This is a genomic window from Halomicrobium urmianum (assembly GCF_020217425.1).
GTDB classification, from domain to species: Archaea; Halobacteriota; Halobacteria; order Halobacteriales; family Haloarculaceae; genus Halomicrobium; species Halomicrobium urmianum.
Window position 1 is genome coordinate 3,046,597 of sequence record NZ_CP084090.1, and the last position, 54,447, is coordinate 3,101,043.

At 68.9% G+C, this 54,447-nt stretch carries 57 protein-coding genes, 1 tRNA gene and 1 pseudogene (2 of these 59 cut by a window edge); 27 read left to right on the forward strand and 32 right to left on the reverse strand.

Translation table 11 applies throughout. The annotated features are described in order from the left end of the window. Positions 1-906, forward strand: the 3' portion of a protein-coding gene (locus tag LCY71_RS15335; RefSeq protein WP_373325171.1) for a DEAD/DEAH box helicase family protein. It extends 453 nt beyond the left edge of the window; the window shows 906 of its 1,359 coding nt (coding positions 454-1,359); its start codon lies off the left edge, out of view; its stop codon occupies positions 904-906. A 12-nt stretch (positions 907-918) separates the two neighbouring features. Here LCY71_RS15335 and LCY71_RS15340 read toward each other — a convergent pair whose 3' ends face one another. The 4 genes from LCY71_RS15340 to LCY71_RS15355 are packed head-to-tail and all read right to left on the reverse strand — an operon-like array spanning position 919 to position 4,467. Then, on the reverse strand, positions 919-1,605 hold the full coding sequence (locus LCY71_RS15340) for a DUF7519 family protein (protein WP_225334016.1): 687 nt from the start codon (positions 1,603-1,605) through the stop codon (positions 919-921). Beyond that, complete coding sequence (locus LCY71_RS15345) at positions 1,602-3,020, reverse strand: DUF58 domain-containing protein (protein ID WP_225334017.1); 1,419 nt, start codon at positions 3,018-3,020, stop codon at positions 1,602-1,604. The genes LCY71_RS15340 and LCY71_RS15345 overlap by 4 nt, the downstream gene beginning before the upstream one ends. After that, positions 3,017-3,604 (reverse strand): DUF7269 family protein, encoded by a 588-nt coding sequence (locus LCY71_RS15350; RefSeq protein ID WP_225334018.1) that lies wholly within the window; start codon positions 3,602-3,604, stop codon positions 3,017-3,019. The genes LCY71_RS15345 and LCY71_RS15350 overlap by 4 nt, the downstream gene beginning before the upstream one ends. Further along, positions 3,601-4,467: a DUF4129 domain-containing protein gene (locus LCY71_RS15355; protein ID WP_225334019.1), complete on the reverse strand. Its 867-nt coding sequence runs from the start codon at positions 4,465-4,467 to the stop codon at positions 3,601-3,603. The genes LCY71_RS15350 and LCY71_RS15355 overlap by 4 nt, the downstream gene beginning before the upstream one ends. Positions 4,468-4,934: 467 nt before the next feature. Here LCY71_RS15355 and LCY71_RS15360 point away from each other — a divergent pair, with 467 nt between their 5' ends. Together LCY71_RS15360 and LCY71_RS15365 are read left to right on the forward strand one after the other, a co-directional pair. Beyond that, complete coding sequence (locus LCY71_RS15360) at positions 4,935-6,461, forward strand: DUF790 family protein (RefSeq protein ID WP_225334020.1); 1,527 nt, start codon at positions 4,935-4,937, stop codon at positions 6,459-6,461. A 127-nt stretch (positions 6,462-6,588) separates the two neighbouring features. Continuing rightward, positions 6,589-7,002, forward strand: coding sequence for a universal stress protein (locus LCY71_RS15365; protein WP_225334021.1), 414 nt, complete (start codon positions 6,589-6,591; stop codon positions 7,000-7,002). 76 nt (positions 7,003-7,078) lie between these two features. Here LCY71_RS15365 and LCY71_RS15370 read toward each other — a convergent pair whose 3' ends face one another. Both LCY71_RS15370 and LCY71_RS15375 read right to left on the reverse strand, forming a co-directional pair. Beyond that, positions 7,079-7,591 (reverse strand): DUF7122 family protein, encoded by a 513-nt coding sequence (locus LCY71_RS15370; RefSeq protein WP_225334022.1) that lies wholly within the window; start codon positions 7,589-7,591, stop codon positions 7,079-7,081. Then, positions 7,588-8,496 carry an RsmB/NOP family class I SAM-dependent RNA methyltransferase gene (locus LCY71_RS15375; protein WP_225334023.1) on the reverse strand — a complete coding sequence of 303 codons (909 nt, stop codon included), beginning with the start codon at positions 8,494-8,496 and terminating at the stop codon, positions 7,588-7,590. The genes LCY71_RS15370 and LCY71_RS15375 overlap by 4 nt, the downstream gene beginning before the upstream one ends. A 240-nt stretch (positions 8,497-8,736) precedes the next feature. On the opposite strand from LCY71_RS15375, the gene LCY71_RS15380 reads away from it, so the two are divergent. From LCY71_RS15380 to LCY71_RS15390, 3 genes are all read left to right on the forward strand, one after another. Then, complete coding sequence (locus LCY71_RS15380; protein WP_225334024.1) at positions 8,737-9,474, forward strand: proteasome assembly chaperone family protein; 738 nt, start codon at positions 8,737-8,739, stop codon at positions 9,472-9,474. Then, on the forward strand, positions 9,474-10,472 hold the full coding sequence (sppA, locus tag LCY71_RS15385; protein WP_225334025.1) for a signal peptide peptidase SppA: 999 nt from the start codon (positions 9,474-9,476) through the stop codon (positions 10,470-10,472). The genes LCY71_RS15380 and sppA overlap by 1 nt, the downstream gene beginning before the upstream one ends. Before the next feature lie 89 nt (positions 10,473-10,561). Beyond that, positions 10,562-11,692: a DUF373 family protein gene (locus LCY71_RS15390; RefSeq protein ID WP_225334026.1), complete on the forward strand. Its 1,131-nt coding sequence runs from the start codon at positions 10,562-10,564 to the stop codon at positions 11,690-11,692. A 34-nt stretch (positions 11,693-11,726) separates the two neighbouring features. Here LCY71_RS15390 and LCY71_RS15395 read toward each other — a convergent pair whose 3' ends face one another. Further along, complete coding sequence (locus LCY71_RS15395; protein WP_225334027.1) at positions 11,727-12,737, reverse strand: hypothetical protein; 1,011 nt, start codon at positions 12,735-12,737, stop codon at positions 11,727-11,729. 162 nt (positions 12,738-12,899) lie between these two features. On the opposite strand from LCY71_RS15395, the gene LCY71_RS15400 reads away from it, so the two are divergent. Next, positions 12,900-13,625, forward strand: coding sequence for a diphthine--ammonia ligase (locus LCY71_RS15400; RefSeq protein ID WP_225334028.1), 726 nt, complete (start codon positions 12,900-12,902; stop codon positions 13,623-13,625). A gap of 3 nt (positions 13,626-13,628) precedes the next feature. Here the strand turns inward: LCY71_RS15400 and LCY71_RS15405 are convergent, their stop codons facing one another. The 4 genes from LCY71_RS15405 to LCY71_RS15420 form a co-directional block, all read right to left on the reverse strand. Next, positions 13,629-14,600 (reverse strand): nucleotidyltransferase family protein, encoded by a 972-nt coding sequence (locus LCY71_RS15405; protein ID WP_225334029.1) that lies wholly within the window; start codon positions 14,598-14,600, stop codon positions 13,629-13,631. 85 nt (positions 14,601-14,685) lie between these two features. Further along, positions 14,686-15,075 (reverse strand): methylmalonyl-CoA epimerase, encoded by a 390-nt coding sequence (gene mce / locus LCY71_RS15410; RefSeq protein WP_225334030.1) that lies wholly within the window; start codon positions 15,073-15,075, stop codon positions 14,686-14,688. Between the two features lie 53 nt (positions 15,076-15,128). Continuing rightward, positions 15,129-16,811, reverse strand: coding sequence for an acyl-CoA mutase large subunit family protein (locus tag LCY71_RS15415; protein WP_225334031.1), 1,683 nt, complete (start codon positions 16,809-16,811; stop codon positions 15,129-15,131). Positions 16,812-16,871: 60 nt separating this feature from the next. Continuing rightward, positions 16,872-17,606, reverse strand: a complete 735-nt coding sequence (locus LCY71_RS15420; protein WP_225334032.1) for an HFX_2341 family transcriptional regulator domain-containing protein — start codon at positions 17,604-17,606, stop codon at positions 16,872-16,874. Between the two features lie 233 nt (positions 17,607-17,839). On the opposite strand from LCY71_RS15420, the gene LCY71_RS15425 reads away from it, so the two are divergent. From LCY71_RS15425 to LCY71_RS15435, 3 genes are all read left to right on the forward strand, one after another. Continuing rightward, positions 17,840-18,376 carry a GNAT family N-acetyltransferase gene (locus LCY71_RS15425; RefSeq protein ID WP_225334033.1) on the forward strand — a complete coding sequence of 179 codons (537 nt, stop codon included), beginning with the start codon at positions 17,840-17,842 and terminating at the stop codon, positions 18,374-18,376. Between the two features lie 140 nt (positions 18,377-18,516). Beyond that, entirely contained in the window at positions 18,517-19,686 is a 1,170-nt protein-coding gene (locus LCY71_RS15430) for a zinc-dependent alcohol dehydrogenase (RefSeq protein ID WP_225334034.1), read from the forward strand. 103 nt (positions 19,687-19,789) lie between these two features. After that, on the forward strand, positions 19,790-19,984 hold the full coding sequence (locus LCY71_RS15435) for a cold-shock protein (protein WP_225334035.1): 195 nt from the start codon (positions 19,790-19,792) through the stop codon (positions 19,982-19,984). Positions 19,985-20,050: 66 nt separating this feature from the next. Here LCY71_RS15435 and LCY71_RS15440 read toward each other — a convergent pair whose 3' ends face one another. From LCY71_RS15440 to LCY71_RS15455, 4 genes are all read right to left on the reverse strand, one after another. Continuing rightward, on the reverse strand, positions 20,051-20,506 hold the full coding sequence (locus LCY71_RS15440; RefSeq protein WP_225334036.1) for a response regulator: 456 nt from the start codon (positions 20,504-20,506) through the stop codon (positions 20,051-20,053). Between the two features lie 194 nt (positions 20,507-20,700). Continuing rightward, positions 20,701-21,654 (reverse strand): DNA replication complex subunit Gins51, encoded by a 954-nt coding sequence (locus LCY71_RS15445; RefSeq protein WP_225334037.1) that lies wholly within the window; start codon positions 21,652-21,654, stop codon positions 20,701-20,703. Continuing rightward, positions 21,651-22,835: a DNA primase small subunit PriS gene (priS, locus tag LCY71_RS15450; protein WP_225334038.1), complete on the reverse strand. Its 1,185-nt coding sequence runs from the start codon at positions 22,833-22,835 to the stop codon at positions 21,651-21,653. The genes LCY71_RS15445 and priS overlap by 4 nt, the downstream gene beginning before the upstream one ends. A 38-nt stretch (positions 22,836-22,873) precedes the next feature. Next, positions 22,874-23,350 carry a GNAT family N-acetyltransferase gene (locus LCY71_RS15455; RefSeq protein WP_225334039.1) on the reverse strand — a complete coding sequence of 159 codons (477 nt, stop codon included), beginning with the start codon at positions 23,348-23,350 and terminating at the stop codon, positions 22,874-22,876. Positions 23,351-23,505: 155 nt separating this feature from the next. Here LCY71_RS15455 and LCY71_RS15460 point away from each other — a divergent pair, with 155 nt between their 5' ends. Beyond that, positions 23,506-24,597, forward strand: coding sequence for a DoxX family protein (locus tag LCY71_RS15460; protein WP_225334040.1), 1,092 nt, complete (start codon positions 23,506-23,508; stop codon positions 24,595-24,597). Between the two features lie 67 nt (positions 24,598-24,664). Next, entirely contained in the window at positions 24,665-27,553 is a 2,889-nt protein-coding gene (locus LCY71_RS15465) for an RtcB family protein (protein ID WP_373325137.1), read from the forward strand. Positions 27,554-27,607: 54 nt separating this feature from the next. Here LCY71_RS15465 and LCY71_RS15470 read toward each other — a convergent pair whose 3' ends face one another. Then, a complete protein-coding gene (locus LCY71_RS15470) occupies positions 27,608-28,039 on the reverse strand; it encodes a type IV pilin domain-containing protein (RefSeq protein WP_225334041.1) in 432 nt (143 codons plus the stop codon). A gap of 107 nt (positions 28,040-28,146) precedes the next feature. Between LCY71_RS15470 and LCY71_RS15475 the strand changes: the two genes are divergently transcribed. Beyond that, positions 28,147-28,998: an eIF2B alpha/beta/delta subunit family protein gene (locus LCY71_RS15475; protein ID WP_225334042.1), complete on the forward strand. Its 852-nt coding sequence runs from the start codon at positions 28,147-28,149 to the stop codon at positions 28,996-28,998. A gap of 45 nt (positions 28,999-29,043) precedes the next feature. On the opposite strand, the gene LCY71_RS15480 is transcribed toward LCY71_RS15475, so the two are convergent. After that, the gene (locus LCY71_RS15480; RefSeq protein ID WP_225334043.1) at positions 29,044-29,241 is read right to left on the reverse strand and encodes a DUF8106 domain-containing protein; all 198 of its coding nucleotides are present in this window, start codon (positions 29,239-29,241) and stop codon (positions 29,044-29,046) included. Between the two features lie 340 nt (positions 29,242-29,581). Between LCY71_RS15480 and LCY71_RS15485 the strand changes: the two genes are divergently transcribed. Continuing rightward, on the forward strand, positions 29,582-30,601 hold the full coding sequence (locus LCY71_RS15485; protein WP_225335931.1) for a mechanosensitive ion channel family protein: 1,020 nt from the start codon (positions 29,582-29,584) through the stop codon (positions 30,599-30,601). Between the two features lie 37 nt (positions 30,602-30,638). Here the strand turns inward: LCY71_RS15485 and LCY71_RS15490 are convergent, their stop codons facing one another. Together LCY71_RS15490 and LCY71_RS15495 are read right to left on the reverse strand one after the other, a co-directional pair. Beyond that, positions 30,639-31,049: a universal stress protein gene (locus LCY71_RS15490; protein WP_225334044.1), complete on the reverse strand. Its 411-nt coding sequence runs from the start codon at positions 31,047-31,049 to the stop codon at positions 30,639-30,641. A 172-nt stretch (positions 31,050-31,221) separates the two neighbouring features. Next, on the reverse strand, positions 31,222-32,709 hold the full coding sequence (locus LCY71_RS15495) for a bifunctional metallophosphatase/5'-nucleotidase (RefSeq protein WP_225334045.1): 1,488 nt from the start codon (positions 32,707-32,709) through the stop codon (positions 31,222-31,224). A gap of 120 nt (positions 32,710-32,829) precedes the next feature. On the opposite strand from LCY71_RS15495, the gene LCY71_RS15500 reads away from it, so the two are divergent. The 8 genes and pseudogenes from LCY71_RS15500 to LCY71_RS15535 all read left to right on the forward strand — a co-directional run bounded on the left by LCY71_RS15500 (position 32,830) and on the right by LCY71_RS15535 (position 38,726). Then, on the forward strand, positions 32,830-33,069 hold the full coding sequence (locus LCY71_RS15500) for a DUF5816 domain-containing protein (RefSeq protein WP_225334046.1): 240 nt from the start codon (positions 32,830-32,832) through the stop codon (positions 33,067-33,069). A gap of 158 nt (positions 33,070-33,227) precedes the next feature. Beyond that, complete coding sequence (locus tag LCY71_RS15505) at positions 33,228-33,536, forward strand: DUF7116 family protein (RefSeq protein ID WP_225334047.1); 309 nt, start codon at positions 33,228-33,230, stop codon at positions 33,534-33,536. 217 nt (positions 33,537-33,753) lie between these two features. Continuing rightward, positions 33,754-34,295, forward strand: a pseudogene (locus LCY71_RS15510) (mechanosensitive ion channel domain-containing protein). Positions 34,296-34,501: 206 nt separating this feature from the next. After that, positions 34,502-35,467 carry a metal-dependent hydrolase gene (locus LCY71_RS15515; RefSeq protein ID WP_225334048.1) on the forward strand — a complete coding sequence of 322 codons (966 nt, stop codon included), beginning with the start codon at positions 34,502-34,504 and terminating at the stop codon, positions 35,465-35,467. Positions 35,468-35,537: 70 nt separating this feature from the next. Beyond that, positions 35,538-36,164, forward strand: a complete 627-nt coding sequence (locus LCY71_RS15520; RefSeq protein WP_225334049.1) for a hypothetical protein — start codon at positions 35,538-35,540, stop codon at positions 36,162-36,164. Continuing rightward, positions 36,161-36,820, forward strand: coding sequence for a DUF2238 domain-containing protein (locus LCY71_RS15525; protein ID WP_225334050.1), 660 nt, complete (start codon positions 36,161-36,163; stop codon positions 36,818-36,820). The genes LCY71_RS15520 and LCY71_RS15525 overlap by 4 nt, the downstream gene beginning before the upstream one ends. 75 nt (positions 36,821-36,895) lie before the next feature. Beyond that, the gene (locus LCY71_RS15530) at positions 36,896-38,437 is read left to right on the forward strand and encodes a TrkH family potassium uptake protein (protein WP_225334051.1); all 1,542 of its coding nucleotides are present in this window, start codon (positions 36,896-36,898) and stop codon (positions 38,435-38,437) included. Between the two features lie 88 nt (positions 38,438-38,525). Then, a complete protein-coding gene (locus tag LCY71_RS15535; protein WP_225334052.1) occupies positions 38,526-38,726 on the forward strand; it encodes a dodecin in 201 nt (66 codons plus the stop codon). Between the two features lie 19 nt (positions 38,727-38,745). Here LCY71_RS15535 and LCY71_RS15540 read toward each other — a convergent pair whose 3' ends face one another. The 3 genes from LCY71_RS15540 to hisD form a co-directional block, all read right to left on the reverse strand. Beyond that, on the reverse strand, positions 38,746-39,117 hold the full coding sequence (locus LCY71_RS15540) for a HesB/IscA family protein (RefSeq protein ID WP_225334053.1): 372 nt from the start codon (positions 39,115-39,117) through the stop codon (positions 38,746-38,748). 200 nt (positions 39,118-39,317) lie between these two features. Then, positions 39,318-39,818 carry a GNAT family N-acetyltransferase gene (locus LCY71_RS15545; RefSeq protein ID WP_225334054.1) on the reverse strand — a complete coding sequence of 167 codons (501 nt, stop codon included), beginning with the start codon at positions 39,816-39,818 and terminating at the stop codon, positions 39,318-39,320. Between the two features lies 1 nt (position 39,819). Then, complete coding sequence (hisD, locus tag LCY71_RS15550) at positions 39,820-41,091, reverse strand: histidinol dehydrogenase (protein WP_225334055.1); 1,272 nt, start codon at positions 41,089-41,091, stop codon at positions 39,820-39,822. A gap of 119 nt (positions 41,092-41,210) precedes the next feature. Between hisD and LCY71_RS15555 the strand changes: the two genes are divergently transcribed. Further along, positions 41,211-41,759, forward strand: coding sequence for a DUF1684 domain-containing protein (locus LCY71_RS15555; RefSeq protein WP_225334056.1), 549 nt, complete (start codon positions 41,211-41,213; stop codon positions 41,757-41,759). Positions 41,760-41,790: 31 nt separating this feature from the next. On the opposite strand, the gene LCY71_RS15560 is transcribed toward LCY71_RS15555, so the two are convergent. From LCY71_RS15560 to LCY71_RS15570, 3 genes are all read right to left on the reverse strand, one after another. Continuing rightward, positions 41,791-42,546: a DUF502 domain-containing protein gene (locus tag LCY71_RS15560; protein ID WP_225334057.1), complete on the reverse strand. Its 756-nt coding sequence runs from the start codon at positions 42,544-42,546 to the stop codon at positions 41,791-41,793. Positions 42,547-42,644: 98 nt separating this feature from the next. Further along, entirely contained in the window at positions 42,645-43,454 is an 810-nt protein-coding gene (locus LCY71_RS15565) for a YihY/virulence factor BrkB family protein (RefSeq protein ID WP_225334058.1), read from the reverse strand. 551 nt (positions 43,455-44,005) lie between these two features. After that, positions 44,006-45,361, reverse strand: coding sequence for an NAD(P)/FAD-dependent oxidoreductase (locus tag LCY71_RS15570; RefSeq protein ID WP_225334059.1), 1,356 nt, complete (start codon positions 45,359-45,361; stop codon positions 44,006-44,008). A 156-nt stretch (positions 45,362-45,517) separates the two neighbouring features. On the opposite strand from LCY71_RS15570, the gene LCY71_RS15575 reads away from it, so the two are divergent. Beyond that, positions 45,518-46,498 (forward strand): D-2-hydroxyacid dehydrogenase, encoded by a 981-nt coding sequence (locus LCY71_RS15575; RefSeq protein ID WP_225334060.1) that lies wholly within the window; start codon positions 45,518-45,520, stop codon positions 46,496-46,498. On the opposite strand, the gene LCY71_RS15580 is transcribed toward LCY71_RS15575, so the two are convergent. The 4 genes from LCY71_RS15580 to LCY71_RS15595 form a co-directional block, all read right to left on the reverse strand. Then, complete coding sequence (locus tag LCY71_RS15580; RefSeq protein WP_225334061.1) at positions 46,499-46,855, reverse strand: hypothetical protein; 357 nt, start codon at positions 46,853-46,855, stop codon at positions 46,499-46,501. 79 nt (positions 46,856-46,934) lie between these two features. Continuing rightward, positions 46,935-47,972, reverse strand: a complete 1,038-nt coding sequence (gene asd, locus LCY71_RS15585; RefSeq protein ID WP_225334062.1) for an aspartate-semialdehyde dehydrogenase — start codon at positions 47,970-47,972, stop codon at positions 46,935-46,937. Positions 47,973-48,755: 783 nt separating this feature from the next. Beyond that, the gene (locus LCY71_RS15590; protein WP_225334063.1) at positions 48,756-49,442 is read right to left on the reverse strand and encodes a hypothetical protein; all 687 of its coding nucleotides are present in this window, start codon (positions 49,440-49,442) and stop codon (positions 48,756-48,758) included. Further along, complete coding sequence (locus LCY71_RS15595; protein ID WP_225334064.1) at positions 49,408-50,121, reverse strand: PKD domain-containing protein; 714 nt, start codon at positions 50,119-50,121, stop codon at positions 49,408-49,410. The genes LCY71_RS15590 and LCY71_RS15595 overlap by 35 nt, the downstream gene beginning before the upstream one ends. A 192-nt stretch (positions 50,122-50,313) precedes the next feature. On the opposite strand from LCY71_RS15595, the gene LCY71_RS15600 reads away from it, so the two are divergent. The 3 genes from LCY71_RS15600 (at position 50,314) to LCY71_RS15610 (ending at position 52,173) form a co-directional block, all read left to right on the forward strand. Further along, positions 50,314-51,354, forward strand: coding sequence for a tyrosine--tRNA ligase (locus tag LCY71_RS15600; protein ID WP_225334065.1), 1,041 nt, complete (start codon positions 50,314-50,316; stop codon positions 51,352-51,354). A 4-nt stretch (positions 51,355-51,358) separates the two neighbouring features. Further along, positions 51,359-52,054, forward strand: coding sequence for a class I SAM-dependent methyltransferase (locus LCY71_RS15605; protein ID WP_225334066.1), 696 nt, complete (start codon positions 51,359-51,361; stop codon positions 52,052-52,054). Between the two features lie 48 nt (positions 52,055-52,102). Next, positions 52,103-52,173, forward strand: a tRNA-Gly gene (locus tag LCY71_RS15610). Between the two features lie 613 nt (positions 52,174-52,786). Here the strand turns inward: LCY71_RS15610 and LCY71_RS15615 are convergent. The 3 genes from LCY71_RS15615 to LCY71_RS15625 form a co-directional block, all read right to left on the reverse strand. Next, positions 52,787-53,167 carry a hypothetical protein gene (locus LCY71_RS15615; RefSeq protein WP_225334067.1) on the reverse strand — a complete coding sequence of 127 codons (381 nt, stop codon included), beginning with the start codon at positions 53,165-53,167 and terminating at the stop codon, positions 52,787-52,789. A 100-nt stretch (positions 53,168-53,267) separates the two neighbouring features. Beyond that, the gene (locus LCY71_RS15620) at positions 53,268-54,092 is read right to left on the reverse strand and encodes an HD domain-containing protein (protein WP_225334068.1); all 825 of its coding nucleotides are present in this window, start codon (positions 54,090-54,092) and stop codon (positions 53,268-53,270) included. Positions 54,093-54,129: 37 nt separating this feature from the next. Next, positions 54,130-54,447, reverse strand: the 3' portion of a protein-coding gene (locus LCY71_RS15625) for a redoxin domain-containing protein (protein WP_225334069.1). The gene runs 156 nt beyond the window's last position; the window shows 318 of its 474 coding nt (coding positions 157-474); its start codon lies beyond the right edge, outside the window — the gene reads right to left on this strand; the stop codon is at positions 54,130-54,132.

A 54,447-nucleotide genomic window follows, 5' to 3' on the forward strand; every position in this document is an offset into this window, starting at 1 on the left:
GGCGGCGGCGACCAGCGCCTCGCGGACGTGACCGTCTCGACCTACGACTCGGCGTACCTCCGCGCCGACGAGATCGGCGGCCGGTTCGGACTGGTCGTCTTCGACGAGGTCCACCACCTCGGCGGCGAGGGGTACCGCGACGTCGCGCGCCTGCTGGCCGCCCCCGCCCGACTCGGCCTGACGGCCACCTTCGAGCGCCCCGACGGCGCCCACGAGGCCGTCGCCGACCTCGTCGGCCCGCTCGTCCACCGGATCGACGTGGACGAACTCGCCGGCGAGCACCTCGCCGACTACGACGTCAAGCGAATCGAGGTCGCGCTCACCGACGCCGAGCGCGAAACGTACGAGCGCCACCAGAGCACCTTCACGGACTACCTCGCCCAGTCGAACATCCAGATGCGCTCGGGCAGCGACTACCAGGAACTGGTCAAGCGCTCCGGCTCTGACCCGCGGGCGCGGGAGGCCCTGCTCGCCAAGCAGCGCGCACGCGAGGTGATGATGAACGCCGACCGGAAGGTCGACCGGCTGGCCGGGATTCTCGACCGCCACGTCGACGACCGGATCATCGTCTTCACCGCCCACACCGACCTCGTCTACCGCCTCTCCGAGCGGTTCCTGCTGCCCGCCATCACCCACGAGACGCCGACCAGCGAGCGCCGCGAGATCCTGGAGCGGTTCCGCGACGGCACCTACTCCCGCATCGTGACGGCCAACGTCCTCGACGAGGGCGTCGACGTCCCCGACGCCAACGTCGCCGTCGTCCTCTCCGGCAGCGGCTCCGAGCGGGAGTTCACCCAGCGCCTCGGCCGCGTCCTCCGGCCGAAAGAGGACGGCGGCCGCGCGCTGCTGTACGAACTCGTCACCGAGGACACCGCGGAGGAGCGCGTGGCCCGACGGCGGCGATAGCGAGGCCGTTCCTCAGTTCCGCAGCGACAGGATCAGGACGAACGCCGCGGCCAGCAGCGCGACCAGCGCGGTCAGCGACAGGTCCGTGACGTCCAGCCGATAGACGCCAAGCGCGGCCAGCACCACGACCGCTCCGGCCAGAAGCGTCCCCCCCGAATGCGCCACGACCGCCCTCGCCGTCGCCGCCTGCCGGCCGACCTGCCGCCCGAGGGAGACGGCCTGCTCCCCGGCGTCCCAGGCGACGACCGTCGCGACGCTCGCGGCGAGGAGCGCGAGCAGCGGCGACCCCTGGAAGACGCCGCTGGCGACGACGCCGACGAACAAAAGCGCCGTTCCGACCGTCACCAGCGTCCGCTCGCGGCCCGCGCGGATCGGGAGGAGCCCGGCCCCCAGTATCGCCAGCCCGAGCAGTCCGGGGAGCAGTTCGACGCGCTCCGTGGCCGTCTCCGGTCCGGTGACGGCCAGGAAGAACCCGGCGGCGAGCAGCGCGACGCCGGCGAGTGCGACCACCGCTCCCGGAACCAGCCCGTGGCGCTGCCACGCGGCGTAGCCGAGACCGCAGAGCGCGAGTCCGGCGAGTACCGCGAGGAGCGCCTGCCACTGCGCCGCCGCGTCGAGCAGGAGCGCGACCGCGGCGGCGCCGGAGAGGACCGCGAACACGGCACCGGGGACCGCCGGGCGATGGGTCGCGTGGCTCATCCGGACCGCCCCATCGTGAGTTCGATGGCGTTCTCCAGGTTCTCTCCGGGGGCCCAGTCGACGACCGGAATCCCGATCCGACGCAGCGTCCGGACCCGCGCGTCGCGCTCGACCGCCGCCAGCCGCGTCCCGACGGAGTCGGTCTCGCCGGGACCGGGGCTGACGACGGTCACGACGTTGCCCGCGGCCTCCAGCGTCCGGACGGAGTCGACGACGCCGTCGTCGGCCAGCGGCGAGAGCAGCAGGACCTGCGTCGTCGAATCGAGCCGCTCCCGGAGCGCACCGACCCCGCGCTCCCGGTCGGACGACTCGTCCTCCACCGGTCGGCCGCCGTCCGAGAGCGCGGCGGATGCCTCGGGGGACGTCCCGGTAGCGGACGCACTCGCGTCCGCGCGCGGCGACAGAATCCCGCCGGAGGGAACCTCCGTTCCGAGGGCGTCGCTGCCGTCCGCCGGCTCCGGAACGTCGGCGCTCCCGGCCGCCGATCCCGGGACGAAGGCCGGGTGCGAGTCGAGCGCCCGGCGCAACTGCGCGAGGTGAGCGCTCCCCGGCTTCGGGGGGAGCCAGTACCACGGCGACCCGTGGGACGCCAGGCCGACCTCGTGGTTGGCGTCGACGAGGGCGCCGGCGAGCCGATCGGCCGCGCCGACGCAGCGAGCGACGGCCTCCGCGGCGGAGCGGTCCCCGGCTCCGGCGCCGACGTCGACGCAGAGCGCCACCGAAGCGGACCGCTCCTCCGCGTACTCGATGGTTCCGAGTTCGCCGCTCTTGGCGAAGCGCCGCCAGTCCACCTGCCGCATCGGATCGCCCTGGCGGTACTCGCGGGCGCGGTGGAACTCCAGGCCGCTCCCGCCGACGTCGGAGCGCAACTCGCCGGCGCGCTCGCTGGTCAGGTCCCTGAGCGCGGTGGCCGACACCGACGCGCCGCAGTCGAGGACGGTGGGCTCCGCCGCGGTCGCCCGCCGCTCGGCGGCGCCGGCGAGGTTTCGCGACAGGACGGTCACGGGCCGGAACCGGTGCTTCCCCTCCGACGCTTCCACGGCGTACTCCAGCGTCGTCTCCCCGCCGGGGGCGAGCGCGGTCGCGCGCCGCGGCGTGCCGTCGACGACGGGCAGCAGCGCCGGCACGCCGTCCACGATGCGCACGTCGGGCAGCCAGCGGTCCGCCTCGTTCCTAACGGTGACGGACACGTCCACGCGCTCCCCGGGGTCGGGGGACGCCGGCGAGACGGTCCGCTCGACCGCTACGACGGGCTCCGGCGGGGACGGGACGAGCCGCGGGTAGACGGCGTAGCCCGCGCCGACGGCGGCCAGCAGCAACACGGCGGGCCGCTGGGCGAGCAGGCCGACGGTCCCGGCGAACAGCGACAGCGCGACGACGCCGCGCCACCGCCCGGTGTCCGTGCGGTCCGTCATGTCCGGTCCTCCCGTCGCCGCTCCAGCGCGGCGACCGTCGCGTCGACCCGCCGGCGGAACCAGTGCTCTCCGCGGAATCCACTCAGGGCCCGGCGGACCAGCGACGGCGGTTCGAGTTCGTCGCTCGCGACGAAGGCCGCCGCCGTCTCGTCGTCGGTCCACTCGCCGCGGTCGACGCGCTCGCGGGCCTCGGCCCCGTCGCAGCGCGCGGTCTCGGCGACCGTCGCCACGGCGGCCGCCCGGAGCCGATCGTGAACGGCGCGCTCCCGCGCCGTCGTCCGGACAGACGGCAGGCCGGCGAGCGTCGCGTCGAGTTCACGACCCGGCGTCCCGCGCTCGATCGCCTCGACGGCCGGCGGCCGGGCCTCCGTCACTCCGATCGCCGTCCGCAGCACCAGAACGCCGACCGTCCCGGCGATCGATATCACTCCGACCGCGGCGACCAGCAGGTAGTCGTTGCCGAGCCCCTCCACGGCGGCCTCGGTCGGGATCAACTGCTCGACGGCGGGCGAGACGAGCGCGAGAGCGGCGAGCGCGAGCAGGCCGAGCCCGACCGTCCGCGTCGCGGTCCGGTCGAGCGTCATCGAGTCTCCCCTCCGTCGGTGACCTCGCGCCCGCCGTCGAACTGGCGCCGGACGCGGCTGGCGACTCGCTCGCGGTCCTCGGTCACGGGGCGGTCGCCGTAGCGGACCTCGACGAACGTCTCCGTCAGCGTCCGGACGGCGTCGGGATCGAACCCGGCGTCGACGGCCGCACGGGCGACTTCCTCGGGCGTCATGTGCCCGGTCCGGTCGACGTCCAGCCGCCGGAGCATCTCGGCCCAGACGCGCTCGACGGCGTTCGCCGGTGCCCGCTCGGGTGTCCCGGCGGCCTCGCTCTCCGCCGCCTCGGCCTCCGGTTCGTCCGCCGCCAGTCCGAGCGCGGCGAGCAGCCGGTCCCGGTAGCGGGCGACCGCTTCGGACGCGGCGAGCGCCAGTGCGAACGTCACCAGCGTCGGAAGCAGGTCCGTCAGCAGCGCGAGGAGCCGATCGAGGAGGTCCGGCGTCCCCGGGCTCGGTCCCTCCCCGGAGTCCGCCGACGTCTCCTGGTCGCTGTCGGCAGCGCTCTGCTCGCGCTGACTGCTAGCGTCGCTCTGCTGCCGATTCGAAGACTCGCTCTGCCGCTCACTCGCCTGGCTGGCGCTGGCCGACGACTCTGATTCGCTCCCGTCGGCGCGGTCCGTCCCGTCCGAGTCTGACGACCCGACGTCGCCGTCCTCGGCGGGCTTGGTTATCTCCCTCGAGATCTCGGCTCCCTGCCCGCGGTCGATCGGCAATCGGTCGTAGTCGGGATCGATCACGTCGCTGGCCTCGGTCGTCACCGTGGACTGGATGGACGTGGCCGACGCCCCCACGGCGACGATGGAGAGAACGGCGACGGCGATCCGGAATCCTGTCTCCCGCTTCATGGCAGCACTCCATCGACACTCATCTGTCATTTCGTCAGGGCCGGGTCCCGGTTAAGGCAGTCGAGTGTTCCGACAATTCTGCCACTTCCTGAGATACGAATGGAAAACAAATGGGTAGTAACGGTCGGGTTTCACCGAGTAACGGCAGAATACCAGTGGCCGCGACGGCGCGCGGGAACCGCGTCTGGTCGCTCGCCCGTCGAATCCCGGTAACGGGACCTTTCTACCGGGCAGGTCCGTCCGCGAAACGTGCCCTCGAAGGACACCGAACGGCGAGCGAGGCTCATCGAGCCCGCGCTCGTTCCACTCGCTCGGACGCCGACAGACTCACTCCGTTCGTCTCCCGAGCCCACCCTCGCTTCGCTCGGTTGGACGCCGATGAGCGAAGCTCATCGAGCCCGCGCTCGTTCCACTCGCTCGGACGCCGGCCCGTCGGGCTTTTGCCGCTCCCCCGCCGAGTGGTCACCGTGCTGACGAAGGACCTGCTCCGGGTCTCGCGGGCGGGCGGCGGGTATCACCCCCAGTTCGCGGGCGCGGACGACGAGCGCCTGGCAGCGCGCGTGATCGGGATCTATCAGGGCCACGTCGGGGAGCCCCGTGAGGCGCTCGACGCGGCGCTGACCGATCTGGAGCGGGAGGCCGACGACTTCAAACTGGTCCGCGGGTTCGCCAAACTCGTCGACCGGGAGGCGACCTACGAGGCGCGGGCGCCGCTCCCGTCCGAGCGGGCCCGCAAGACGGCCTTCGAGGCGGCCGAGGCGGTCGGCGTCGTCACGGCGGACGACCGGGCCGACGCGCTGGCGCGGGCAGCCGACCGACTGGGGAGCGACCCGGCGGCCGTCGAGGAGTCACTGTACGCCGACCGCGAGAAGCGACAGGTGCTGGCGAGTGTCGAACCCCGCTGGGACCCGGCAGAACTGGTCGGGCAGTACAACCTGTCGCTGGCTCAAACGGCCCTCTTCGACGCCACCGAGGTCCGCGTCCGCTCGGACGACCCGACGACGCTCGTCTCCGCGGTCAAGCGCCTGCGCCTGATGTACGAGGTCCGACGGACCGGAGGCGGCCGAGAGGTGGTCGTCACCGGCCCCGACGCGCTGTTCCGGTCAACCCGGCGCTACGGGACGCGGTTCGCCCGGCTCCTGCGATCCGTCGCCGCGAACGCGGGCGAGTGGCGGCTCGAAGCGACGATCGACGATCGCGGGACCGAGCGGGAGCTGGTGCTGACCGACGCGGACGTTTCGGTCCCCGGCGTCGAGCCGGTGGCTGAGGTGACCTTCGACAGCGGCGTCGAGGCGGACTTCGCCGCCCGCTTCGACGCGCTCGACCTCGACTGGGCGCTGACCCGGGAGCCGGAGCCGCTGGCGGCCGGCGAGGGCGTCGTCGTCCCCGACTTCGCCTTCGACTACGCCCCCGGCGGCGACCCGGACGCCGGCCCCGACTACCGAATCTACTTCGAGATCATGGGCTTCTGGACGCCGGAGTACGTCGAGAAGAAGCTCTCGCGACTGGCCGACCTGGAGGACGTCGAGATGCTCGTCGCCGTCGACGAGAGCCTCGGCGTCGGCGAGGCCATCGAGGCCCGCGACCACCGCGCCATCCCCTACTCGGGTCGCGTCCGAGTGAAGGACGTCCGGGACGCGCTGCGACGCTACGAGGAGCGACTGCGGGCGGACGCCGCTGCCGACCTCCCCGACGCGCTCCGCCCGGAGCCGGACGCGATCGCACTGGCCGATCTCGCGGCCGAGCTCGGCGTCAGCGAGGACGCCGTCGAAGACGTGGCGTTCCCGGAGCACGAACTGGTCGGCCGGACGCTCGTCAGGCCCGGCGTGCTCGAGGCCCTCGACGGCGAAATCGAGGCCGGGATGTCGCTGTCGGCGGCGGAGGATCGCCTGCGGGAACGCGGCATCGGCGACAGCAGCGCCGCCCTCTCGCGGCTGGGATATCGCGTCGAGTGGGAGGGGCTCGGCGGCGGCGTGCTCCGAGCGAGCGAGTAGCGCCGTTCCACCGGCGACGCGCGTCCGGCCCCACACTGGCCACTACGTCGCCGTCGTGACGTAACAGATCTGGGCCCAACTGGTATATAGACTATTTGATCACTCAGTGCAACTCCCGGACCGCCACATGTACGACACCATTCTCGTCCCGAGTGACGGCAGCGAGCGCGCCAGCGAGGCGCTCGACGTCGCGCTCGACACGGCCGAGCAGCACGGCGCCGACGTCCACGCCCTGTTCGTCGTCGACACGCAACTGTACGGGGAACCGGCGCTGAGCAGCTTCGAACTGTTCATCGACGAGATCGAGGACCAGAGCCGCGAGCTGCTCGACGAGATCGTCGACCGCGGGGCGGAGCGAGGCGTGACCGTCACGCCGGAGATGCGACACGGCGCGCCGGCGGAGTCCATCATGGCGTACGCGGACGAAGTCGACGCGGACCTCGTCGTGATGGGGTACCAGGGGGAGACCCACCGTCGGCAGATGGGCAGCGTCGTCGAACAGGTCCTCGACGACACCGACAGACGCGTCCTCGTCGTCTGACGAGCTCCGAACGGGGTCCGGACGCGGTGCCAGCGAAGACGCAGTCGGGGCCGCTGCGGCGTCCCGACGGCCCCGTTTACAGCTCCCGCCGGCGCCCCTTCGGGATCTGCGATCTGAGCTCGTCGTGGAGGTACAGCCCCACCCCGAGCGGCTCTGGTTCGCCGGCGAGGTCGTGCGTGACGATCAGGTACCCCCAGTCGCCGTCCCACTCGGGGATCTCCTGATCCTCGCCGGCGACGAACGCGCTGGCCTGCTCGTCGTCGAGGTGGAGCACGCAGTCCGTCGCCTCACGGCCGAACCGCTGGACGGCGTCCGTCGTGGGCTTCCAGTGCTCCTGGCGCGTCCGAAGGAACGTCATCCCGAGGCCCTCGATGTCCACTGGCGAGGGCGCGTCGCCGCGGAAGATCCACAGCTTCCCCGAGCCGCGCTCCCAGAACGTGTGCTCCTCGAAGGTCTCCGGCGGGACGCCGTAGCGGTCGTCCCAGAAGGAGAGCACCTCCTCGCGCGTGGCGGCCTCGGGGTCGTCCAGTTCCTCGCGCTCGGCGTCGTCCGCGGGGATCCGATCGAAACGGGTGCTCTTGTCGCTCATCCCTCCACCTCCAGCTTCGCGCAGAAGAACCCGCCCGTGTCGTTGTGGTGCGGGTAGATCCGCCTGGCCTTCTCGACGCTGGGGTCGTACTCCTCGCCGTCCCACTCGGTGACCCCGGGACGGGAGTCCAGCGGGATCTCGAAGTCGACCAGCCGGCAGTCCTCCTCGTCGAGCGCGTGGTCCAGCACGGCCTCGTTCTCCTCGGGGGCGAACGTGCAGGTCGAATAGACGACCGTGCCGCCGGGCCGCGTGGCCTGGATCGCCCGCGTCAGGATGCCCTTCTGGACGCCGGAGATGCCCTGCACGTGGTCCAGCGTCCACTCGTCCAGCGTGTCCGGGTTCTTCCGAATCGTCCCCTCGCAGGAGCAGGGCACGTCCACGAGCGCGCGGTCGTACTCCTCGTCATCGAACGGCTTCAGCGAGTGGACGCGCGCGTCCTCGTGGGTGACCGCGACGTTCGTGATGCCCAGGCGCTCGGCGTTCGTCCGCAGCGCCGACAGCCGACCCAGGTTCGAGTCCGTCGCCACCACGACGCCCCGGTCGTCCATCAGCGCCGAAAGCTGGGAGGTCTTGCTCCCCGGCGCCGCCGCGGCGTCCCAGACCCGTTCGCCGGGCTCCGGGTCCAGCACGCGGGCGGGCACCGCCGACACCTCCTCCTGCCCGTAGATCCACCCGTGGAAGTACGGCCAGTTGGCGCCCGGCTGGTCGTCCGGCAGCCGAAACATGCCGGGATGCCAGTCCACCGGGTCGACGGCGATGCCCTCGTCTTCGAGGGCCCGCCGCGCCCGCTCGACGGACGCCTTGATCGTGTTCACGCGGACGACGGCCGGGAGCGACCGCTCGCAGGCGGCCCGGAACGCCTCGACGTCGTCCACGATCGGTTCGTAGCGCGAGAGGACGTCCATTGACGGAGTGGTTTCCGGGGCGCGCGCTTGTGGGTTTCGGACCCAGGCGATCGGCGGCTCGAACAGCTGATTCACACAGTGACGTGAACGGGCAGCAAACCGCCCGTTTCGGCTGGTGGATCGGCCACCACTGAGTGGGGCTTTCGGGCCGTTGTCGATACGCCTCCCGACAGCGATCGCCAGATCGACCACAATTCCTGGGCCCCGACCGTTAAGCCGCGGGCGTTCTACGTCCCGCTTATGGCGGACATTCAGGTCACGCGCGACGACGTGGAACTGGACGTACCGACGCTCGTTGAGGGGCTCCCGGGCGTGGGCCTGGTGGGCAAGATCGCGGCGGACCACCTCGTCGGGGCGTTCGACATGACCGAGTACGCGACGGTCCACTGCGAGGGGCTGCCGGAGATCGCCGTCTATCGGGAGGGCGAGCCGGCGGTCCGGCCGCCGGTGCGACTCTACGCCGACGAGGAGCGGGACCTGGTCGTGCTCCAGAGCGACGCGCCGGTCTCGACGAACGCGGCGGAGGAGTTCGCCGGGTGCGTGGCGGGGTGGATCGAGGCCAACGACGCGACCCCGATCTTCCTGAGCGGCCGGCCGGCCGACAAGGACGGCGTGCCCTCGCTGTACGGGATCGCGACCGGCGACGGCGAGGCGCTGCTCCGCGAGGCCGACGTCGACTCGCCGACGGAGAACGGCGGCGTGACGGGACCGACGGGCGCGCTGCTGTACGAGGCCCAGCGGGCGGGGATCGACGGCGTCGGACTGGTCGTCGAGGCCGACCGGCGGTTCCCCGACCCCGAGGCGGCGCGGGTGCTCCTCACGCAGGGGATCGAGCCGCTCGCGGGCGTCGACGTGTCGACCGACAGACTGGTCGAGCAGGCCGAGGAGATCAGCGAGGCCCGGGCGGCGCTGGCCGAGCAGATGGGGGAGGCCGAGGACGAGAGCACGAGCGCGCGGCCGCTGGGGATGTTCCAGTAATGGCGGGGACGGGCAGACGCGTCGCGAACGTCGCGTTCGCCGTGATCGGGGCGCTGCTCGCGGTCGCCGTCGGGTGGGTGCTGTTCGTGCGGATCCCCGGCGACCTCGCCGAGTTGCTGGGCGTCCTGCTGGCGGTCGCCGTCGGCCTGCTCGGGCTGCGGATCGCCGGCAACCTCGCCGACAGCGTCGCGCCGACCCACAACGTCGCCGAGGTGGCCGTCGAGGGGCCCATCTCCCGCGACGGCGGGGGTGGCCTGACCAGCCCGCCGATGGGCGCCGAGGCCGACGACGTCGTCGAGCAGATCGAGCAGGCCGACGCCGACGGCGGCAGCGAGGCGCTGCTGCTGAAGCTCAACACGCCCGGCGGCGAGATCGTCCCGAGCGAGGACATCCGGATCGCCGCCGAGCGCTTCGACGGGCCGACGGTTGCGTACGCCACCGACGTCTGCGCCTCCGGCGGCTACGACATCGCCGCGGGCTGCGACGAGCTGTGGGCACGTGAGGGGACGCTCGTCGGGTCGATCGGCGTCATCGGGTCCCGCGTGAACGCGGCCGACCTCGCCGACCGGCTGGGGCTGTCCTACGAGCAGTTCACCGCCGGCGAGTACAAGGACGCGGGGACGCCGCTGCAGGAACTGGACCCCGACGAGCGGGCCTACCTCCAGGGGCTCGTCGACGACTACTACGAGCAGTTCGTCGAGACGGTCGCCGAGGGGCGTGACCTCTCGCCCGAGGCCATCGAGGACACCGAGGCCCGGGTCTACCTCGGCGAGGAGGCCCACGAGATTGGACTGGTCGACGAGATCGGCACCCGCCGGGACGTCGAGGAGCGACTGGAGGAACAGATCGGAGAGCCCGTCGAAGTCCGGGAGTACGAACCGGAGCGCGGTCTCGCGGGTCGTCTCCGCGGCGGTGCTCAGCGGGTGGCGTTCGCGCTCGGCGCGGGCGTCGCAGCGGCCGTCAGCGGCGACGTGGACGGACTCTCTTTCCGCCGCTGACTGCCGCGCTGCCCCTCGATAAGCCGAGCTTACGCCGCGACCGATCGGGGTAGCGAACGTTTTTATCCCGCGCACGTCACGTGCCACTCGTGAGCACGCTGGTGGTGTGCATCGACCGCGGCGGGGACTTCCCGGCAGCGGCGTCGCTGCCCGTCGCCGGCCGCGATGCCGTCGAGTCGCTGGTCACCGAGGTCGGCATCGACGACCCCGAGGATAGCCGGGTCAACACGATGCTGGAGGGCCTCCGCGTCGCGCGCGACCTGGAGGCCGACGGCGACGAGGCCATCGTGGCGGTCGTCGGCGACACCGGCGAGGGCGTCAGCGCCGACCGCAACGTCGCCCGGCAGGCCGACGACCTCGTCGACGAGTACGACCCCGACTCCGCCGTCGTCGTCGTGGACAGCGCCGAGGACGAGCGGCTGGTCCCCATCATCGAGAGCCGCCTGCAGGTCGACGCCGTCGACCGCGTCGTCGTCCGCCAGGCCCGCGACATCGAGTCGACCTACTACCTGCTCAAGCAGTTCCTGGCCGACGAGGAGTTGCGCAAGACCGTCCTCGTCCCGCTGGGCATCACCCTCATCGCGTTCCCCGCGCTGCTGTTCGTCGCCGAGAGTCCCTCCTTCGCGGTGGGCGTCATCGCCGCCGCCGTCGGCGCGTTCCTCCTGTACAAGGGCTTGGGCATCGACGAGTACCTCGCCCGCCTGCCCGGACAGGTCCAGGAGGCGCTGTACTCCGGGCAGGTGTCGCTGGTCACCTACGTCGTCGCCGCCGGCCTGTCGCTCGTGGGCGTGTTCGTCGGCGCGCTGCAGGCCCGGGAGACCAGCGACGCCAGCACGTTCATCCTCGCGATGGCGTTCGCCTACGCCAGCGTCCCGTGGCTGACGATGGCCGCGCTGGCGGCCGCCACGGGCCGCCTGCTCGACGAGCTCATCCAGGAGGACAGCGTCCGCCCGGCCTACGTGAACCTCCCGTTCGGCGCCGTCGCCGTCGGCCTCGTCGTCCGCGGATTCTCCGTGTTCTTCCTCGAGCGCGCCGACATCCTCCAGCAGTTCCACTTCGCCGGGTACGAGTACGGCCCCATCACCATCGAGCCGTTCGTCCTCGACGGCGGCGCCCGCCTCGCCGTCTTCATCCTCGCCGGCATCCTGGTCAGCCTGGCCGGCGTCCAGTTCGCGACGTACTTCACCAAGACGAACCTCCAGGAAGAACTGGTGGAGTGAGGCCGCTCAGGCCGCTCTCCGCGCCGACGGTGCGTCACAGCGTCACGTACGCGATTCCCGCCGCGCCCACGAACGCGAGCGCCGCCGCGAGGTGCAGCGCTCGACCGGTCGCGTACCGCAGCGAGCTCGCCACCTGCTCGTAGTCGCCGCGGGCCACGAACGCGTCGTCGCGGTCGCACGTCACGCGTGTCTCGCCGAACGCCCGGCCCGCTTCCGCCTCGCCGACGGCGACGACCGCCTCGCCCGGTTCGACGGCGTTCTCCTTGAACCGGAGCGGCCGCTCGGCCCGCCCCTCGCCGTCGACGGGGAGCGGGCGGTCGAACGGTCCGTCCGCTCCGCGGAGGTGGTCGGGCACCCGCTCGCCCTCGCCGACGACCACCTCGCGCTCGGCGATACCGCCCGTCGCCGCGCCCTCGAAGTCCACCCGGCGGTTGGTCGGACTGCCCGGCGCCAGGCTTAGCCAGCCATCGGTCGGGTCGACGACGACGCGGTCCTCGTAGCCGCCGACCTCGAACCGCGTCCGGTCCGTCGCGTAGTCCGTCGTGAAGTGGGTCCCCGCGTTTCGCATCGGCTGCTCCCTGTACTGGGCGACCCAGGCGCTGTAGCAGACCGCCTCGCTGCCAGTGACCGGCGTCTCCAGCACGTCACCGCCGTCCGGGGGTCGCGCCGGTCCGGCGACGACGCAGGGGCCGTCGGCGGGTAGCTCGCCCGGGCCCCTGGCCGATTCGAGCAGTTTCGCGCGCGGCCGGTTCGCGACGGCGATGGCGCCGAGCACCAGTCCGCCGCCGTAGAGTCCGGTCGCCAGCGCCCAGCCGATCCCGACCGCGTCGACGCCGCCCGCGACGACCGGCGCGAGCGCGAGGGCCCCGAGCGCCAGCGCCGGCGCGACGTGACGACGCGTGACCCCGCTCTGGTAGGCGTGGAACCTGTACGGCGTCGTCACTCCGCCGTCGGGCACCCAGCGGGCGAGCACCCACCAGACCACACCGCCGACGATCAGGCTGCCGATCAGATAGGCGACGAGGTCGACCGCGTTCAGGAACACGCTCGATCGCACCTCCGGGACCGACGTGAGCAGGGTTCTCGCATGGTTCGGGAGCTATCCGATTCCTCTCCGCTTGCCCCTCAGTTCTTTCGGCTCCCACACCGCGTCGAACGGTCGCTCTCGATCCGCATAGCTTACCACGGCGCGTCGCCACCCACCGGTATGACTGACGACTCCGGGGCCTGGGTGAGCCTCTTCTCCGGCGGCAAGGACTCCTCGTGGGCGCTCTACCGCGCGCTCGAGGAGGGCCTCGACGTCCGCCGACTCGTCACGGTCCACCCCGAGGGCGACTCCTACATGTACCACGTCCCGGCGACGTCGCTCGCGAGCCTCGCGGCCGAGAGCGTCGGGGTCGACCTCGTGGAGGTAGCGCCCGACGACTTCGAGGCGGCCGACGCGACCGACTCCGGCGTCCAGGGCGACGCCGAACTGGAACCGCTGGAGGCCGCGCTGCGGGGCCTCGACGACGAGTTCCCGGACGGGCTGGCCGGCGTCACCGCCGGCGCCGTCGAGAGCGAGTATCAGACCAGCCGCATCGAGGCGATGGCCGACCGCCTCGACGCCGAGGTGTTCGCGCCGCTGTGGCAGGAGGACCCCCGGGAACTGGCCGAGGCCATGCTCGACGCGGGCTTCGAGATCAGGATCATCCGGGTGGCCGCCTACGGCCTCGACGAGTCGTGGCTCGGACGGACGCTCGACGCCGACGCGCTGGTCGAACTGGAGGAACTGAACGAGGAATACGGCGTCCACGTCCTGGGCGAGGGCGGCGAGTTCGAGACGCTCGTCACCGACGGGCCGCACATGGACCGGCCGATCGAACTCGAGTACGAGACGGAGTGGGACGGGACGCGCGGGCAGATAGTGATCGAGGACGCGCGGCTGGGGTAGCGATCAGTCCTGGCCGTTGCCGATCTGGGTGTGCGCGCCGATGAGCGCGCCGGCCAGGTTCAGGTCCTCGATGTGCGTCTCGCGGTCGATGATGGACTCGCGGACGTCGCTGTCGCGGACGGTGGCCTCCGGGAAGACGACGGAGTGATCCACGTTGGAATCGACCACCGTCGCGTCCTCGAGGACGTGGACGTTCTCGCCGATGGTGGTGTTCTCGAGCGTCGCGGAGTCGGCGACGTGGTTGCCGCCGTCGAGCGCCCAGGCGACCGCCTCGAGGTAGCTCTCGGGCGTGCCGATGTCGTACCAGGCCTCGTCGAAGGTGAAGGCACAGACCTCGGTACGGTCGACGAGCCACTGGATGAACCAGCCGGGCTCGTCGGGGTTGTTGTCGCCCGCGAGGTACTCGTCGAAGCTGACGTGCTCGGCGGGGAAGGCGTAGCAGGCGATGGAGACGAGCGTGCTCCTGGGGTCGTCGGGCTTCTCCTGGAAGTCGACGACGCGGTCGCCGTCCAGTTCCACGAGCCCGTAGGAGCTCGCCTTGTCGCGGGAGCCGACGTCGTAGGCGGCCAGCGTCGGCGTCCCGTTCTCCTCGAAGGTGTCGAGGAAGTCGGCGACGTCGAAGCTGATCAGGTTGTCGCCGGCGATGACCAGCAGGTCCTCGTCGGCGATGCCCTCGCGTTCGACCAGTTGCGCGAGCGCCCCGATGACGCCGAACTTCTCCTTCTCCTCGGTGGTCTGCTCGACGCTCAGCCGGGGCTTCTCGAAGCCGGTCTCCTCGACGTGGGCCTCGAAGTCGGGCGCGAACCGCTCGTTCGTGCTGACGAACACGTCGTCGATGCGGTCGTCGCGCTCCAGCTCCTCGAGGATGCGATCGATGACCGTCGATTCCCCCACCGGGAGGAGCATCTTCGGACGGTGCTTGGTGACCGGCCAGAGCCGCGTGGCGTATCCCCCGGCGAGGACGACTGCTTTCATACCAATCCCGTGCAGGGCGGGGAGTAAGACGTTTTTGTATCAGCGGGCGACAACGTCAGATGGTTTATAAGTGTGGCGGCGGGCGTCAGTGCTCGACGAACTCGATCAGGACGCCGCCCGTCGAGGCCGGGTGGAGGAAGGCGACGTCGTGGCCCCACGCTCCCGGCCGGGGCGACTCGTCGACGAGGTCGACGCCGGCTGCCCGCGCCCGGGAAAGCGCCGCCTCGACGTCGTCGGTCGCCAGCGCCAGGTGGTGGATGCCCGGGCCCTCGCGGTCGAGGTAGTCCGGGACGGGGCCCTCGGCGTCCGGGAGCGGTTCGAGCAGTTCGAAGTAGCCGTTTCCGAGGTCGAGGAACGTCACCGAGAGGTCCCCGAACTCCTCCTCGTGGGCCACCGTCGCGTCCAGTAGCTCCCCGAAGGTCGCGGCCAGCGCCGCGGCGTCGTCCGTGGCGACGCCGGCGTGGTCGAAGCGCATGGTGGCGACGTCGCGCCGACGGGACAAAGGCTCTGGGCGAGACTGCCGGCCGGCTACAGCGCCGCTCCGGGCTCGTACTCGCCGTAGACGTCCCGCAGCGCGTCGCAGATCTCGCCGGTCGTGGCGTAGGCCTTCACGGCGTCGATCAGCGGCGGCATGAGGTTCGCGTCGCCCCCGGCGGCCTCGCGGACCGCGGCAAGCGCGTCCTCGACGGCCGCGTCGTCGCGCTCCTCGCGGACCCGGTCGAGTCGCTCCTGCTGGCGGCGCTGGACGGTCTCGTCGACCTCCGCGACGTCGACCGGCTCCTCCTCGTCGACGGTGTACTCGTTGACGCCGACGACGATCCGCTCGCCGTCCTCCTGCTCGCGCTGGCGCTCGTAGGCGACGTCCTGAATTTCCCGCTGGACCCACTGCTCCTCGATAGCGCCGAGCATGCCGCCCCGCTCGTCGACCTCGTCGAGGATCCCGCGGGCCTCCTGCTCTAGCTCGTCGGTCAGCGACTCGACGTAGTAGCTCCCGCCGAGCGGGTCGATGGTGTCCGCGACGCCGGACTCGTGGGCGAGGATCTGCTGGGTCCGCAGCGCGGTGCGGACCGACTCCTCGGTCGGCAGGCCGACGGCCTCGTCCTTGCCGTTGGTGTGGAGGCTCTGGGTGCCGCCCAGCACCGCGGCCAGCGCCTGGTAGGCGACCCGGACGACGTTGTTCTCGACCTGCTGGGCGGTCAGCGTCGACCCCGCGGTCTGGGTGTGGAACTTTAGCTGCTTCGAGGCCGGCTTCTCCGCGTCGAAGCGCTCCTCCATGACGTCGGCCCACAGCCTACGGGCCGCGCGGAACTTGGCGACCTCCTCGAGGACGTTGTTGTACGACGCGAAGAAAAAGGAGAGCTGCGGCGCGAACTCGTCGACGTCGAGCCCCGCGTCGACGGCCGCCTCGACGTACTCGATGCCGTCACCGAGGGTGAACGCGATCTCCTGGGCCGCCGTCGCGCCGGCCTCGCGGATGTGGTATCCGGAAATGGAGATGGTGTTGAAGTTCGGGACCTCCGCGGCGCAGAACTCGAAGACGTCGGTGATGATCCGCATCGACGGCTCGGGCGGGTAGATGTAGGTGTTGCGCGCGACGTACTCCTTCAGGACGTCGTTCTGGATGGTCCCACGCAGTTCCTCGCGGTCGACGCCCTGCCGGTCGCCGATGGCGACGTACATCGCCAGCAGCACCGACGCGGGCGCGTTGATCGTCATGGAGGTGCTGACCTCGTCCAGCGGGATGCCGTCGAACACTGTCTCCATGTCCCGCAGCGAGTCGATGGCCACGCCGGTCTTGCCCACCTCGCCGGCCGCCATGCGGTCGTCCGAGTCGTAGCCCATCTGCGTCGGCAGGTCGAAGGCCATCGAGAGGCCGGTCTGGCCCTCGTCGAGCAGGTAGTGGAACCGCTCGTTGGTCTCCTCGGCCGTCCCCATGCCGGCGTACTGGCGCATCGTCCACAGCCGGCCGCGGTACATCGTCGAGTAGACCCCGCGGGTGTACGGCTCTTCTCCGGGATACCCCAGGTCCTCCTCGTAGTCCAGGTCGGCGACGTCGGCGGGCGTGTACAGCCGGTCGACCGCTCGCCCCTCCGTGTCCGTCTCGAAGCCGTCCCTCCGCTCCCCGAAGCGATCGAGCGTCGGCTGGACGGTCTCCGCCTCCCACCGCTCCTTCCCCGAGCGGATCTCGTCCAGCTCGTCCGGGTCGAACATACCACCGACTTCGATACGGTCCCACATACCATTGGTGCCGGCCCCGTCCGCTGGCGGGGCTCACCCCGACCCTTCGACCAGGTACCGGAACGCCCGCAGCGTGTTCCGGCCCGCCTCGGTGAGTTCCACGAGCTTGGAGCGGCCCCGTTCGGTGACCTCGACGTAGCCCGTCTCGGAGAGTGGGTCGAGGACGTGGCTGTCCAGCAGGCGGTATTCGCTCTTGCGGTTCGCGGCCTCGTGGTCGGCGATGAAGGGCAGGCCGGCCTCGCGGCCGTACTCGATCAACGCCCGCTTGGTCGCGCCGTCCTCCTCGGCGAGGTAGTCCATGACCGCGACCTGCTCGGGCTCGGGGTGGTCCATCGGGTAGGTCGGCAGCTCCGTCACGTCCCGGATCCCCTCGGCCACGTCGCCGTCGGTCTCCGCCGCGTAGCGCTCCGCGCGGACGTAGTAGGGGGTCGCGCCGGTGGCCATGCAGGCGATCATCCCGCCGATGGCGGTGACCTTCGATCCAGAGGCGAGGTTGACGTACACCTCGTGGTCGGCGAATCGCGTGGCCAGCTCCGCGACGGTCCCGATCGAGTCGTAGAAGTCGAAGATGTTGCACGGAACCGTCTCGTGGTCGATTCCGGCCGCTTCGAGGCGCTCGCGCACCGTCTCGCCGTACGAGGGGTGGTCCGTCTCGTCCTCGTAGTCCAGCAGGACGACGCGGTCGGCGCGCAGTCGCTGGGCCGGCAGCACGATCCGATCGTTCTCGTAGCCGACCGGCATCAGGTGGACTCGCTCGGGGACGTCCATGTCCCGACGGACGGAACCGGCTCGGAAAACTACTGTGATGACACTGTAGACAATTTCCTCGTGGATAGCTCTCGGAGGGGTTTCGTCGCTCCCGCCGTTCACTTGCAGCCACCCGCTGGCGATCGTGGGTACCGACCGGATCGTCGTGTAACAGCTGTCACTGTGTCGACGGTGACGGACCTGTCTTCCCTGTCGTGATAGAATACTTATCACTTCCGCCGATCGATCCGCACATGCCGACGACGACCACCGCCCTCACCGTCCGCCACGTCCGCCCCGGCGACGGCTCGGCCGTCCGCGATCTGAACGAGCGCGCCATGGCCGAGACGCCGGAGTGGGTCCCCGACGCGCCCGGCGCGGACCTCGAACGGCTGCCCGACAGCTACGCCGACGGCGAGTTCCTGGTCGGGACGGTCGGCGGAGAGATCGTCGCGACGGGCGCGTATATCCCGCTCGGTAGCGGCGAACACTCGGGCTGGATGCGGAACGAGGTCGACGTGGACGGCCGCGCCGCCGAAGTCACGCGTATGCGCGTTGACCCCGACCGCCAGCGCCGCGGCCACGGCCGCCGGATCTACCGCGCCCTCGAGCGGCGGGCCGCCGGCGACGGCTACCGGAGGCTGGTCCTCAACACCGGCGCCGAGAACGAGCCCGCGCGGGCGTTCTACGAGGACGTCGGATTCGGCCTGGAGACGGAGGTGACCGTCGAGTTCGAGGACGTGGCGCTCGATCTCGCGCTGTACCGGAAGCGAATCGGCGAGCGGTCCTGACGGTCCCGCCCGAATCCCCTCTCTTGCAAGCGCAGGGTCCACTTTTAGCGGAGCGCTGGCCGTAGCGGTGAGCACACGATGATCCCCACGGGTAGCGAGTTCTCCGAACCGAAGCGCACCGACGGAGGCGGGGCACACCGATGAGAGCGCTCACCTGGCACGGCGAGAAGGACGTCCGGATCGAGGACGTCCCCCGGCCGGAGATCGTCAACCCGCACGACGCCGTCATCGAGATCACGTCCACGGCGCTCTGTGGCTCAGACCTGCACCTGTACAACGGCCACATGCCGGGCATGCGCGAGGGCGACGTCCTCGGCCACGAGCCCATGGGCGAGGTGATCGAGGTCGGCGAGGACGTCGAGACCCTCGAGGCGGGCGACCGCGTCGTCGTCCCCTTCCCCATCGCCTGCGGCCACTGCTGGTTCTGCGAGAACGAGCTGTACTCGCTGTGCGACAACTCCAACCCGAACGCCGAACTGGCGCGCAAGGCCATGGGCCACTCGCCGGCGGGGCTGTTCGGCTACTCGCACGTGCTGGGCGGCTACGCCGGCGGCCAGGCGGAGTACCTGCGGGTGCCCTACGCCGACGTCGGTCCCATCGTCATCGACTCGGACCTCCCCGACGAGGAGGTGCTCTTCCTCTCGGACGTCTTCCCGACGGGCTACATGGCCGCGGAGAACGCCGAGATAGAGGCGGGCGATACGGTCGCGGTCTGGGGCTGCGGCCCCGTCGGCCAGTTCGCCATCCAGAGCGCCTGGCTGCTCGGCGCCGAGCGCGTTATCGCCATCGACCGCGTTCAGGAGCGACTTGACATGGCCCGGGAACACGGCGACGCCGAGATAATCGACTTCGAGGAGGACGACGTCTACGACCGGCTGATGGAGATGACCGGGAACCGCGGTCCCGACCGCTGCATCGACGCCGTGGGGACGGAGGCCCACGGCACGGGCCTGGCCGGCGTGACCGACCGCGCCAAGCAGGCCGCGAAACTGGAGACCGATCGCCCGCACGTGCTCCGCCAGGCGATCAAGTCCTGCCGGAAGGGCGGCACGCTGTCGATCCCCGGCGTCTACATCGGCGACGCGGACAACATCCCCGTCGGCGCCATGATGAACAAGGCCCTGACGGTCAAGACCGGTCAGACCCACGTCCAGCGCTACCTCGATCCCCTCCTGCAGCGCATCGAGGACGGCGACGTCGATCCCTCGTTCGTCGTCACCCATCAGGTCGACCTCGAGGACGGCCCCGAGATGTACCGGACGTTCAACCGGAAGGAGGACGACTGCATCAAGGTCGTCATGACGCCCTGAAGATTCCCGAACGGCTGACGGCGCGCACTCCCCGCCTCGGGCCGGTCGTGGTACCACGACTCTCGGAACAGTTATCCCCGCATCCGCTCTACGTCTGTTTGCAATGGCAAACGGAACGGTTGATTTCTTCAACGACACTGGCGGCTACGGTTTCATTTCGACTGAGGACGCGGACGACGACGTTTTCTTCCACATGGAGGACGTTGGTGGCCCGGACCTCGAGGAAGGACAGGATCTCGATTTCGACATCGAGCAGGCCCCCAAGGGCCCCCGCGCGACGAACGTCGTCCGCAACTAGGTCGGCTGCGTCGCCGCGACGCGCGAGACTGCTATTTTCGACGCTGTCGTACCCGTGATCGAGTGCCTACTTCGGCGGGAGGCGGGCCATCCGGAGCCAGAAGTCCTCGATGACCTGCGCGAGCTCGTCGAACGCCTCGGAACTGGTCGGCTTCCGCAGGTACGCGTTCGCGTTGAGTCCGTACGACCGAGCGACGTCTTCGGCCGCGTCGGACGCCGTGAACACGAGCACGGGGACCGATCGCAGTTCGGCACAGTCGTCGAGTTCCGCGAGGAACTGCCCTCCGTCCGCGCCCGGCACGTCCGGGTCGAGGATGATGAGGTCCGGTCGCGGGACCGATGCGTAGTCACCGTGGCCGTGGACGTAGTCCAGGGCCTCCGCGCCGTCGGTGACGACGTGGACCTCCTCGGTCGCCTCGGCGGCCCTGAACGAGTCGATGAACGGTGAGACGGCGTCCGGGTCGCTCTCGACGAGGAGGACGTCGAAGGCGCGGCCGTCGCCGTGTGAATGGTTCCCAGTCACGTGTTTGTCCAGCGGTTTTGATTACGCAATGAACTGATTACGATACTCTACCAATATATTTGGTGGTATTACGAAAGATGAAATAAAACCGGATGACATATACTGGTGTGCCACCGGCGACGCTACGCCCGTCACGTCGAGAGAAGACAATCGGTCGCGGTACCGTCGAGCCGCCCGAAACGGCGGGCAGCCGCTCACTCCAGCCGCTCGGCCGCGTCCCGCTTCACGAGCGGCGCCGCGTTCTCCTCGGGCAGCGTGACGACGTCGTCGGTCGAGAGGTCGTACTCCCGCTGGTCGACGCCGAAGATTTCCCCGACGTCGTCCGTGATCCGGACCGTCGTGCGCTCGACGTCGGGGCCCGCGTCGCTGCCGGCGTCCGCGTCGACTCCCGTGGCCGAATCGCCGCCCGCGTCGCCGGCTCCGGGCGTCGGATCGCTCCCGGCGTCCGGCGGTGCCGACTCGTCGGTCGCGTTGGCGACCTCCGCCCGGGGGGACGCGTCTTCGGGCGGCTCTTCCGGCGGCGGTGGCGGAATCTCGTCGGCGCTCCGCTCCTGATCGGCCCCCATCACGTCCGCGGCGTCGACGCCGGTCCCCTCGGCCGTCTGTTCCGGGTCGCTCTCCGCGGTCGGTCCCCCCTCTGACGCCGGATCCGCTGCCGGGGCCGGCTCAGCCGGGGCTGACTCTTCCGGCTCGGTCGGTCCCGGCGTCGGGTTCGACGCGGTCGCGTCGCCGCTGCCGCTCGCCACCGCGCCCGTCGCCGTCTCGCCCGCCAGCACGTCGAGGACGTGGTCGCGGTTGTCCTCGATGGCGCCGACGAGCGTCTCGAAGAGGTCCCGCTCCTCGCGGGTCAGCCCTTCCTCCTCGGCGGGCATGTCCGCGGCCGCCAGCGAGGCCATCTTGACGATCTTGCCGACGCGGCGCTCGTAGATGGCCTCGACGGTCTGCTCGGCCGTCTTGATGTCGTCGGTCAGGCGGTTGACCTCGGGGGCGTCGAAGGGGTCGTCCGCGCGCTCGGCGGCGTGGTCGCGCTCCTCTCGCAGCCCCTGGATGAACTCGCCCGCGTCGGCGTAGAACGACTCCCGGAGCTGCTGGAGGCTGTCGGTCTGGCGCTCCCGCGATTGCACGGACTGGAGTTCGTCGAGGTTCATTCTTCACCTTTCTCGGCGCGGCCGCGGGCCATCAGGAAGACGCCCACGTGCTCAGGGAGAGTTGTGTTGCCGGGCTCCACCGTAAAGCTGTCGTCCCCGAGCTCGACCGGCCCGGCCCCGTCCTCGCTCACCTCGACGGCGATCTCGTGATTTCGGAACGTCTCCGGGACGGCGTCGACCAGCGGGTCGAACTCGTCGATGGCGTCCCGGTCGATCCGCCGCACCGCGAGCCCGGACCCGCCGTGGAGGCTGCCCGGCAACCGGATGAGCCGGTTCGTGTCCGTCGTCACCGGCTCGTCGATGGGGGCGTTGTCCTCGGCGACCACCTCTGCCATCAGTATCTTCGCGATCTCGTAGAAGGCCGGGTGGACGTCGATGTTGCCCGCGGCGAGCTGGTCGTAGTTGTTGCGGGCGGCGGTCAGCGCCGCCGTGGCCTTGCCTTCTCCGATGCCCTCGTAGGACTGCAACTCTTCGAGCGCGTCGTCCTCGTCCAGCTCCAGCAGGTCGTCGACGAACGAGAGGACGTGTCGGTGCGCGCGCCCGCTCCACCCGCCCTCCGTCGAGAGCGTGCGCTTCTGCGCGGGGCTCGACCGGCCCGCGGTGCCCGCGACGGCCTCCTCGTCGATCAGCTGATCGAACTCGAGGCCGATGCCGCGGACGTAGTCGACGACCTCGCGGCGCGCGTCCCGCTCCAGGTGCTGGATCCCGTCGTCGCGGACGTGGACGTGGTATCCCCGCCCGCCTGAGAAGACCACGGTCAGGTCCTCGAATCCGAAGTCGTTCTCGAGGAAGTCCAGCAGGCGCAGGAGGGCGTCCTTGCAGGCGGCGAGCATCTCGGCGTAGCTGTCCTCGCCGGGCCGCACGGAGGGCAGGTGGTCGGCGTCCAGGTCGAACACGAGGTCCGAGGACTGCCACTCCTTCTCGCCCATCGAGGACGCGCTGGGCTCCTCGTAGCGCCCCGCGGAGAAGTAGACGTGCCTGGGGCGCTTGCGCTGGAGGAAGTCGGAGAGGTCGCCCAGGTCCAGCAGCGAGCGGTGACGCACCATCGTCTCGCCCGGGCCGTCGGTCCACGGAATGAAGCCCCACTCGCGCCGATCGGCGTCCGGGGGCGGCGTCAGCTCGGCCCGGCGGTAGTAGTCGCCGAACCGACCGCGCAGGTACGCCCGGGTGCGCTCGTCCATCGGCCCGGTGTTTCCGGCGGGTCGATAAAGGCGTTGCGCTACCGCAGGAACTTCGAGAGCTTGTCGCGGATGGTGTCGTCGCCGAGTTTGAGGTAGAGGGCGTCGCCGCCGTCCTCGTAGTAGTTGTCGATGCGACGGCGCACCTCGAACCCGAGGTGCTCGTAGAAGCCGATGGCCGACTCGTTGGTCGCACGAGCGTGGCATGTGACCGACCCGTAGTCGTCCGCCACGCGGGCGATCAGCCGCTTGCCGAACCCGTGGCCGCGGTAGTCCCGGTCGACGGCCAGAAAGAGGACGTAGCCGTCGTTCCGCACGGCCGCGAAACCGACGAGCCGGTCCTTGGAGCGGTCGACGTAGACGTAGACCTTCGATCGCCGGTAGGCGCTCCGGAAGAAACCCCGCCGCTGTCGGAGGACGCCTTCCTCCTCGCGGATCCGCTCCTTGAGTTGCCAGGCGGCGTCCACGTAGTCGTCGTCGCCCCGCTCGACGATCCGCGATTCGACGTTGACGCTCACTATCCGCGTTTAGGCCGTAGGTGACTATAATTCCACCGGCACCGGGCGGTCCCCGACGGTCGGCGGGCCCGCCCGACTGTCTCGTTCAGGGCGATTCGACGGCTCGTTCGTTCCCAAACGGCCAGGTTCAGGTACCCCTGGTTCCTAGCGCGGCCATGGTCAGACGAACGCTCGCTACCGTCGTCGCGGCGCTCTGTCTCCCGCTGCTCGCGCGCCCCGCGCTCGCGCACGTGGACTACGTGACCGACCCGGTCGGCCGGACCGTCGACGCAGTGGCGTTCGTCCGCGAGGTGCTGTCGGACCCGGTCAACGCCGCGCTGTTCGCCGGCGCGACCGCCGTCAGCGTCGCCGCGCTCGCGGCCTACCTCCGCTACAGGCCGACGCTCACCGACCTCGCGGTACTCCGGGAGGCCCTGGCGAGCTACGACGACCTGATCCCGTGGATGCTCCGGCTGAGCCTCGGGCTCCCGCTGGTCGGCGCGGGCTTCCAGGGCTACCTGTTCGCGCCGACCGTCTCGTTCGACCCGTCGACCAACCCGCTGCTCCGCCTGACGCTGATCGCCGTCGGCTTCTTCATCCTCTTTGGCCTCGCGACGCGGGTCGTCACGCTCGCCGGTCTGGCGCTGTACGCGGGTGCGCTGGTCCTCGACCCCGGCGTCGTCCTGGCGATGGAGTACGTCCCCGGCTTCCTCGCGCTGCTGATCGTCGGCGGCGGCCGCCCCAGCGCCGACGACATCCTCCAGCGCGTCGCCGCCACGGAGGGGACGGTGTACGGCCGCGTCGACCGCGTCCACTACCTCAAGCGGTGGCTCGACGAGCGGACGGATCCCTACCGCGCCGTCGTCCCGACCGTCCTGCGCGTCGGGATGGGCGTCACCTTCGTCTACCTCGGCGTGGTCCAGAAGCTCGGCGACCCGGGCCGCTCGCTGCGGGTCGTCGAGAAGTACGATCTGACCGCGGTGATCCCCGTCGACGCCGGGATGTGGGTGCTCGGCGCGGGCCTGCTGGAGGCCGTCGTCGGCCTCTTCCTGATCGCCGGCCTGCTCACCCGCTTCGGCGCCGCCGTCGCCTTCCTGCTGTTCACGACGACGCTGTTCGGCCTCCCCGACGACCCCGTGCTCGCGCACGTCACCCTCTTCGGGATGGCCTCCGCCGTGTTCACGCTCGGCGCCGGCCCGCTCTCGCTGGACCGCTGGCTCGGCGACGCGCCCGCGGGGGACCGGGACGTCGTCCCGGCGGACGACTGACGCCCTGCGAGCGGTGTTTCCGCCAGACACCGCACCACATTTGACCGTTCCGCCCGGAGCCTCCCGTATGACCACCTACGACGCGGGCGAGTTCACCCTGGAGAAGGTCAGGGACTACGTGTGGGAGATCCCCCAGGAAGGGGCGATGAACGCGCCGGCGCGCGTCCTCGCCAGCGAGGCGCTGCTCGACGAGATCAGCGAGGACGAGACCCTCCAGCAGCTGCGCAACGCCACGCACCTCCCCGGGGTGCAGAAGCACGCCCTCTGCATGCCCGACGGCCACCAGGGGTACGGCTTCCCCGTCGGCGGGGTGGCCGGCATCGACGCCCGAAACGGCTGTATTTCGCCCGGAGCGGTCGGCTACGACATCAACTGCCTTCCGGGCGACGCTAATGTCCGCCTGTCGTTCGGCCGCCGAGCGCCGATCGAATCGCTCCGAGCCCGCTTTGAGGACGAGGAAGCGATGGTCGCCGGCGACGACTTCGTTCCCTCTGGGATCCGGCTGTTCACAGAGTCTGGCGAGAAGACGGTCTACGAGGTCGAAACCGCGACGGGCGAGCGGATCGAGGCCACGGCCGATCACTCCTTCCTGACGCCTGACGGGATGGTCGACCTCGCGGACCTGAAGCCCGGCGACTCGGTGTTCGTCCAGCCTTTCGAGGGGATCGAGGACGAACGACCGGAGGAGGCGACGCTCCTCACCGAGGAGGACTTCTCGGAGTACAACTGGCAGATCCAGCGCGTTCTCGAGGAACGGGACCTCCTCCCGCTGCGAACCACCGACGAGGCGTTCAACCACCTGCTGAAGATCCTCGGATTCTTCACAGGTGACGGCTCGTTCGGCGGCGAGGGACAGGTCTGGTTCTACGGCGAACCTGAAGACCTCGAAACGGTCCGCGAGGACGTTCGCGCCGTCGGATTCAAACCGTCGAAGGTCTACGCCCGTGAGCGCGACCACCAGATCGATGGCAATTCCTCCCAGACCATCGAGCATAGCTTCGAAACGACCTCGAAGGCGTTCCGGCTCCTGATTCGCAAGCTCGGTGTCCCGGTCGGTGAGAAGATCGCGTCCGGGTTCACGACGCCCGGGTACTTCGGGCGCCTCGCCGACTGGCAGAAGGCGCTCTACTACAGCGCGTACTTCGGCGCGGAGATGAACGCGCCCGCCCCGCAGCACGACAAGCACCTCTACTGCCCCAAGGTTTCCCAGACCCGGACCGTCGACACGGCCGACGCCGGCGAGTCGTTCCTGAAAGACCTGGCCGACTTCCTCGCCGATCTCGGTATCGAGACCAATGCCATCGAGCGGTTCGACGACGACTCCAACAGCGAGCGCGACGTCGTTCGTCTCCGACTCGGCGTCAAGAACGACTCTGAGAACCTGATCCGCTTCTTCTCGCGAGTCGGGTTTCGGTACAACCGGGAGAAGCGGGAGAAGGCCGTCGCAGCGATCCAGTACCTCAAGACGAAGGAGCGGGAGATCGAACGCCGCGAGTCCATCGCGACCGAGGCGAGGACGATGGCCGACGGCGGTGCATCAGCCGACGAGGTCAAGGACGAGTTCGAGATCAACGGCCGGTTCGTCGAACGGAGTATCTGGAGCGGTCGTTCGGGGCGGCCGAGGCCGGGCGACGACTTCCCGAACTTCGAGGAGTCCCTCGAGTCCGTCGAAGTTCGCGACGACCTGACCGTCGAGACGGAAATCGCGTCGATCAGGGAGGCCCGCGAGAAACCCGTCTACGACATCGGCGTCGAACACGAGGCGCACAACTTCGTCGCCGACGGGTTCGTCGTCTCTAACTGCGGAGTGAGAATGGTAAAAACGAACCTCCGCTACGACGACGTCCAGGGGCGCGAGGAGGAACTCGTGGACGCGCTGTTCGACGCGGTCCCCTCGGGCCTGGGCGGCGGCGGGATTCACGACAGCTCCGACGGCGACGTCGAGGCGGTGCTGGACCGCGGCGTCGACTGGGCGCTGGAGGAGGGCTACGCCGTTGAGTCGGACCTCGCGCACTGCGAGGACGAGGGCCGCCGGCCGGACGCCGATCCGGACGCAGTCTCGCAGAAGGCGAAGGACCGCGGGAGAAACCAGCTCGGGTCGCTGGGCTCGGGCAACCACTTCCTGGAGGTCCAGCGCGTGACGGACGTCTACCGCGACGACGTGGCCGCGGAGTTCGGGCTCGACGAGGATCAGGTCGTCGTCCTGATCCACTGCGGGTCGCGGGGACTGGGTCATCAGGTCTGTACGGACTACCTGCGCGACATCGAGCAGGCGCATCAGGGGCTGCTGAACCAGTTGCCGGACAAGGAGCTGGCGGCCGCACCGGCCGGCTCGCACCTCGCGGAGGAGTACTACGGGGCGATGTGCGCGGCGATCAACTTCGCGTGGGTCAACCGCCAGCTGATCATGCACCGGACCCGCGAGGTGTTCGCGGACGTGTTCGACCGCGACTGGCGCGAGATGGAGATGGAGCTGCTGTACGACGTGGCCCACAACATCGCGAAGAAGGAGGTTCACGACGTGGAGGGAGAAGAGAAGGAACTCTTCGTTCACCGCAAGGGCGCGACGCGGGCCTTCCCGGCGGGTCGGCCGGAGCTGCCGCCGGCCTACGCCGACGTGGGCCAGCCGATCATCATCCCGGGGAGCATGGGCGCGGGCAGTTACGTCCTCCGGGGAGGCGAGAACAGCCTCTCGGAGACGTTCGGCTCGACGGCCCACGGCGCGGGCCGGCTGATGAGCCGCACCGAGGCCAAGAGCAAGTACTGGGGCGGCGACGTGCAGGACGACCTGCGCGACCAGCAGCGGATCTACGTGAAGGCCCAGGACGGTGCCACAATCGCGGAGGAGGCCCCCGGCGTCTACAAGGACGTCGACGAGGTGGTCCGCGTCTCGGACGCGCTGGGCATCGGCGACAGAGTCGCCCGGACGTTCCCGATCTGCAACATCAAAGGATAGGCGGCCGCCGGGCCGGGGACCGTCGCTCTCGCTCCCGCTGCAGTCGGTCGACGGTCAGGCCCCGTCCCACTCGTCGATCTTCGTCGCGTTGCCCTCCCGGACGAGGTAGACCTCGACCTGATCGTCGCCGCCGACGGATTTGCCCCACTCGTTGCCGGCGCTGAGCGGGACGGCGTCGCCCCGGGTGACGGTCGCCGATTCGTTGACGCCGGCCAGCGCCGCCCAGGCGACCCCGTGGTCGGAGTCGTTGATCGTGACCTCCCCGGCGGGGAGCTCGTCGCCCTCCTCGTGGGCGACGATGAGCGTGCCCGCGCTCTCGACGTAGTCGTAGGTGAAGTTGGCGTTCGGCGGCCCCGTGTCTTGGTCCTGGACGACCAGGACGTGGACGCCGACGGTGCCGGTGACGACGACGGTCATCCCGACGAGGATGACGACGCTGGCGACCTCCGACAGCGCTCTCGTCTCCTCCGACAGCTCGGCGGCCATGCACTCCGATAGTGGGGAGGTCCTTAATATGCTGTTCGGCCGGGATCGGAGAACGCGGCGTCGGGGACGGCGGAAAGCCCTTGTCGCCTCGCCTCGCAGTCCCGGACATGATCGACGAGACCGTCGACGAGATCGAGGAGATGCAGACTCACAGCTCTTCGGTGGTCGCTGTGAAGGCCGCCCGCGCGCTGCGGACGCTCACGGAGCGGGAGTTCCCGTCGGTCGACGAGTACCTGCGCGGGCTGGAGCGCAACAGCAACGCGCTCCGGCGGGCCAACCCCTCCCACGCGTCGCTGCACACGACCCAGCGGGCCATCGTCGAGACGGTCCGGGAGGCGGAGCCGGCGGACCTCGAGACGGCGAGGGAACTGACCGAGGACGCGGTCGACGACGTCGTCGATCAGGTGGAGTCGGCGAAGCGGAAGGCCGCCGACCGCTGTGTCGACCTGATCGCCGACGAGGAGACGCTGCTGACCCACGACTACTCGACGACCGTCCTCCAGTCCATCGAGGCGGCCGTCGCCGACGGCGCCTCCTTCGACGTCTACGTGACCGAGGCTCGCCCGCGGTTTCTGGGGCGGCGGATGACGCGTCGCCTCGCCGCGATGGAGGGCGTGGAAGTGACGCTGATCGTGGACGGCGCCGCCGGCCACTACGTCAGGGAGTGCGACAGGGTGCTGGTGGGGATGGACTGCATTGTCGACGGGACGCTGTACAACCGCGTCGGGACCTACCCGATCGCGGCGGTGGCCGCCGACAGCGGCGTCCCGACGACCGTCGTCGGGTCGCACGCGAAGCTCATCGAAGGGGGGTTCGCCTTCGAGAACGAGTTCCGCTCCAGCGCTGAGGTCATGCGCGAACCCGCCGAGAGCTTCGAGATAGCGAACCCGGCCTACGACGCGACGCCGGCCGGGCTCCTCGACTCGGTCGTGACCGATCGTGAGACGCTGACGTACTAAAATCGTGAGACGCTGATGTACTAAAAGTAGACTTCGAACGGGTAGTTACCGCCGTGCGACGACGGACTCGCAGTCGGGACAGACGTAGGCCGTCCCCTCCGCGTCGGACACGTGGTCCCAGTCCTCCTCGGCGTCGCCCTCGAACCCGCAGGCCGGGCAGAACAGCCGCGACTTCCGGCGGGCGGTGTCCGGCGGTCGGCTCCGATCGGACGCCTTCTTCGGTCGGTATTTGATACTGGTCATCGTCTCTAGATGGCGGTCGAGCGGGCAAAAGTCTGTTGCGTAATCGTTCGATTATACCACGGTATCGTTTCACGTCCGTCGGAAAATTGCTGATGGATAGGCGAAGAAGATGACAGATGTCGTTCCGTGGCGGTCCCGCCGGACGTCCGGCGATCCGCCCGCCCGGACGAGTCCGGCCCGCGACGCAACCCTTTAGGCCGCCGCGCGAAGCGACCATTGCATGGCAGTCCGGGGAACGCGGCCGACGGTCGTCGGTCGGGACGTGGTCGCGCAGGCGACCCCGTCGCCGACGGAGACGCCGACACCGTCGCCGACGGAGACGCCGACGTCCGAGATCCCGATGGAACTGTTCCCGCAGTGGGTGCCGGATCCGGTGATCCAGGCCGGCGCGACCGTGCTCGTGCTCGTCGTGGCCTACGGCGTCTCGCGACTCCTCGTGCGCCTGTTCGGCCGCCGGATCGCCCGGCGGTACCGCAGGCCCAGCCTCACGCGGACGATCCTCCGCGGGTTGAAGCTCGGCGTGTTCCTGCTGGCCTTCCTCACCATCCTACGCATCTACGGGATGGAGCTGTCGGACATCGCCCTCTCGGTGACCGTGTTCACGGCGGTGCTGGGCGTGATCCTCGCGCCGATCGTCGGGTCGATCATCAGCGGCGTCTTCCTGCTGGCCGACCAGCCCTACGAGATTGGGGACATGATCGAACTCGTCGACCAGGATCGGCGCGGGTTCGTCGAGGACATCACGCTCCGGTACACGAAGATATTCACGATGGACAACACTTTCCTCGTGATCCCCAACGGGACGATGCGCGAGCGGGACGTGATCAACTACTCCGCGGAGGACCCGCGGACGCGGCTCACGCTGTCGATCACGGTCACCTACGAGAGCGACGTCCCGCGTGCGCGACAGATCGTCGAGTCGGCCGCGCGGTCGACCGACGGGGTGATCGAGGGCGGGCCGAACATCCGCGTCGGCGCGGAGCGGTACCCCTCCGCGCCCACCTGTTACATCGACGAGTACGGCGACCACGGCATCCTGCTGACGCTGCGTTACTGGGTCACCGAACCGTATCGGCTCCTTGCGACCCGGTCGCGGATCTACACGTCGGTCCTGGAGGCCATTCAGGACGAGGACGTCGAGATCGCCTACCCCCACTCGCACCTGTTCTTCGACGACACCAGCGGCGAACTTCAGGTGTCGGCCGACAGGCGCGACGCGGTGTCGGACGCCCGGACCGACGTGAATCCCGACGCCCCGAGAGACCCGCGATCGGATGCACCGGCGGATTCGCAACCGGACGCTCCGACGGACGACCCGGACGGCCCCCGTCGCCGGGACGACGCCGACGGGGACTCCTGATCGCACGCTCCGTGGCGGCAGGCGCGGTCCGCCGCAGTCAGGAGTCGCCGACCGACGCGGTGACGACGTCGCAGTCCAGTTCGTCGCGCAGGAAGCGCTCGACGTCGGGGTCGTCGACGAGCCGGCGGACCATCGATCGCCAGCGGCTGACCTGCTTGCGCCCGATGACGACCGCGTCCGCGGCCTGCGAGGCGGCCTCCTCGAGGATTGTCTCTTCGACGAGCAGCCCCGACCGGACGACGTAGCGCGCGTTCGGAACGTGGCCGAACGCCGACTCGACGGCCCGCTTGAGGTCGCTCCGGCGAACCCGCTCGCTCGACTGGTAGAGGTTGACGTGCAGGACCGACAGGTCGGCGTCGCGCGCCTCGGCCTCGCGGATCGCCTTCGACAGCGTCGCCCGGGAGTGCTCCGAGAGGGGGTACCTGACCGGGACCAGAACCAGTGCCATCAGATCAGCGTTCGACCCCGTCCCCCTCAATCGTTCCGCTTGCGGTGTGGGGATTGCCCGGCAGATACCAGTCACGTCCATCTGCTGTCGTTTCCTGTCGAGAAAGTATATACAATACCAACAGATGGTGGCCGAGACCTCGGCCGCGAGCGGACGCACTCGCCGACGAACGCTATCCCTCCCGTTCCCCGCCGCGCCCCCGACGGACGATCCGGCCCTCGATCTCGGGATCGATCCCCTCGGAGCGGGCGTAGTCCGCGAGAGCGTCGTACTGCCGGCCGACGGAGTCGACGTGGTGGGCCGGAGTCAGCGTCGGGTACTCGTGGTCGGTCCCGAGGAGGTACTCCGTGGTGACGACAGTGTAGGTCGCGTCGTCGTCGACCGGTTCGCCACCCACGCGGAGCCGCTCTATCTCGCGGTCGTCGTCGTTCCAGACCACGGACAGCCCGCTGAAGTGGCCGTTCCACATGCCGTCGGGCAGGGCCTCGACGACGTCGCCGCTGGCCTCGCGGACAACCCGTCGTAGCTCCGCCCCGGTCACCGAAAGCAGCGCCAGTTCCTCCTCGAAGGGGACGACGGAGACCAGGTCGGCGACGGTGACGTCGCCGCCGAGCGGCGGTCCGGTCCGGATCCCGCCGCTGTTCTGGAGCCCGACGTCGGCACCAGAGGACCACCGGTAGGCGTCGGCCACGAGGTTGCCGACGCGCGTCTCGCCGGCGGCGATCAGTTCGTCGGAGCGTTCGATGGGATCCGCGACGTGCGCGACGACCTCGTCGAGGTCCGCGGCGACGAGGCGATCCCGGAGCGCTTCGGCCACGGGCTCGTAGACGGGCGCGTCGTCGATGGAGTACCGGCGGGCGCGCACTGTCTCGCCCAGTTCGACCGCGAAGACGACCTCGCCGTTGACGCCCGGCCGCGTCAGGACGGTCCCGTCGATCCGCTCCGCGGTCACGTCGTGGACGTGCCCGCCCAGGACCACGTCGACGTCCGTCTCGCGCGCCAGGTGCTCGTCCTCGCGGCCGAGGTGCGCGAGGACCACCACGTCGTCGACCTCGCGTTCGCGGAGAGTCGCGACGCCCTCCCGGACGGCCGGGACGGGGTCCTCGAAGGAGAGCGGCCCGGCGCCGGGATTGTACCGGGCGCTTCGCGTGGTGACGCCGACGAAGCCGAGCCGTCGGCCGTCCACTTCACGGACCGCGACCGAGACGGTCTCCTCGGGGAGGAACCGCTCGCCGGGAGGGTCGCTCCGCTCGACTCCCGAGCCCCGCTTCACCTCGTTCGACGGGACGCCGGGCGGCTCACTTCGTTCATCGCTCGAGCCCGACCTCGCTCCGCTCGGCCGAACCCCGTCCTGTTCGACGTTGGCCGTCAGCCACGTCTGCGGAGAGTCCCGTACGACGGCGGCGGTCGCGTCGATCCCGTGATCGAAGTCGTGGTTCCCGAACGTCTCGAAGTCCGTCCCGACGGCCTCGAAGAAGGGCAGCGCCTGTCGGCCCTCGGTCACCAGCGAGAGCACGCCCGGGGCCGTGTTGTCGCCGGTGCCACAGACTACCGCGGTCCCGTCGCGCAGGCCACGCAGTCGGCCGGCGAGGCGTCCGATCCTGTCGGGGTCGTCGTAGGCGTTCTCCACGTCGGAGTAGTGGAGCAGCGTGGGCGGCATTCACCGGACGAAGGACCGGGCGCGACTAATACTCTCGGCCCGCGAGCGAGCACACCGAGAGCGCCGGCAGAACGCGCGCCGGTCCAAATTGGTAAACCGCTCGGACGACCACGGAGGAACATGGAGCGACGCGACGGACCGGACGGCCGGGAGCTGTACGTGGATCGAGAGCGACGGGAACGCGGTTCGAAGGGACCCTTCTTCGTCGTCTACTCCGACCCCGAGCGGGACGCCCGGTGGGGATACTTCTGCGGTAACTGCGAGACGTTCAACAACGCCATGGACGCGATGGGCCGGATCCAGTGCAACGAGTGCAGCAACGTCCGCAAGCCCGACGAGTGGGACGCCGCCCACGAGTGAGCGCGACGGTCGCGGGCTGACCACAATCGGGACCGCTGGTCGCCCGTGACGCCGCCGGCCGGTCGGTTCCGTGACGCGACCGCTCGATCCGGCGCAGAAGTATCACTGTCGTTCAACGTGGAAACGCTTAAGATGTGGCGTGTGGTAAACTCTCTCAGATGGGGGCCGTTACCACATCACTGGCCGAGCAGGCCGAGTCGATCTTCGACGATCTCGGGTACAGCGTGTCCCGCGACGGCACCGACATCCGGGCCGAGCGCAAGTGGCGCACCGTCAGCGTCAAGCTCGATCCGGACCCGGACCCGTCGGCCGTCCCGACCGACGGACGCTTTCGGTGCTTCGTAACGCAATCGGACGCCGCCGCGGGGACGTATCGCTCCGTCGCACTGGCCGATCCCGACTACGAGTGGGCGGTCATCGGTGTCGACGACGACGGCGATTACGAGGTCTATCGAAGAACGTCGTGAGCCGCCTCGGGGTCAAGTGGTTCGAGAGAGCGAAGCTCTCCCGTCATCACGAGACGGCTCCGCCGTCTTGGACGACCCCGAGGCAATCGCTTGTTTCCTCCGTAGATCGCCCGTCGCCCCGACCGTGCGGATCGGCCGCACGTCGTCTCTGCTGTATCTTTACACCCCGATCACGGGGGCGGTCCGCGCCCCGACTCTTTAGGGCGGTTCTGCCCTCGTGGGTTCCACGCTCCGGATCGGCGTCGTCGAGCACGCCGTCGAACAGTTCGTCGCCGACGTGGCCGTCGCCGTCCCGCGAGTCCTGACCGGCCTCGTCTTTCTCGCCATCGCCGCGGTGACGATCACGGCGATCATGGTCGTCGTCCGGTGGTTGCTCGCCCGGGCGCTCCCGGGCGACTCGCCGGTGTGCCGTCAGTTTCTCCCCACGGTCGTCGCCGCGTTCCTGTGGTTCGCGGCCGCGCTCTCTTCCTCTCGCTCGTCGGGTTGAGCCTGATCGCCGCCTTGCTCGGCACCGCCACGGGCTTTCTCGTGCTGGGGGTCTCCTACGCCCTCTCCGGGATGATCGCCGACGCCGTCGCCGGCGTCTCCCTCCTGCGGGATCCCGACTTCGACGTCGGCGACACCGTCACGGCGGGCGACCTGACCGGCGAGGTGGCGGCCATCGAACTCCGGAGGACCCGCCTGCGGGTCGACGGCGACGTCGTCGTCCGGGCTATAGTAGCAATTGCACGCACTGACACACTCGAGATGTGTAAATAGTTTCAATTGCTACTATAACGCGGCCATCGAGGAGGAGTGGCGCCGTCACGACCTCGGAGCCGAGCGAACCGACGCTTCGGACTGAGCGACCGGGAACGAAGCGACCCGGAGCCCCGACGCCACCGAGTGAGCGGCGCTGTGATACCGCTCGACGCGCGTAGCGCCGGCACGAACGCCTTATACGTTCTCCCGGCCAAGCCCGGCCTATGTTCGTCGGCCACGGGCTCCTGGCCTTCGCGCTCGTCGCGGCGGGAGCGCGGTGGCTGGGCAGCGACCGGCGTGCGGCGCTGTACGCCGGCCTGCTGGCCGGTCTCTTCGCGACCCTGCCCGACCTCGACATCCTCTATGGCCCGGTGGGGCTGCTCGGAGGCGTCTCCGGCGCCTTCGACGCCGCGGCGGCCTTCTGGGAGACGGGCAACGTCGTCCACCGCGGTCCGACACACTCCCTGCCGGTCAGCGCGGCCGTGGTGGCCGGCGTCGCTCTCTGGCACGCCGCGTCTGCGCCGATCCACGCGTTCGGGGACGTCGAGACGACGTCGCGGGTCAGGGCCCGCCAGGCCGTGCTCGGCTGCCTGCTGATCGGGGGGCTCGCCGCGGCAGTGGCCCTGCGCAGCGGCGGGCTGGCCGGAGTGATCACCGCCGTCTACGCCGCCGGCGGAATCGGCATCGCGCTGTTCGCCCGCCGGCTCGGACGCTCGCCGACGACCGTGCTCGCGACGGGCCTCGTCGGAACCGTCACGCACCCCTTCGGCGACCTGTTCACCGGCGAGCCGCCGGGCTTTCTCTACCCGCTGGACGCGACGCTCGTCGCGGAGCGGATCGTCCTCCATCCGGACCCGACGCTACACCTGCTGGCCGCCTTCGCGATCGAACTGACGACGGTGTGGCTGGCGCTCGCGGTCTACTTCTGGCTCACGGAGTGGCGGCTCCGCGAGCACATCGACCGCCGGGCACTGCTCGGCGTCGGGTACGGCGCCGCCGCGCTGCTGCTCCCCGCGCCGACGCTGGGGACGTCGTACCACTTCGTGTTCACCGTCATCGCCGTCGGCGTCGTCGGCCTGACGCCCCACTCGTACTGGAAACTCCACTGGCGGCGGACCGCCGCGACCGGGCTGGCGACGGTCACCGTCGCGTGGGCCGCGTACTTCGCGGCGCACCTCGCCGTGGGCTGACCTGTCCGCGGCGGTCGCGTCCCCCACCGTCCCGGTAAGCTTTCGGCGGTCGAACCGCAACGAATTCGCCATGAGTCGCGAGATCGGGGACCTCATGCGGGGTGCGCGGACCAACGCCGCGCTCTCGTGGGCGCTGATCGCCCTCGTAGCCGTCGCCGCCGGGACCAGCATCTACCGGGGGGACGTGCTGTGGGCTGGTTTCGCGCTCGTCGTCGCCGGACTGGCCGTCCTGCCGCCGGTCGCGCTGCGGGAGCCGCTGGCGATGCTCCCCTGGGAGGTGACCGCGCTGGCGGCGCTGCCGGTGCTGGGCGGAGCCGTGACCCGGGTGGACATGATGGGACAGATCGCCACGTACCTCGCCGTCGCGGCGGTGGCGCTGATCATCGCCGTCGAACTGCACGTGTTCACGACCGTGCGGATGTCGGACTCGTTCGCCGTCGTCTTCGTCGTCGTGGCGACGACGGCTGCCGCCGGCGTCTGGGCGGTCGCCAGGTGGGGCATCGATCAGTTGCTGGGGACGACGTTTATGCTCGATCCCGAACTGAGCGAACACGCCATCAAGACGGCGCTCATGTGGGAGTTCGTCGCCTCGACCGCCGCCGGGGTCGTCGCCGGTCTGGTGTTCACGCTGTACGTCCGCCGGTACGCCCACCCGAGCGATCGGGTCCCCACCGAGGTCCCGGAGGTGCGGTCGTGAGAGTCCGCGACCGGCTCGGGATCGGCCCGGAGTGGCAGGTCCGGATCACGTACGTCATGGAGCTGTCGCTGGTCGGGATGCTGTTCATCGGTCTGGAACGAGGGAACTTCGGTATCGTCCTCAACACGGCCATCGCGCTGGCGGTCGCCCAGCTCCCGCCGCTGCTGGAGCGCGACTACGACGTGCCGCTGGACCCGGCGCTGACGCTGTGGATCACCGCCGCCGTCTGGCTCCACGCGCTGGGCACCGTCGGCCTGCCGGGCGCGGAGCAGAACTTCTACCGGACGGTCACGGGGTACGACCACGTCACCCACGCGCTCTCGTCGTCCATCGTCGCCGCGGCCGGGTACATCACGGTCCGCGCACTGGACCGCCACTCCGACGTGGTCCAGCTCCCGCGTCGCTTCGTGTTCGTGTTCGTCCTGCTGTTCGTCGCCGCCTTCGGCGTCCTCTGGGAGGTCATCGAGTTCGCCGTGGGCGGACTGGCGTCGATGACCGGCGGCCAGGCGGTGCTGACCCAGTACGGCCTCGAGGACACGATGCTCGATCTGGTGTTCGACCTGGTCGGCGCCGTCATCGTCGCGACGTGGGGCACGGCCCACCTCTCGGACGTAGTCGGCGCGGTCACTGAGCGACTGGCGGAGCGGGACGACTGACGGGAGATCCCGGCCGACGGCCGCAGTCGACAGTATGAAGGCCCGTGCAGCCGCTTTCTCCGATACGTCCGACGCATGAGTCGCTCCCCCTACGTCGATTATCGATCGGCGCTCCACTTCGTCGGCAGTCTCCTCCTGCTGCTGATGGTCCCGTTGACGGTCCCGGTGGTCCTCGCCGTCCTCTACGGCGAGTCGCCCGTCCCATTCCTTGCGACGATGGCGGTCTCGGGCGGACTGGGGGTCGTCCTCAGGCGCATGGGTCCCGATCCGGACCTGGGGCACCGCGAGGGCTTCCTCGTCGTCGCGCTCTCGTGGCTGGCCGTCCCGCTCGTCGGCACGCTCCCGTACCTGATCGCCGGTGAGGGGAGCATCGCGTCGTTCCCCAACGCGCTGTTCGAGTCGATGTCCGGGTTCACGACCACCGGCGCGACGGTGATGGACAGCATCTCCGTCGACACGCACGGCCACGCGATGATGCTGTGGCGACAGCTCACCCAGTGGCTCGGCGGGATGGGCATCGTCGTCCTCATGGTCGCCATCCTGCCCGACCTCTCGGTCGGTGGCGCCCAGCTGATCCGCGAGGAGTCGCCGGGGCTGGACGTCGAGAAGCTCACGCCGCGGATCCGCGAGACCGCCGCGGCGCTGTGGAAGATCTACGCCGCGCTGACCCTGCTCGCGGCTGCCGTCTACTACGCGCTGCACCTGGCCGGCCTGGCCCCGAACATGGGGCTGTACAACGCCGTCGCTCACGCGCTGACGACGCTGCCGACGGGCGGGTTCTCCCCCGAGGCACGCAGCGTCGAGGCGTTCACGCCGGCGATACAGTGGGCCGTCGTCCCCTTCATGATCGTCGCCGGGACCAACTTCGCGCTGTTCTGGTACGTCCTCCAGAACCGGCCGCGCCGACTCGCCGAGAACACCGAGTTCCGCTGGTACGTCGCGTCGATGGCGGTCGTCTCCGCGCTGGTCGCCGCGATGCTGTACGTCGGCGTCGGGATGGACGTCGTACCCGACCGGATCGACGCGGTCGTCGGTAACGCCGAGAACGCCCTCCGGCAGGCCGTCTTCCAGACCGTCGCCATCGTCACTACGACCGGGTACGCCAGCATGGACTTCAACACCTGGAGCGACCTCGGGAAGGTGACGCTGTTCTTCGCCATGTTCCTGGGCGGCTCCGCCGGGTCCGCCGCCGGGTCGATCAAGATCATCCGCTGGGTCGCCATCTCGAAGGCCGGCCGGCGAGAGCTGTTCACGACGGTCCACCCCGAGGCGGTCAGGCCGATTCGCTTCGGCGATCGGGTGATCGACGAGGACACGGTCCGGGGCGTGTTCTCGTTCGTGTTGATCTTCCTCGGCATCTTCGCCGTCTCGACCGTCCTGATCTTCCTCGACGCCCAGCGCGTCGACGAATTCTCGCTGTCCGCGCTGGAGGCCGCCAGCGTCGCGCTGGCGACGCTGGGGAACATCGGACCGGGCTTCGGCGAGGTCGGGCCGATGGGCAGCTACGAGCGGTTCACGCCGGCGACCAAGTTCTATCTCGTCTTCCTCATGTGGATCGGTCGCCTGGAAATCATCTCGGTGCTCGTCGTCCTGACGCCGAGCTACTGGCGATCCTGACGCCGCCGCCTTCGATCGCGGCGCGACGTCCCGCTCCTCACCGCTCACCGCCAAAAGTGTTAATTATCGTAGCGTTTCAATGTCGTGTATGGTATTCAAGAAGATCACGCTGATCGGCACGAGCGAGGAGAGCTTCGAGGAGGCCGTCGACGACGCCATCGACCGCGCCCAGGAGACGCTGGACAACCTCATGTGGGCGGAGGTCGAGGACCGCGGCGTCGAACTGGCCAGCGTCGAGGACCGGGAGTACCAGGCGGAGGTCGTCGTCGCGTTCGAGCTAGAGGAGTAGAGCGGGCGTCTCGGCGGCGCTACGTCCGGAACGACTCGCCGCAGCCGCACTCGCTCTCGACGTTGGGGTTCCGGACGTGGAACCCCTCGCCCTGCAGCCCGCCCTCGAAGTCCAGCACCGAGCCCTCGACGTAGTTCAGGCTCGCGGGGTCGACGAACACGCGCAGCTCGTGGCGCTCGAAGATCCGGTCCTCGTCGTCGGGCTCGTGCTCGAACCGCATCCCGTAGGAGAGGCCGGCGCAGCCGCCCTGCTTGACGAACAGCCGCAGGCCCGCCTCCTCGAGGTCCATGTCCTCCCCGTCCATGAGGTCGACCGCCTCGCCGGCGGCCGCCTCGGTGACGTCGATCCCGTCCGCGCCCGCCTCGGGGTCGGGGTCCGCTGTCTCGCTCATAGGTCCACCCAGGCGACCCGCAGTGTTAACGGTGACGCCGACGGACTCGCTCTGCTCGTCCCTCGAGCCGCTGCTCGCTCCACTCGTCTTCCGAGCCCGCGCTCACTGTGTTCGCGTGGACGCCGGTTGCCCGAACCAGTTCGGGCGTCTCCCCTTGCCAGTCCCGGTTCGGCCGCCCCGTTGCCGGTCGAGGTCGCCGACTACAGCTCCTCGCGGAAGACCCGCTCCTCGATCTCGTGGTAGGCCAGCCGCGTCGTCGTGGTGTCGACCTCGCGAAAGCCCCGGTCGCGATAGAACTCGATCGCTCGCTCGTTGTCCGCGAGGACGGTCAGTTCGAGCCACTCGCGGTCGTCGGCGCGGTCCTCGACGGTCGACAGGAGGTGCGATCCCACGCCCTGGCCCCAGACGCCGGGTTCGACGTACAGCCGCGAGAGGAAGGCACCCTCGGGGTCGTCGGGGTGGTCGACGACGTCGGCGAACCCGCGGACTCGCCGGCCCAGTCGGGCCACCACGAAGGCGATGCCCGGGTCGCGGACCTGCTCGCGCACGCGCTCGGTGACGTACCAGTCGGCGAGGACGGCGTCGACGAGGCTCTCGCCCAGCAGGTCGTCGTAGGCGGCGTGGAAGCTCCGGCGGGCGACCCGCTGGATGGCGGGCACGTCGAGCACCCGCGCGTCGGCCACGCCGTCGCCGCTCGGCATCTCAGTCGTCCAGACGCCGCCGGACGCTCTCGGCGTGGGCCTCCAGTCCCTCGGCCTCCGCGAGCGTGGTGATCGTCTCGCCGAGGTCGGCCAGGCCGTCCTCCGAGACGCGCTGGACCGTCGTCGACCGGAGGAACGTGTCGACCGAGAGCCCGCCGACGAGCCGTGCTGCGCCACCGGTCGGCAGCACGTGGTTCGGCCCGCTGGCGTAGTCGCCGGCCGCGACCGGGCTGTAGGGCCCGAGGAACGCCGACCCCGCAGAGGGGATCCGCTCCAGCAGGTCCTCGTCGTTCTCGGCCTGGATCGAGAGGTGCTCGGCGGCGTACTCCTCGGCGAAGAGGACGGCCTCGCTCATCGAGCGCGCCAGGAAGACGCCGGAGGCGTCGCTGGAAAGCGCGCCGCGGACGACGTCCTCGCGCTCCCGGCCGCTGGCCTGCTCCTCGACGGCCGCCGCGACGGCCTTGGCGGTGTCCTCGTCGTCTGTCACCGCGACGACAGAGGCGTTCTCGTCGTGCTCGGCCTGGGCGACCAGATCCGCCGCGACGTACTCGGGGTCGGCCGTCTCGTCGGCCACGACGAGGATCTCCGACGGGCCGGCGAGGAAGTCGATGGCCACGTCGCCGCGCACCTCGGCCTTCGCCGCGGTCACCCAGCGGTTGCCCGGCCCGACGACCTTGTCGACGGCGTCCACCGTCTCGGTCCCGTAGGCCAGCGCCGCGACGGCCTGCGCGCCGCCGATCTGGTAGACTGCGTCGGCGCCGGCGGCGTGGATGGCCGCCAGCGTCACGGGGTTGATCTCGTCGGCCGGCGGCGTGGCGACGGCGACGTGCTCGACGCCGGCCACCTTCGCCGGGACGACGCCCATCAGCGCGCTGGAGGGGTACGCCGCCGTACCGCCGGGCGCGTACACGCCGGCGCTCTCGATGGGTCGGAAGCGCCGCCCCAGCGAGCGCCCGCCGAAGTCCTCGCGCCAGTCCTCGGGCAGCTGGGCCTCGTGGAACTCGCGGATGTTCGCCGCCGCGGCCTCGATGGCCTCGCGGGTCTCGTCGTCTATCTCATCGTAGGCCCGCTCGATCTGGTCCGTTATCTCGACGTTGCCCACGGTGACGCCGTCGAACTCCTCGGCGAACTCTCGGACTGCGACGTCGCCCTCCTCGCGGACGCGGCCGACGATGTCGGCCACGTCGTCGCGCACAGCCTCGACGCCGGCGTCGCGTTCGAACAGCGCCCGCCGCTCCCCCGGTCCGAGGTTCTCGACCCGTCGAACGTTCATACCCGTGATTGGGGCCGCCGGAAAAAACGGTTTGCTATCCGTCGCGGCCGTCCCCGTCGGGCGAGACCCTCGAACCCCGCTCCGCCAGCCTGAAACGACCCCGCCGACTATCTCCGTCCATGGCCGACGACATCGACGACTGGGCCGAGCGTCTCAGGGAGAACCGACGGGAGAAGGACCGCTTCTTCGCCGAGCACCGCCAGTCGCCCATCCCGCCCGACGAGCGCGAGGCCTTCGACGGCCTGGACTACTACGACCCCGACCCCGACTACCGCGTCGCGGCGACCGTCACCGTCCACGACGACCCCGACCCTGTCGAGATGGACACCAGCGACGGGCGAGCGGTCCGGTACCTCCGGGTCGTCACCTTCGAGTTCGAACTCGACGGCGAGCGTCGGCGACTTCACGGCTACCGTCAGGATACCGACGACAGCGAGTCCGTCTTCGTCCCCATCCGGGACAAGACGACCGGCCAGGAGACCTACGAGGGCGGCCGCTACATGGAACTGGAACCCGAGGGAGAACTGGCGGACGGCGACGAGGTGACCCTCGACTTCAACCTCGCGTACACCCCGTTCTGTGCGTTCAGCGAGACGTTCTCCTGCCCGTTCCCGCCCGAGGAGAACTGGCTGGAGACGACCGTGGAGGCCGGCGAGCGGGAGACCTGACGCCGGCCGGCGCTCGCTGTACGGAACGCTCTCACACCCTCCCGTCCCCGGTATTTCCGTCCGTCATTGCACCGTCGGCGGCGTCCTCCGCACGGTCCGCCTCCTCCCGGGCCGCCTCGTCGAGGGTGAGACCCGTCGACATGATGGCCTCCATCCCCTCCTCCACGGTGAGGTCGACGTCGTGGACGCGGTCGGCCGGCATCGAGACGAGGTTGCCGCCCATCACCGGGTTGGGCGCCATCGGGACGAAGACAGTCTCCATGTCCCCGTGGCCGGCGACCGTCTGGATCACCTCGGGCGTGTCCGCGGTCAGGAAGGCGATGGCGTAGCTGCCCTCGTGCGGGAACTCGACGAGTTTCACCTCCTGAAAGCTCTCCGTGTCCCCCTCGACGAGAACGGCGCTCATCCGCTCGACGCTGCTGTAGATGGATCCGACGCCCGGGAGGTCCTCCATCACCGCGTCGACCCGGTCCCCGACGTGGGTCTCGGGGCCGTGCCGGGCCGCCAGACCGACGAGCAGTATCGATCCCAGAACGAGACCGGCAGCGATCGACTCGACGATCAACCGCCCGAGCCCGTCGAACGGCCCGAGCATGCCGATCGCGTCGGCCAGCGGAGCCAGCGCGTTCGTTACCGCGTTCAGCGCCCACAGCAGCACGAGGACCGTAATCAGGAACGGGACGGTCAACACGAGCCCCGAGATGAACGTCTGTCGGAGGTCGGACGCGACCTCCTTCTCCTCTCGGGCGGCCATCCGGATGACGTCGTCCACGTCGGGCCGTGACATAGGCGATATACGGCCCGGAGGCCGAAATGTTTTGTTTCCTAACAGGTATGCGGTCGCGGTGACGGCCGTCCGCCGTGGCTGTGGACGGCCCGGAACGGTCATCGCTCGGCCGGCACCGCCTCGCCGTCGGCCGCGACGGCGTTGACGACGACGCCGGTCATCAGGACCAGCGAGCCCATGTAGAGCCCGGTGAGGACGATGATGATCCCGCTGAGGACGCCGTAGAGGGCGTACTGGGTCGCGTTCACGGCGTAGAATCGGATCCCGGTGAGCAGGGCCGTCCAGCCGACCGCCGCGACCACCGCGCCCGGGAGCGCCTGGCGCGCCGAGGTCACGACGTGCGAGGAGACGTAGTACAGCGGCAGGAAGGCGACCGTCAGCGCCACGAGCAGCGCGAACGACCACCCGAACGCCGCGCCGGGAATCTCCGCCAGCGGGATGGACAGGGCCCCGGCGAGAACGATCGAAGCCACGGGCAGTCCCATCAGGATCAGTATCTCCACGGCGTCGCGGAGCTGCTCGGTCAGCGGCACCTCCTCCCAGCCCTCGACGCGCTCGACCACAGTCTGGAAGTCGACCGCCACGTTGGCGCCCGCCCACGCAAGCGCCAGCACGGCCAGCGCCGTCGCGCCGGCCCGCCCCGACGCCGTCGTCAGCGACTCGCGGACCAGCTCCTGGGCCGCCGGCGTCAGCAGGCGCGGCGTCACCGACTGGAGCTGCGCCGTCGCCGCCTCGCCGAGGAGTGCCACCGCCAGTACCAGCAGCGGCAGAAAGGAGACGAACGCGTAGTACGCGAACGCCGCCGCCGGATACCGTAGCTCGTGGTCGTTGACGCTACGGACGACGGTCAGCCCGAACTCGACCGCGTCGCCGAGGCGTCCCGACTGACTGGTGCGACCCGGGAGCATCTGATCGAATCAGTCCGGTCAGTTCCGGGACGATTTCGCGCTCGCGATTCCTGACCACGGCGCACCCCGGCGAACGGTCGCTGCTTCGGGGCCGGTCCCTCGCACGGGCGATCGCTCGCCGCGAGTCGCCACTTCGTCGCCACCGGCGTTCTCCATGTCGCGTGATTCGTCTCTCGGATTGTTAGCGGTAGTGACCAGTTAGATACGCGTCGCTGCCACTGTTCAGACGTCGCCGCGCCAGGAACGCCCCTCAGAGCTCGAAGCGCGTCGTGTCTGCGTCGTCGTCTCGCCAGAGACGCGTCTCAGGGCGGTGGAAAATGTCGCCCGAAACACTAACGACCGGCGTCATCCGCGGCGGCGTGCCGTGTCGGCCGGGAAACCCTCGTGCCGGGCGGGTGGCGAGGCCACCACAGTCACTTCGACTATCGCGTGCCCGGGTTCGCCGCGCTGTCATCGTCCCGTAGACGGGCCTCGGGCGGGGACTAGAGGCACGCAGTCGTTCGAAGGCGTCGCCGGCAGTAAGCCCTTGCGGTGCGGCGAACGCCCCGTGGTCAGCGGATCGAGTACTCGTCCTCGCTGATCTGGGCGAGGCCGTTCTTCCGGTAGCCGCGCTTGGCCCACCTGTACGAACCGACCACTTTCAGCCCGTGGAGGCCGGCGGCGAGTCCCTGCCGCCACTGCGAGCCGTCGACCTCCAGCATCCGCCGAACGGTCGCGAAGGTCCGGTCCCAGTCGTCCGGGCCGAAGTCCTCTACCACGTCGGCCATCGCGACGTTCCGCAGGATCTCCTCGCCGATGGCCGCCTTCCAGCGGGGGTTGTACTCGCCCAGGGCGTCCTCGGCAGCCAGTCGGCCGGCGATCTTTCCGGTCCGGACGGCCACGTGGTCGCCGCCCTCGTGGAACGCCGAGGTCGTCCCCATCGCGCCGCCGACGACGGCGACGCCCGCCGCCGTCGGCGAGTCGATCGGCCGGGTCGAGGAGATGGAGTACGTCTCCGTGCCGTCGGACTTCCCGCGGTCCTCGACTAGCGGGAAGTCCTCCAGGTCGTAGGCCGGGAACTCCCGCTCCAGCAGCCGCTCGACGTACTCCGCTCCGCGGGGGATCCGGTCGTCGTCCTCGCGCAGCAGCGCCCACTCGCTGGCGTCGTAGTCGTCGACGTCGAGGCCGATGGGCATCGTCAGCCCGATCCGCGCGACGTTGTCGTCGTTCGGGAAGATCCACGGGTAGGCGGTGTGGCCCGGCATGACCCCCCACCAGAACTTGATGTACTCGGGCTCGAACAGCTCCTCGGGCATCCGGCGGTGCTCCTGGTAGGCGATGTGGTTGACCTCCGTCGAGGCCATCCGATCCGAGAACGAGTCCGAGAGGAACCGATCGAGGACCCGGCCCGTGATCGTCCGCTGGGGACCGTCCGCCAGGATCAGGTAGTCGGCGACGACGTCCTCCTCGCCGGCGATCTCGACGGCGTGCTCGTGGCCGCCCGAGAGGTCCGTCTCGACGCCCGTGACGCTCGCGCCGACGCGGTACTCCGCGCCGGCGTCCTCTGCCCGCTCGCGGAGCCAGTCGTCGAACTTCGCCCGGTCGAAGGTGAGTCCGAAGTTCTCGTATTCGGCGTCGATGCCCGTGTTCGAGAGCAGCACCGACTCCTCGGGACCGAGGAACTCCGCCCCGTCGAGTTCGCTGAGGACGACCTCCTCGGGGAACTCGTCGGGATCGAACTCCATCAGATCGATCCAGTAGTCCAGCAGCCCGGCGGCGTCCGTCGAGTCGGGGCCCAGCCCGTCCCGATCGGACCGTGGCACCCCCTTCTCGAGGACGACCGCGTCGGCCCCGGCCGATGCGGCCGCGCGAGCCGCCGAGCTCCCGGCCGGACCGCCGCCCACGATCGCGACGTCAACGCGCTCCATACCCCTCCCCTATCGCCCTCCGGCTTAAAATCCCCTCTCTGCGGCCCGGCGATGGCGGCATCAGCCGAGGACCTCGGACGGTGACGCGCGGCCACCTGCGCCATCGCGCCCGTCCACGCCATCAGCGTTTTCTCCGTGCCCGCGAATGCCACCCACATGCCCGGGACGCACGACGGCGAGTCGACGGACGTCCTCGTCCTCCGACAGAAGGTCCACGGCATCGACGTCGGCGAGTACGCCGCGGCCCTCCGCGAGCGCCTCCCCGACGAATCGATCACGGTCGCCCGGACGCCCGCAGAGGAGCGGGCGGCCATCCGCGACGCGCCGGTCGCCACCGGCGTCGTCTTCGACGAGCAACTTCTGGAGTACGCCGACGATCTGGAACTGTTCGCCGGTGTCTACGCCGGGTACGATCACCTCCCGCTTTCGGCCTTCGCCGAGCGCGACGTCGCCGTCACCACCGCCTCCGGCGTCCACGGCCCGAACGTCGCCGAGCACGTCGTCGGCGCCTTCCTCGCGTTCGCCCGCCGCTTCTTCGAGGCGCGCCGCCGACAGGAGAAGCGGGAGTGGCGCCACCTGCGCTCGCACGAACTCGCGGGCTCGACCGTCGCCGTCGTCGGCCTCGGCGCTATCGGCCGGTCCATCGTCGAGCGCCTCGACGGCTTCGACGTCGACACCGTCGGCGTCCGCTACACGCCGGAGAAGGGCGGCCCGACCGACGAGGTCCACGGCTTCGACGATATTCACGAGGCCGTCCGCGACGCGGAGTACGTCGCCCTCGCCTGCCCGCTCACCGACGAAACTGAGGGCCTCGTCGACGCGCCGGTCCTCCGCACGATGCGCCCCGACGCCGTCCTCGTCAACGTCGCCCGCGGCCCCGTCGTCGACACCGACGCCCTCGTCGACGCCGTCCGGAGCAACCACATCCGGGGCGCGCAGCTCGACGTCACCGACCCCGAACCCCTGCCTGAGGACCACCCGCTGTGGAACCTCGAGAACGTCTTCGTCACGCCCCACTGCTCCGGCCACACCCCCGAGTACTACCAGCGGACCGCCGACATCGTCGCCGAGAACGTCCGCCAGGCCAGGGAGACCGGCGAGTGGAACGACCTCCGGAACCAGATCGACCTCTCCTGATCAGGGCCGTGTATCGCGGTACGCGGCGACTCCCTCGGTGACGAAGTAGGCTACCGTCACCGCGCCCATCGCCCAGAACATCACGCTTCGCAGTGTGCCAGTCACGGCCGTTAGCCTATCGGCCAGTCCAGCCGTAGTACCCAGTACCAGGATGGCGGCGAGGTAGGTCAGAAACCGCCACCGAGACGCCACCGGTACTGCGTCGTTCTCGCCCCTGAGTGCCAGGTACAGGTGCGCGCCTCCGAGGAGGAGTCCGTACGCAGCGGCCGCTAAGGCCGCGTCGAGCCACCAAGGCGTCACGGAGAGAACACCTGAAGCGTCGACCGCGACCGCCAGCGCGAGCGTACCGATCGCCACGCTGACTTGGACTTGCGTCTCTCGGGAAACCATCGAACTGAAACCGTGAACGAAACGCCGAAAGAAAAAGCCGCCGGTCCTACAGGTAACCCTGGTCCAGCAGCAGCTCGCCGTTCAGCACCGACGCGCCCGCGGCGCCGCGCATCGTGTTGTGCGCGAGGCAGTTGAACTGGACGCCGTCGGTCGTCTCCTGCACGCCGCCCGTCGCGACCCCCATGCCGTCCTCGACGTTCCGGTCGAGGCGTGGCTGGGGACGGTCGGGTTCGTCGAAGACCTTGATCAGCTGCTCGGGCGAGGACGGCAGGTCGACGCCCGTCATCGAGCGGAACGCCTCCTCCGCCGCCTCGACGGTGACGTCCGCTTCGGTGTCGGTCCAGACGTTCTCGAGGTGGCCGTCCAGCGTCGGGATCCGGTTACACGACGCCGCGACGTCCATCTCGTGGTGGTGGACCTCCGCGCCGTCGAAGGAACCCAGCAGCTTCCGGGACTCCGTCTCCATCTTCTTCTCCTCGCCGCCGATGTGCGGGATGGCGTTGTCGATGATCTCCATCGACGAGACGCCGGAGTAGCCCGCGCCCGAGACGGCCTGCAGCGTCGAGACCGTGACGTCGGTCAGCGTGAACTCGTCGTCCAGCGCCTTCAGCGGCGGCACCATCGTGATCGTCGAGCAGTTCGGGTTCTTCACCATGGCGCCGTCCCACCCGCGCTCGTCGCGCTGGACCTCCAGCAGATCCAGGTGGTCCGGATTGACCTCGGGAATCGTCAGCGGGATGTCGTCGTCCATCCGACCGTTCGAGGAGTTCGACGAGACCACGTAGCCCGCCTCGCAGAACCCGGGCTCGACGCGCTCGCCGACGCTCGACGGCAGCGACGAGAAGATCAGGTCGACGTCGTTCGGCACCTCGCCCGGATCTGTCGCCGCGACTTCCATCTCCGCGACGTCTTCCGGAATCGGTGCGTCGACGCGCCACTTGGCCGCCTCGCGGTAGGTCTTCCCCGCGCTCGACTCGCTCGCCGTCAGCGCCGCCAGTTCGAAGTCCGGATGGGGATCAAGCAGCTGGATGAGCCGCTGCCCGACCGCACCGGTCGCCCCCAGAACGCCAACTCGTACAGTCATCGTCCGAACGACGGTGAGGAGAACTCAAAACAGTTTGGATAGCGTTTGTTCGACCGCCATTTGCTAATCCTCATAAAATTAGCTCCCTGCGTATTCAGGATGAGCTGGTCCAATTTTTGTGGTGTTATAATATTTGAGAGCATAGGCAGTCCCGTCATTAACTTTAGATGTATCCCACCCCGAACCTAGTTTCAATTCATATGCCCATTCATATTCACATATCCGCTACGATAGACCTCACCTTTTGGCGTGACTGCATTTACATTGACGTATTTTGGAACCAGTCCTCATCAAAATAACTAGAATTATCCGTAGTATGGTATGACTCAGCTACATTTGCGTACCCTACTATAATATATAATTCTGGATTATTTGTAGGATTTTCACCAGTATTTACAATATAGGAGAGGCTCATTGACTTATTTTTAGGGTGTATTTTTAAACTATGGATGCTAACATTGTCGCTTATCGCATTTATGTAGTTCTGTTCGAAATTTTTGTACCTTCTTTTTCTTGATCAGTTTGCCGGACTGGTTTGTGTAGCTGTCTCCGTCGTACCATTGTGTTCAATAACGTTCTCAGTGGTTCTTATCGAAGATCTTGTCTGCTCCTCAGTGGGTGTGTTGGAACCTCCACTTTTCTCGGTAAATTGGACATCCTCTGTCTTAGTCAGGGTTTCTTCTTGATTCTGCTCGGTTGTATCTATATTATTAATTGGCTCAGCACATCCCGCCAATAACAATAATGCGATAGCAGCTAGGGCTGGCCAAGTACACAAATCACTCATGGTGAAAGCCCCCGATATTCAGCGTATCTATCTACAACTCTACCCCTGTTATCCTGAACATTATATTGAGAACTATCATTTACAGAATATGATTCTTGGTCATTATCACTAGAATTACTGCTTGTAGCAGAACTAGTACGAGTACCACTTGTAGAACTGGTGATCGAGGGTGTCTCTATTCGAGTATTATCATCAGCATTGCTTATTGAGCTCTCTAACCTATCTATACTTAATACATCCTCATTTGGACCTTCACCAGTAAATTCACCTAATTCATCATTGGTCATATTAATCCTATTACCATCTAGACCCATTTGGAGACCCTCTTGACCATTGTTGAGAAACACCACATCCCCAAGTACAGCATCCGACCGCATACCGTCCTCCTCTGGATTATGACACTCCTGACCATCCAAGCCGAAGTTCACGTACGTACCCTCACAGTTACCGCCGGACCCGCCTCTACCGTCGCCGTCGACAGTGACTGCAACTGTGACGCTGGCCGTCTTCCCGTATTCGTCGACGGCTTCGGCACGGAGTTCCTGTTCGCCGCCACTGGCGAAGGTCAGGTTCCCCTCAACCGACGAGCTGGACGATGAGAGTACCTCGTCGTCGCCACGAACGAGTTGCACTTCCTCGATGGGATAATCACCCGGCGTCGCGTTGACGGCGTATCGCTCCACGACGCCGACGGACGTCTCGTTGGGACCGTCGACAGTGATTCTGGACTGGTCCGGTTCGGAGACTCACACTGAGAGTGTCTTCACCGACGTTACCGTACGTATCCCAGGCGACGGCGCGGAGTTCGGTCGTTCCGGTTTCGTTGAGTTGCTCGTCGTGTTCGACCGTCGTCGTCCGGGCACCGAGATCTCGGGTCGATTCCGCTGTCCCGTCGCGGTAGAACGTCACGTTCCGGAGTCCGCCGTCACGGGCGTCCATCGACACGTTATAGCCCCTGGTCTTCCCGGCGACCACGGTCGACGGGCCGGTGACGTTCACTTCGGGTGCCCGCGCGGCCCGGACGTTGACGAACGCCACGTCGGATCGGCTCGCCCCGTCGTCGTCGGTGACAGTCAGGGTCACCTCGTATTCGCCGGGCCCGCCGGGCGTGAACTGTGTCTGTTCGCCCGAAGCGTTCGGTGCCACGGCACTCCCGTTTGGACCGGTAATTTCCCACTCGTACGTGGTGAGATTCCCGTCCGGGTCGCGTGACCCGCCGGCGTCGAGGTAGACGGTGGCCCCCTCGACGACGGTCTGGTCGAGGCCGGCGGCGGCTTCGGGCGGTGCGTTGCCCTGGGCCGCAGCGACGCCGCTGAGCGCCACGAGTACAGCTAACGCCATCGCGGCCACGAACCGTTCCATCCTGAGTCGTTGCGCTCCCTCTTCTATTTAAAATTTTCCAGTCATGGGAGGAAAGTACACTTCTGATCGCCTGGGGATGTTCCGGAAGTGGACGACTAGAGGACGAGGTTGTCCGCACTGGCTGCGACGCTGGGAACGGGGTCGCGTTCGGGGAAAGGAACGTTTTAATCGGCGGCGGCGGGAATCGGGAGTATGGACACCGCCGAGCGGCTCGATCTGGTGACGCGCCACACGGAGGAGGTCGTCACCGAGGACGAGCTGGAGACGCTGCTCGAGGGCGACGACCCGTCGGCGTACATCGGCTACGCGCCGACCGGCGAGATGCACATCGGCCACTTCACGACGATGCGGAAGCTCGCGGACTTCCTGCAGGCGGGCGTGGACGTGACCGTGCTGATCGCCGACCTGCACGCCCACCTCGACGACGAGAAGAGCCCCTTCGACCTGCTGGACGCGCGGTCGGAGTACTACCGCGTCGCCATCGAGGGGATGATCGACGCGGCCGGGGCCGACCCCGACGACGTCGAGTTCGTCCGCGGAACGGACTTCCAGCTAGACGAGGACTACACGCTGGAGATGTACCGCATGGCCGCAGAGACGACCATCGCCCGGACCCAGCGGGCCGCCAGCGAGGTCGTCCGCGAGTCGGAGTCGCCGAACCTCGGCGGGCTCATCTACCCGCTGATGCAGACGCTGGACGTCGACGCGCTGGACGCCGACATCGCCTACGGCGGCGTCGACCAGCGGGGCATCTACATGCTCTCCCGCGAGATCCTGCCCGACCACGGCGGCGAGGCGCCGGTCTGTCTGTTCGCACCGCTGCTGTCGGGACTGACGGGCGGCAAGATGAGCGCCTCCGACGAGTCCTCGAAGGTGAACCTCACGGACGACCGCGACGCCGTCGTCGAGAAGATTCAGGAGGCCTACTGCCCGATGGGCGAGGTCGAGGACAACGGCGTCCTCGAGTACCTCGACCACCTCGTGTTCCCGGTCCTCGAGCAGCGCGGCGAGACGTTCGTCGTCGAGCGACCCGAGGAGTACGGCGGCGACCTCACCTACGAGGACTACGAGTCCCTGGAGGCGGACTTCGTCAGCGAGGAGCTCCACCCCGCGGACCTCAAGCCGGCGGCGGGCGAGTGCATCTCAGAGGTCATCGACCCCGTCCGCGAGCGACTGGCCGACCGCGAGGACCTGCTGGCCGAGGCCTACCCCGAGAAGTACGGCGACGAGTAGCGGGATGGCCGACCAGCCGACGCGGGGGGACGTCCGGCGGACCTACGAGACCATCGCGGCGCACTTCTCGAAGACCCGCGAGTACGCCTGGCCCGAAGTCGAGGCGTTCGTCGACGACGTCGCTGAGGAGTTGGGGACGGAATCTGGGCCGACCGTCGGGCTCGACGTCGGCTGTGGAAACGGCCGCCACGCGGAGACGCTCGCGGCGGCCGTCGATCGCGTGCTCGCACTGGACGCCAGCCGCGGCCTCCTCGTCGAGGCCCGAGATCGTCTGTCGGACGCCGATCCGGCGACGCGGTTCGACCTGCTCGCCGGCGACGCGTCGCGGCTCCCTGTCGCTGACGGCGCGGTCGACGCTGCGGTCTACGTCGCTACGCTCCACCACCTCCCGACGCACAGCGAGCGCGTCGCGAGCCTGTCCGAGCTGGCGCGCGTCCTCGCATCCGGCGGCCGTGCGCTGGTGAGCGCCTGGAGCACGGCCCACGACCGATTCGACGCGTCGGCCGACGACGAACGGGGATTCGACACGACGATCGACTGGACGCTACCGGACGGCGACGTCGTCCCCCGGTACTATCACGTCTACGCTCCGGCGGAGTTCGAGCGGGACTTGCGGGAGGGCGGACTGGCCGTCGTCGACGCCCGGGTGTCCAGCGGGAACTGCTACGCCGTCGTTCGTCCCGAAGGGAAACGCCCTTAATCGACCGCCTGTAATCGACGGATGCCGCTGAACGCGGCGCGACACTGCGCGGCGATGGTCTAGTGGTAGGACCTGAGCCTTCCAAGCTCATGGCCCGGGTTCAAATCCCGGTCGCCGCATTTTATTGCGAGCAATCCGCGAGCAGTAACTGCCGTACGGATGGATTTGAAGTAGAGAAGACGCAGCGGCCGAGCGAAGCGAGGCCGACCGTCTTCGCGTGGTCCAAATCCCGATCGCCGCGTTCTACGCGGTTGTCGCGAACGAAGCGAACGACTGTCCGGAGCGGAAAAGGCGTCCCTGCCATCTCGACTCGATTGCTTCCCAGAAGGGCAGATTCCGTCGCGAGGTCCAGCGTCTCGACCGATTTTTCGCGTCTTAAATAGCCTCGAACGCGGGCTTAAAGACGGAGTACTACGACAGGGGCTATCAAAACCGGGGGCTAACGATGTATTTCAAGCGGTGCATTCTGGGAGTAGGCGGAAGCGTGTGCCAGGCGAGAAGGGGAAAGGGAGACGGAGTCGGGGTGAGCGGTAACGGCGGCTTGTGACGCCGCGTCGACGACACTCGCACGCACTGCCGTGGCGATAGTAGAAATTGAACGCACTGACACACCCGAAGGGCACCCGGGGTGCCCCTCGATGTGTAAATAGTTTCAATTTCTACTAGAAACCGGACGGGTGGACTACGGCATCGTCCGGGCGGTCGAACCCCGTCGGTCGCTCGCGGGACCGCTCATCGATCGACGGTCGTCCAGACATCGCTCGTGATGACCGCGTCGGGATTCTCGGGGACGGAGAGCCTGAGCCCCTCCTCGGTTTCGAGGGCGACCACGTCGGGGCTGTTGGTCCCGACCCGGTCGCGCACCGGGAACGTCAGCGGGTAGTCGCGGTCGGGGTAGTCGTCCATCGAGGGCGATCCGGGGGGTTCCTCGAGGAGCGCGGCCGAGGCGGGGTCGACGTCGTCGCTCGTCACGAAACTCGAGATGGCCGATCGGACGCGGTCGAACAGCGACGCGCCTGCGTCGCCGACGCGGGTACGGATGCTCGTCTCGTTCGGATCCGGGGGGTCGGACTCCGGGGAGTGACGGGGGCCGTCAGCCGGTGACACACTCATGACTACACGTGTGCGGTATACGGTCAAAGTCATTCAGGCGATAACGTGCAGTAGAGTCCTCTGAAAGGACGATAATCCCGACCTTAGATCCACCCCGGGGTCACAGCTCGATGCGCTCGACGATCCGTTCGTCGTTGTCCTCGAGGTTGAGGGCGACGATCCGAACCTGGTCCTCGATCCCGGAACCCCGGAGCTTCGCCTTGAGGAGGTTGTCGACCTGATAGACGCCGGCGGCGTTGGTCATCCGAATCTCGACGAGGACGGGGTGGTCGTCGCCGGGCTGGAGCGAGACGCGCTCGATGGCCTGACTGGAGACGGTGTTGATGCCGCGGCCGCCCTGGTGGTAGGGGATCCGCGAGCGGCCGGCCTCCATGTCCAGCGCGTCGGAGACCCGGACGACGCCGGCCTCGGTGGTCAGCGGCTCCTCGGAGGTGTGGTGACAGAGGATCGCGTGTAGGACCTCGCCCTTCATCCGGACGGCGTCGGCGACGTCGTAGAACTCCGGCAGGATCTCGTCGAGCAGGTCGGCGGCCAGCGGGATCGAGTAGTACGCGTGCTCGTCGCGGTGGACGACGTGGCCGATGTCGTGGAGGGTCGCCGCCAGCGCGACGATGACGGCCTCGTCGGCCTCGGCGAGGCCCTGGTCGCTCGCGCCGTTGAACGGGACGTCGCCTCGCTTGAGGAGGTCGTAGAGACACATCGCCCGGTTGCGGACGATCGAGATGTGCTTGGCCCCGTGATCGTTGTACCGCTTGCGGGTCACCGGGTTGACGTTCTGGGCCTCCAGGTAGGCCTGGACTTGCTCGTCGTTTTTGACGTACTCGAGGACCTCGTTGACTCGCTCGTCGGGGAACGAGTGCTCGTCGTCGGGATCGTAGACACGCCACCGCTCCGCAGCCTGCTCTCGCTCGGCGCTATCGCTCATGAAACACGGTTGACGGCCGACCGAGAAAAGCCCTCGCCTACTCGGCGTGGACGGCGCCGAGGACCTCGTCGTAGTCGGGTTCGACGCCGGGGTCGTCGCTGACCCAGGAGTAAGTGATCTCGCCGTCGCCGTTGACGACGAACACCGACCGCTTGGCGACGTTGTCGACGCCGAGTTCGTCGAAGTCCATGGTCAGGTCCCACTCCTCGACGACGTCTCGGTTGGTGTCGCTGATCAGGCCGAAGGAGAGGTCGAGCTCGTCGCGGAACGCGTTCTGGCTGAAGGGCGTGTCGACGCTGACGCCGTAGACGGACGCGCCCGCGTCCTCGAACTCTCCGAGGCGGTCGTCGAAGGT

What these genes read in the sequence shown, in the direction of transcription:
- LCY71_RS15340 (WP_225334016.1), bottom strand. Translation starts at nt 1,605, where the DNA reads ATGAGCCACGCGACCCATCGCCCGGCGGTCCCCGGTGCCGTGTTCGCG.
- LCY71_RS15345 (WP_225334017.1), bottom strand. Translation starts at nt 3,020, where the DNA reads ATGACGGACCGCACGGACACCGGGCGGTGGCGCGGCGTCGTCGCGCTG.
- LCY71_RS15350 (WP_225334018.1), bottom strand. Translation starts at nt 3,604, where the DNA reads ATGACGCTCGACCGGACCGCGACGCGGACGGTCGGGCTCGGCCTGCTC.
- LCY71_RS15355 (WP_225334019.1), bottom strand. Translation starts at nt 4,467, where the DNA reads ATGAAGCGGGAGACAGGATTCCGGATCGCCGTCGCCGTTCTCTCCATC.
- LCY71_RS15365 (WP_225334021.1), top strand. Translation starts at nt 6,589, where the DNA reads ATGTACGACACCATTCTCGTCCCGAGTGACGGCAGCGAGCGCGCCAGC.
- LCY71_RS15370 (WP_225334022.1), bottom strand. Translation starts at nt 7,591, where the DNA reads ATGAGCGACAAGAGCACCCGTTTCGATCGGATCCCCGCGGACGACGCC.
- LCY71_RS15375 (WP_225334023.1), bottom strand. Translation starts at nt 8,496, where the DNA reads ATGGACGTCCTCTCGCGCTACGAACCGATCGTGGACGACGTCGAGGCG.
- LCY71_RS15380 (WP_225334024.1), top strand. Translation starts at nt 8,737, where the DNA reads ATGGCGGACATTCAGGTCACGCGCGACGACGTGGAACTGGACGTACCG.
- sppA (WP_225334025.1), top strand. Translation starts at nt 9,474, where the DNA reads ATGGCGGGGACGGGCAGACGCGTCGCGAACGTCGCGTTCGCCGTGATC.
- LCY71_RS15400 (WP_225334028.1), top strand. Translation starts at nt 12,900, where the DNA reads ATGACTGACGACTCCGGGGCCTGGGTGAGCCTCTTCTCCGGCGGCAAG.
- LCY71_RS15405 (WP_225334029.1), bottom strand. Translation starts at nt 14,600, where the DNA reads ATGAAAGCAGTCGTCCTCGCCGGGGGATACGCCACGCGGCTCTGGCCG.
- mce (WP_225334030.1), bottom strand. Translation starts at nt 15,075, where the DNA reads ATGCGCTTCGACCACGCCGGCGTCGCCACGGACGACGCCGCGGCGCTG.
- LCY71_RS15415 (WP_225334031.1), bottom strand. Translation starts at nt 16,811, where the DNA reads ATGTTCGACCCGGACGAGCTGGACGAGATCCGCTCGGGGAAGGAGCGG.
- LCY71_RS15420 (WP_225334032.1), bottom strand. Translation starts at nt 17,606, where the DNA reads ATGGACGTCCCCGAGCGAGTCCACCTGATGCCGGTCGGCTACGAGAAC.
- LCY71_RS15425 (WP_225334033.1), top strand. Translation starts at nt 17,840, where the DNA reads ATGCCGACGACGACCACCGCCCTCACCGTCCGCCACGTCCGCCCCGGC.
- LCY71_RS15430 (WP_225334034.1), top strand. Translation starts at nt 18,517, where the DNA reads ATGAGAGCGCTCACCTGGCACGGCGAGAAGGACGTCCGGATCGAGGAC.
- LCY71_RS15435 (WP_225334035.1), top strand. Translation starts at nt 19,790, where the DNA reads ATGGCAAACGGAACGGTTGATTTCTTCAACGACACTGGCGGCTACGGT.
- LCY71_RS15445 (WP_225334037.1), bottom strand. Translation starts at nt 21,654, where the DNA reads ATGAACCTCGACGAACTCCAGTCCGTGCAATCGCGGGAGCGCCAGACC.
- priS (WP_225334038.1), bottom strand. Translation starts at nt 22,835, where the DNA reads ATGGACGAGCGCACCCGGGCGTACCTGCGCGGTCGGTTCGGCGACTAC.
- LCY71_RS15460 (WP_225334040.1), top strand. Translation starts at nt 23,506, where the DNA reads ATGGTCAGACGAACGCTCGCTACCGTCGTCGCGGCGCTCTGTCTCCCG.
- LCY71_RS15465 (WP_373325137.1), top strand. Translation starts at nt 24,665, where the DNA reads ATGACCACCTACGACGCGGGCGAGTTCACCCTGGAGAAGGTCAGGGAC.
- LCY71_RS15470 (WP_225334041.1), bottom strand. Translation starts at nt 28,039, where the DNA reads ATGGCCGCCGAGCTGTCGGAGGAGACGAGAGCGCTGTCGGAGGTCGCC.
- LCY71_RS15475 (WP_225334042.1), top strand. Translation starts at nt 28,147, where the DNA reads ATGATCGACGAGACCGTCGACGAGATCGAGGAGATGCAGACTCACAGC.
- LCY71_RS15480 (WP_225334043.1), bottom strand. Translation starts at nt 29,241, where the DNA reads ATGACCAGTATCAAATACCGACCGAAGAAGGCGTCCGATCGGAGCCGA.
- LCY71_RS15485 (WP_225335931.1), top strand. Translation starts at nt 29,582, where the DNA reads ATGGAACTGTTCCCGCAGTGGGTGCCGGATCCGGTGATCCAGGCCGGC.
- LCY71_RS15490 (WP_225334044.1), bottom strand. Translation starts at nt 31,049, where the DNA reads ATGGCACTGGTTCTGGTCCCGGTCAGGTACCCCCTCTCGGAGCACTCC.
- LCY71_RS15495 (WP_225334045.1), bottom strand. Translation starts at nt 32,709, where the DNA reads ATGCCGCCCACGCTGCTCCACTACTCCGACGTGGAGAACGCCTACGAC.
- LCY71_RS15500 (WP_225334046.1), top strand. Translation starts at nt 32,830, where the DNA reads ATGGAGCGACGCGACGGACCGGACGGCCGGGAGCTGTACGTGGATCGA.
- LCY71_RS15505 (WP_225334047.1), top strand. Translation starts at nt 33,228, where the DNA reads ATGGGGGCCGTTACCACATCACTGGCCGAGCAGGCCGAGTCGATCTTC.
- LCY71_RS15515 (WP_225334048.1), top strand. Translation starts at nt 34,502, where the DNA reads ATGTTCGTCGGCCACGGGCTCCTGGCCTTCGCGCTCGTCGCGGCGGGA.
- LCY71_RS15520 (WP_225334049.1), top strand. Translation starts at nt 35,538, where the DNA reads ATGAGTCGCGAGATCGGGGACCTCATGCGGGGTGCGCGGACCAACGCC.
- LCY71_RS15530 (WP_225334051.1), top strand. Translation starts at nt 36,896, where the DNA reads ATGAGTCGCTCCCCCTACGTCGATTATCGATCGGCGCTCCACTTCGTC.
- LCY71_RS15535 (WP_225334052.1), top strand. Translation starts at nt 38,526, where the DNA reads ATGGTATTCAAGAAGATCACGCTGATCGGCACGAGCGAGGAGAGCTTC.
- LCY71_RS15540 (WP_225334053.1), bottom strand. Translation starts at nt 39,117, where the DNA reads ATGAGCGAGACAGCGGACCCCGACCCCGAGGCGGGCGCGGACGGGATC.
- LCY71_RS15545 (WP_225334054.1), bottom strand. Translation starts at nt 39,818, where the DNA reads ATGCCGAGCGGCGACGGCGTGGCCGACGCGCGGGTGCTCGACGTGCCC.
- hisD (WP_225334055.1), bottom strand. Translation starts at nt 41,091, where the DNA reads ATGAACGTTCGACGGGTCGAGAACCTCGGACCGGGGGAGCGGCGGGCG.
- LCY71_RS15555 (WP_225334056.1), top strand. Translation starts at nt 41,211, where the DNA reads ATGGCCGACGACATCGACGACTGGGCCGAGCGTCTCAGGGAGAACCGA.
- LCY71_RS15560 (WP_225334057.1), bottom strand. Translation starts at nt 42,546, where the DNA reads ATGTCACGGCCCGACGTGGACGACGTCATCCGGATGGCCGCCCGAGAG.
- LCY71_RS15565 (WP_225334058.1), bottom strand. Translation starts at nt 43,454, where the DNA reads ATGCTCCCGGGTCGCACCAGTCAGTCGGGACGCCTCGGCGACGCGGTC.
- LCY71_RS15570 (WP_225334059.1), bottom strand. Translation starts at nt 45,361, where the DNA reads ATGGAGCGCGTTGACGTCGCGATCGTGGGCGGCGGTCCGGCCGGGAGC.
- LCY71_RS15575 (WP_225334060.1), top strand. Translation starts at nt 45,518, where the DNA reads ATGCCCGGGACGCACGACGGCGAGTCGACGGACGTCCTCGTCCTCCGA.
- asd (WP_225334062.1), bottom strand. Translation starts at nt 47,972, where the DNA reads ATGACTGTACGAGTTGGCGTTCTGGGGGCGACCGGTGCGGTCGGGCAG.
- LCY71_RS15595 (WP_225334064.1), bottom strand. Translation starts at nt 50,121, where the DNA reads ATGGAACGGTTCGTGGCCGCGATGGCGTTAGCTGTACTCGTGGCGCTC.
- LCY71_RS15600 (WP_225334065.1), top strand. Translation starts at nt 50,314, where the DNA reads ATGGACACCGCCGAGCGGCTCGATCTGGTGACGCGCCACACGGAGGAG.
- LCY71_RS15605 (WP_225334066.1), top strand. Translation starts at nt 51,359, where the DNA reads ATGGCCGACCAGCCGACGCGGGGGGACGTCCGGCGGACCTACGAGACC.
- LCY71_RS15615 (WP_225334067.1), bottom strand. Translation starts at nt 53,167, where the DNA reads ATGAGTGTGTCACCGGCTGACGGCCCCCGTCACTCCCCGGAGTCCGAC.
- LCY71_RS15620 (WP_225334068.1), bottom strand. Translation starts at nt 54,092, where the DNA reads ATGAGCGATAGCGCCGAGCGAGAGCAGGCTGCGGAGCGGTGGCGTGTC.